The 57,671-nt window shown below is 43.0% G+C and carries 49 protein-coding genes and 1 tRNA gene (2 of these 50 cut by a window edge); 25 read left to right on the top strand and 25 right to left on the bottom strand.

Features of this window, described 5'->3' with window-relative positions:
- The 3 genes from AC59GT_RS07615 to AC59GT_RS07625 all read right to left on the bottom strand — a co-directional run.
- Nucleotides 1–1,275 carry the 5' portion of an MBL fold metallo-hydrolase gene (locus AC59GT_RS07615; protein WP_497237072.1) on the bottom strand. 126 nt of this gene lie to the left of the window's left edge, so only the first 1,275 of its 1,401 coding nucleotides appear in the window; it begins with the start codon at nucleotides 1,273–1,275; its stop codon lies beyond the left edge, outside the window.
- Nucleotides 1,276–1,573: 298 nt separating this feature from the next.
- Entirely contained in the window at nucleotides 1,574–3,442 is a 1,869-nt protein-coding gene (gene hscA, locus AC59GT_RS07620; RefSeq protein WP_497237073.1) for a Fe-S protein assembly chaperone HscA, read from the bottom strand.
- Nucleotides 3,443–3,563: 121 nt separating this feature from the next.
- Entirely contained in the window at nucleotides 3,564–4,262 is a 699-nt protein-coding gene (locus AC59GT_RS07625; RefSeq protein ID WP_497237074.1) for a hypothetical protein, read from the bottom strand.
- A gap of 159 nt (nucleotides 4,263–4,421) precedes the next feature.
- On the opposite strand from AC59GT_RS07625, the gene AC59GT_RS07630 reads away from it, so the two are divergent.
- The 6 genes from AC59GT_RS07630 (at nucleotide 4,422) to AC59GT_RS07655 (ending at nucleotide 11,176) form a co-directional block, all read left to right on the top strand.
- Entirely contained in the window at nucleotides 4,422–7,217 is a 2,796-nt protein-coding gene (locus AC59GT_RS07630; RefSeq protein ID WP_497237075.1) for a TolB family protein, read from the top strand.
- A gap of 87 nt (nucleotides 7,218–7,304) precedes the next feature.
- Nucleotides 7,305–8,276, top strand: a complete 972-nt coding sequence (locus AC59GT_RS07635) for an ABC transporter substrate-binding protein (RefSeq protein ID WP_497237076.1) — start codon at nucleotides 7,305–7,307, stop codon at nucleotides 8,274–8,276.
- Complete coding sequence (locus tag AC59GT_RS07640; RefSeq protein ID WP_497237077.1) at nucleotides 8,277–9,143, top strand: ABC transporter permease; 867 nt, start codon at nucleotides 8,277–8,279, stop codon at nucleotides 9,141–9,143.
- Nucleotides 9,140–9,889 (top strand): ABC transporter ATP-binding protein, encoded by a 750-nt coding sequence (locus tag AC59GT_RS07645; RefSeq protein WP_497237078.1) that lies wholly within the window; start codon nucleotides 9,140–9,142, stop codon nucleotides 9,887–9,889. The genes AC59GT_RS07640 and AC59GT_RS07645 overlap by 4 nt, the downstream gene beginning before the upstream one ends.
- A gap of 33 nt (nucleotides 9,890–9,922) precedes the next feature.
- On the top strand, nucleotides 9,923–10,162 hold the full coding sequence (locus tag AC59GT_RS07650) for a hypothetical protein (protein WP_117381755.1): 240 nt from the start codon (nucleotides 9,923–9,925) through the stop codon (nucleotides 10,160–10,162).
- A 504-nt stretch (nucleotides 10,163–10,666) separates the two neighbouring features.
- The gene (locus AC59GT_RS07655; RefSeq protein WP_497237079.1) at nucleotides 10,667–11,176 is read left to right on the top strand and encodes a hypothetical protein; all 510 of its coding nucleotides are present in this window, start codon (nucleotides 10,667–10,669) and stop codon (nucleotides 11,174–11,176) included.
- 66 nt (nucleotides 11,177–11,242) lie between these two features.
- Here AC59GT_RS07655 and AC59GT_RS07660 read toward each other — a convergent pair whose 3' ends face one another.
- Complete coding sequence (locus tag AC59GT_RS07660) at nucleotides 11,243–12,553, bottom strand: PQQ-dependent sugar dehydrogenase (RefSeq protein WP_497237080.1); 1,311 nt, start codon at nucleotides 12,551–12,553, stop codon at nucleotides 11,243–11,245.
- A 270-nt stretch (nucleotides 12,554–12,823) separates the two neighbouring features.
- Here AC59GT_RS07660 and AC59GT_RS07665 point away from each other — a divergent pair, with 270 nt between their 5' ends.
- Nucleotides 12,824–13,726: a hypothetical protein gene (locus tag AC59GT_RS07665; RefSeq protein WP_497237081.1), complete on the top strand. Its 903-nt coding sequence runs from the start codon at nucleotides 12,824–12,826 to the stop codon at nucleotides 13,724–13,726.
- 63 nt (nucleotides 13,727–13,789) lie between these two features.
- On the opposite strand, the gene AC59GT_RS07670 is transcribed toward AC59GT_RS07665, so the two are convergent.
- The 6 genes from AC59GT_RS07670 to AC59GT_RS07695 all read right to left on the bottom strand — a co-directional run bounded on the left by AC59GT_RS07670 (nucleotide 13,790) and on the right by AC59GT_RS07695 (nucleotide 16,994).
- Nucleotides 13,790–14,740: an aldo/keto reductase gene (locus AC59GT_RS07670; protein ID WP_497237082.1), complete on the bottom strand. Its 951-nt coding sequence runs from the start codon at nucleotides 14,738–14,740 to the stop codon at nucleotides 13,790–13,792.
- Nucleotides 14,741–14,743: 3 nt separating this feature from the next.
- Nucleotides 14,744–14,974 carry a hypothetical protein gene (locus tag AC59GT_RS07675; protein WP_497237083.1) on the bottom strand — a complete coding sequence of 77 codons (231 nt, stop codon included), beginning with the start codon at nucleotides 14,972–14,974 and terminating at the stop codon, nucleotides 14,744–14,746.
- Between the two features lie 76 nt (nucleotides 14,975–15,050).
- Complete coding sequence (locus tag AC59GT_RS07680) at nucleotides 15,051–15,476, bottom strand: c-type cytochrome (protein WP_497237084.1); 426 nt, start codon at nucleotides 15,474–15,476, stop codon at nucleotides 15,051–15,053.
- Nucleotides 15,473–16,123 (bottom strand): SCO family protein, encoded by a 651-nt coding sequence (locus AC59GT_RS07685; RefSeq protein WP_497237085.1) that lies wholly within the window; start codon nucleotides 16,121–16,123, stop codon nucleotides 15,473–15,475. The genes AC59GT_RS07680 and AC59GT_RS07685 overlap by 4 nt, the downstream gene beginning before the upstream one ends.
- Nucleotides 16,120–16,518, bottom strand: coding sequence for a hypothetical protein (locus AC59GT_RS07690; RefSeq protein WP_497237086.1), 399 nt, complete (start codon nucleotides 16,516–16,518; stop codon nucleotides 16,120–16,122). Before AC59GT_RS07690 ends, AC59GT_RS07685 begins: the two co-directional genes overlap by 4 nt.
- An 8-nt stretch (nucleotides 16,519–16,526) precedes the next feature.
- Nucleotides 16,527–16,994, bottom strand: coding sequence for a DinB family protein (locus AC59GT_RS07695; RefSeq protein WP_497237087.1), 468 nt, complete (start codon nucleotides 16,992–16,994; stop codon nucleotides 16,527–16,529).
- A 287-nt stretch (nucleotides 16,995–17,281) separates the two neighbouring features.
- Here AC59GT_RS07695 and AC59GT_RS07700 point away from each other — a divergent pair, with 287 nt between their 5' ends.
- Nucleotides 17,282–18,637: a GH1 family beta-glucosidase gene (locus tag AC59GT_RS07700; protein ID WP_497237088.1), complete on the top strand. Its 1,356-nt coding sequence runs from the start codon at nucleotides 17,282–17,284 to the stop codon at nucleotides 18,635–18,637.
- Between the two features lies 1 nt (nucleotide 18,638).
- On the opposite strand, the gene AC59GT_RS07705 is transcribed toward AC59GT_RS07700, so the two are convergent.
- Together AC59GT_RS07705 and AC59GT_RS07710 are read right to left on the bottom strand one after the other, a co-directional pair.
- Nucleotides 18,639–20,741, bottom strand: coding sequence for an ATP-binding protein (locus AC59GT_RS07705; RefSeq protein WP_497237089.1), 2,103 nt, complete (start codon nucleotides 20,739–20,741; stop codon nucleotides 18,639–18,641).
- A 74-nt stretch (nucleotides 20,742–20,815) separates the two neighbouring features.
- Nucleotides 20,816–21,997, bottom strand: coding sequence for an acyl-CoA dehydrogenase family protein (locus AC59GT_RS07710; RefSeq protein WP_497237090.1), 1,182 nt, complete (start codon nucleotides 21,995–21,997; stop codon nucleotides 20,816–20,818).
- A 225-nt stretch (nucleotides 21,998–22,222) separates the two neighbouring features.
- Between AC59GT_RS07710 and argS the strand changes: the two genes are divergently transcribed.
- The gene (argS, locus tag AC59GT_RS07715; protein WP_497237091.1) at nucleotides 22,223–23,992 is read left to right on the top strand and encodes an arginine--tRNA ligase; all 1,770 of its coding nucleotides are present in this window, start codon (nucleotides 22,223–22,225) and stop codon (nucleotides 23,990–23,992) included.
- A gap of 78 nt (nucleotides 23,993–24,070) precedes the next feature.
- Here the strand turns inward: argS and AC59GT_RS07720 are convergent, their stop codons facing one another.
- From AC59GT_RS07720 to AC59GT_RS07730, 3 genes are all read right to left on the bottom strand, one after another.
- Nucleotides 24,071–24,364, bottom strand: coding sequence for a hypothetical protein (locus AC59GT_RS07720; protein WP_497237092.1), 294 nt, complete (start codon nucleotides 24,362–24,364; stop codon nucleotides 24,071–24,073).
- A 67-nt stretch (nucleotides 24,365–24,431) separates the two neighbouring features.
- Nucleotides 24,432–25,064 (bottom strand): 2'-5' RNA ligase family protein, encoded by a 633-nt coding sequence (locus AC59GT_RS07725; RefSeq protein ID WP_497237093.1) that lies wholly within the window; start codon nucleotides 25,062–25,064, stop codon nucleotides 24,432–24,434.
- A 5-nt stretch (nucleotides 25,065–25,069) separates the two neighbouring features.
- Complete coding sequence (locus AC59GT_RS07730) at nucleotides 25,070–25,642, bottom strand: 2'-5' RNA ligase family protein (protein ID WP_497237094.1); 573 nt, start codon at nucleotides 25,640–25,642, stop codon at nucleotides 25,070–25,072.
- Between the two features lie 71 nt (nucleotides 25,643–25,713).
- Between AC59GT_RS07730 and dinB the strand changes: the two genes are divergently transcribed.
- A complete protein-coding gene (gene dinB, locus AC59GT_RS07735) occupies nucleotides 25,714–26,898 on the top strand; it encodes a DNA polymerase IV (RefSeq protein WP_497237095.1) in 1,185 nt (394 codons plus the stop codon).
- 6 nt (nucleotides 26,899–26,904) lie between these two features.
- On the opposite strand, the gene AC59GT_RS07740 is transcribed toward dinB, so the two are convergent.
- Nucleotides 26,905–28,107 carry an MFS transporter gene (locus AC59GT_RS07740; protein WP_497237096.1) on the bottom strand — a complete coding sequence of 401 codons (1,203 nt, stop codon included), beginning with the start codon at nucleotides 28,105–28,107 and terminating at the stop codon, nucleotides 26,905–26,907.
- A 127-nt stretch (nucleotides 28,108–28,234) separates the two neighbouring features.
- A complete protein-coding gene (locus AC59GT_RS07745; protein WP_497237097.1) occupies nucleotides 28,235–28,606 on the bottom strand; it encodes a hypothetical protein in 372 nt (123 codons plus the stop codon).
- A gap of 348 nt (nucleotides 28,607–28,954) precedes the next feature.
- On the opposite strand from AC59GT_RS07745, the gene AC59GT_RS07750 reads away from it, so the two are divergent.
- From AC59GT_RS07750 to AC59GT_RS07760, 3 genes are all read left to right on the top strand, one after another.
- Nucleotides 28,955–30,415, top strand: coding sequence for an MBOAT family O-acyltransferase (locus AC59GT_RS07750; protein ID WP_497237098.1), 1,461 nt, complete (start codon nucleotides 28,955–28,957; stop codon nucleotides 30,413–30,415).
- Nucleotides 30,416–30,418: 3 nt separating this feature from the next.
- Nucleotides 30,419–31,366: a hypothetical protein gene (locus AC59GT_RS07755; RefSeq protein ID WP_497237099.1), complete on the top strand. Its 948-nt coding sequence runs from the start codon at nucleotides 30,419–30,421 to the stop codon at nucleotides 31,364–31,366.
- Between the two features lie 104 nt (nucleotides 31,367–31,470).
- A complete protein-coding gene (locus AC59GT_RS07760; RefSeq protein ID WP_497237100.1) occupies nucleotides 31,471–32,037 on the top strand; it encodes a Crp/Fnr family transcriptional regulator in 567 nt (188 codons plus the stop codon).
- A 4-nt stretch (nucleotides 32,038–32,041) separates the two neighbouring features.
- On the opposite strand, the gene AC59GT_RS07765 is transcribed toward AC59GT_RS07760, so the two are convergent.
- From AC59GT_RS07765 to AC59GT_RS07775, 3 genes are all read right to left on the bottom strand, one after another.
- Nucleotides 32,042–33,334 (bottom strand): MFS transporter, encoded by a 1,293-nt coding sequence (locus AC59GT_RS07765; RefSeq protein ID WP_497237101.1) that lies wholly within the window; start codon nucleotides 33,332–33,334, stop codon nucleotides 32,042–32,044.
- A 66-nt stretch (nucleotides 33,335–33,400) separates the two neighbouring features.
- Nucleotides 33,401–34,438 carry a PfkB family carbohydrate kinase gene (locus tag AC59GT_RS07770; protein WP_497237102.1) on the bottom strand — a complete coding sequence of 346 codons (1,038 nt, stop codon included), beginning with the start codon at nucleotides 34,436–34,438 and terminating at the stop codon, nucleotides 33,401–33,403.
- A gap of 1 nt (nucleotide 34,439) precedes the next feature.
- Entirely contained in the window at nucleotides 34,440–35,255 is an 816-nt protein-coding gene (locus tag AC59GT_RS07775; RefSeq protein WP_497237103.1) for an SDR family oxidoreductase, read from the bottom strand.
- 194 nt (nucleotides 35,256–35,449) lie between these two features.
- On the opposite strand from AC59GT_RS07775, the gene AC59GT_RS07780 reads away from it, so the two are divergent.
- Nucleotides 35,450–36,403: a 3-keto-disaccharide hydrolase gene (locus AC59GT_RS07780; protein WP_497237104.1), complete on the top strand. Its 954-nt coding sequence runs from the start codon at nucleotides 35,450–35,452 to the stop codon at nucleotides 36,401–36,403.
- A 49-nt stretch (nucleotides 36,404–36,452) separates the two neighbouring features.
- Here the strand turns inward: AC59GT_RS07780 and AC59GT_RS07785 are convergent, their stop codons facing one another.
- Both AC59GT_RS07785 and AC59GT_RS07790 read right to left on the bottom strand, forming a co-directional pair.
- Complete coding sequence (locus tag AC59GT_RS07785) at nucleotides 36,453–37,226, bottom strand: response regulator transcription factor (RefSeq protein WP_497237105.1); 774 nt, start codon at nucleotides 37,224–37,226, stop codon at nucleotides 36,453–36,455.
- A 5-nt stretch (nucleotides 37,227–37,231) separates the two neighbouring features.
- On the bottom strand, nucleotides 37,232–40,396 hold the full coding sequence (locus AC59GT_RS07790) for a ligand-binding sensor domain-containing protein (RefSeq protein WP_497237106.1): 3,165 nt from the start codon (nucleotides 40,394–40,396) through the stop codon (nucleotides 37,232–37,234).
- A 220-nt stretch (nucleotides 40,397–40,616) separates the two neighbouring features.
- Between AC59GT_RS07790 and AC59GT_RS07795 the strand changes: the two genes are divergently transcribed.
- The 6 genes from AC59GT_RS07795 (at nucleotide 40,617) to AC59GT_RS07820 (ending at nucleotide 50,609) form a co-directional block, all read left to right on the top strand.
- Nucleotides 40,617–43,760: a SusC/RagA family TonB-linked outer membrane protein gene (locus AC59GT_RS07795; RefSeq protein ID WP_497237107.1), complete on the top strand. Its 3,144-nt coding sequence runs from the start codon at nucleotides 40,617–40,619 to the stop codon at nucleotides 43,758–43,760.
- A gap of 17 nt (nucleotides 43,761–43,777) precedes the next feature.
- Nucleotides 43,778–45,310 (top strand): RagB/SusD family nutrient uptake outer membrane protein, encoded by a 1,533-nt coding sequence (locus AC59GT_RS07800; protein WP_497237108.1) that lies wholly within the window; start codon nucleotides 43,778–43,780, stop codon nucleotides 45,308–45,310.
- A 69-nt stretch (nucleotides 45,311–45,379) separates the two neighbouring features.
- On the top strand, nucleotides 45,380–46,603 hold the full coding sequence (locus AC59GT_RS07805) for a sialidase family protein (protein WP_497237109.1): 1,224 nt from the start codon (nucleotides 45,380–45,382) through the stop codon (nucleotides 46,601–46,603).
- A 51-nt stretch (nucleotides 46,604–46,654) separates the two neighbouring features.
- Nucleotides 46,655–47,821: a glycoside hydrolase family 43 protein gene (locus tag AC59GT_RS07810; RefSeq protein ID WP_497237110.1), complete on the top strand. Its 1,167-nt coding sequence runs from the start codon at nucleotides 46,655–46,657 to the stop codon at nucleotides 47,819–47,821.
- Between the two features lie 9 nt (nucleotides 47,822–47,830).
- The gene (locus AC59GT_RS07815) at nucleotides 47,831–48,946 is read left to right on the top strand and encodes a glycoside hydrolase family 2 TIM barrel-domain containing protein (RefSeq protein ID WP_497237111.1); all 1,116 of its coding nucleotides are present in this window, start codon (nucleotides 47,831–47,833) and stop codon (nucleotides 48,944–48,946) included.
- Nucleotides 48,947–49,181: 235 nt separating this feature from the next.
- Nucleotides 49,182–50,609 carry a redoxin domain-containing protein gene (locus tag AC59GT_RS07820; RefSeq protein ID WP_497237112.1) on the top strand — a complete coding sequence of 476 codons (1,428 nt, stop codon included), beginning with the start codon at nucleotides 49,182–49,184 and terminating at the stop codon, nucleotides 50,607–50,609.
- 38 nt (nucleotides 50,610–50,647) lie between these two features.
- On the opposite strand, the gene AC59GT_RS07825 is transcribed toward AC59GT_RS07820, so the two are convergent.
- The 3 genes from AC59GT_RS07825 to AC59GT_RS07835 all read right to left on the bottom strand — a co-directional run bounded on the left by AC59GT_RS07825 (nucleotide 50,648) and on the right by AC59GT_RS07835 (nucleotide 51,947).
- Nucleotides 50,648–51,199, bottom strand: a complete 552-nt coding sequence (locus AC59GT_RS07825) for a dihydrofolate reductase family protein (protein ID WP_497237113.1) — start codon at nucleotides 51,197–51,199, stop codon at nucleotides 50,648–50,650.
- A gap of 125 nt (nucleotides 51,200–51,324) precedes the next feature.
- Nucleotides 51,325–51,404: transfer RNA gene (locus AC59GT_RS07830), tRNA-Leu, on the bottom strand.
- Nucleotides 51,405–51,416: 12 nt separating this feature from the next.
- Nucleotides 51,417–51,947, bottom strand: coding sequence for an iron-sulfur cluster co-chaperone HscB C-terminal domain-containing protein (locus tag AC59GT_RS07835; protein WP_497237114.1), 531 nt, complete (start codon nucleotides 51,945–51,947; stop codon nucleotides 51,417–51,419).
- 238 nt (nucleotides 51,948–52,185) lie between these two features.
- On the opposite strand from AC59GT_RS07835, the gene AC59GT_RS07840 reads away from it, so the two are divergent.
- The 5 genes in view from AC59GT_RS07840 to rfbG are tightly spaced (at most 9 nt apart) and all read left to right on the top strand, a layout consistent with a single transcriptional unit that may run on beyond the window.
- On the top strand, nucleotides 52,186–54,678 hold the full coding sequence (locus tag AC59GT_RS07840) for an SLBB domain-containing protein (protein WP_497237115.1): 2,493 nt from the start codon (nucleotides 52,186–52,188) through the stop codon (nucleotides 54,676–54,678).
- Entirely contained in the window at nucleotides 54,678–55,757 is a 1,080-nt protein-coding gene (locus AC59GT_RS07845; RefSeq protein WP_497237116.1) for a lipopolysaccharide biosynthesis protein, read from the top strand. Before AC59GT_RS07840 ends, AC59GT_RS07845 begins: the two co-directional genes overlap by 1 nt.
- 8 nt (nucleotides 55,758–55,765) lie before the next feature.
- Nucleotides 55,766–56,809 carry an FAD-binding oxidoreductase gene (locus AC59GT_RS07850; RefSeq protein WP_497237117.1) on the top strand — a complete coding sequence of 348 codons (1,044 nt, stop codon included), beginning with the start codon at nucleotides 55,766–55,768 and terminating at the stop codon, nucleotides 56,807–56,809.
- A 9-nt stretch (nucleotides 56,810–56,818) separates the two neighbouring features.
- The gene (gene rfbF, locus AC59GT_RS07855) at nucleotides 56,819–57,592 is read left to right on the top strand and encodes a glucose-1-phosphate cytidylyltransferase (protein ID WP_497237118.1); all 774 of its coding nucleotides are present in this window, start codon (nucleotides 56,819–56,821) and stop codon (nucleotides 57,590–57,592) included.
- Nucleotides 57,586–57,671: the 5' end (the start) of a CDP-glucose 4,6-dehydratase gene (rfbG, locus tag AC59GT_RS07860; RefSeq protein WP_497237602.1), read on the top strand. 1,000 nt of this gene lie beyond the right edge of the window; only the first 86 of its 1,086 coding nucleotides appear in the window; the start codon lies at nucleotides 57,586–57,588; its stop codon lies off the right edge, out of view. Before rfbF ends, rfbG begins: the two co-directional genes overlap by 7 nt.

A 57,671-nucleotide genomic window follows, 5' to 3' on the forward strand; every position in this document is an offset into this window, starting at 1 on the left:
TTCTGAGTTCTGAGATTTTATGTTGTTCAGCAGGTCTTCGTGATCACCGTGTGCGCTTAGTACATCGGTTTGCTTTATGGTGGCGTACACGGAAAGATCACGATCTTTTATGTGAACGATAGAATCACCCCTTAGTAAGCGATATCCCAAGGTGCCTTTTGCACAATAGCCAATGAACAGAATAGTGCAGTAGTAGTTCTGGATATTATAGAACAAGTGATCCTGTATACGGCCGCCCTCCAGCATCCCTGCTGAAGATATGATAATGCAAGGTTCGTAATAATTAGATACTTGCCTGCTGTCTTTTAACGTCTCCACGTAAGTCAGGTTGTCAAATTCAAACTCGTCACCCTGGTTTTTGTAGAACTCCTGCGCTTCAGGATTAACATAGTTGTGGTGCTTACGGTACAGCTGCGTGGCCATGCCTGCCATTGGGCTATCTACAAACACCTTCACCGGCGGTAGTTTGCCACTGCTGAAGATCTTATTCAAAGCAAATACCAGCGACTGTGTACGCCCAATGCTGAACGCCGGTATGATCAGCCTGCCTTGCTCTTTTACGCATACTTTGTCGATAGTTTCCACAAGCGTCTCTTCAACTGACTTGCCTTTGGTATGCATGCGCCCGCCGTAGGTAGATTCACTCACCAGGTAGTCAACAGGAGGGAGCGGTTCCGGGTCGTTCAGTACCGGATAGTTCTTGCGGCCAATGTCCCCTGTGAAAGCTATTGAGCGTTCTTCTCCATTCTCTGTCACTTTAAATACTGCTGCTGCAGCACCAAGTAAATGGCCCGCCGGAATGAAGGTTAACTCGATATCGCCGTTAATGCGAAACGGTTTATTATAACCAATAGTAACAAACCGTTCTACGGTATCCATCACGTGCTTTTGCAGGTATAACGGTTGCGCGCCGCCGCTGTGGTGTTTGTGTTTGCGGCGGTGATGCTTGCCTTTATTTGCCTTCTCCATAAAGATACTTACCGAGTCCATCAGCAATAATTCGGTAAGATCTGCAGTGGGAGGCGTGCACAGTATTTGACCGTTAAAGCCCATGCGTACCAGCGTAGGCAAGTTGCCAGAGTGATCAATATGGGCGTGTGTAAGCACCACAACATCTATCTCTTCCGGGCGAAAGTCAAAGTTCTCGTTCAGCTGAATGTTATGATCGCGCTCGTAATCAAGTCCGCAATCTACCAGCATTTTATATTGGCCAACCTGCAGCAAATGCATGCTCCCGGTTACCTGACGGGCAGCCCCGTGGATAGTTAATTTCATGTCTTCTCTTTAAAAATCTGCTGTTGTAAGTGTCCCGCTTTGAGAGCGGGACACCCGGGACACCCTAAATAGTTAACAACTTGTTTATCAAAGTGATGTAAGTTAATAGCGGGACACCCCGGGACAGTACAAAAACTTTAAGTATATGCTGTTATATTGTTAAATACAAGAAAGTTATACAATAAAATGTACTTTCTTTTAATTGGTTAAAAAACACCTTGGGACACCACAGGTTGGGACACTTTTTTTGACATCAGGAGCAGCCCGTGGCAACCGAGGTGTATTTCATTCTGCTCTTTTACTCGCCGCCGTTCTCTATGCTCTTACCCTTCATTGCTACAGAGATGGCCTCGTCCATTAACCGCTCGGCAAAAGGACGGGTGTATTCGTTCACCTCGTCAATTTTGCTGTGTATCAGGTCCTTTTCGCCTGCAGCAAGTGCAGCTTTCAAAGCAGTAAGGTGTTCGTGGGTGTGACTTATCTCCTCAGCGGACAGGTGCGTACCATGTTTTTCAATAAACCGCTCAACAGTATATATCATTTGTTCGCCCTCTGTACGCGCCTCTATCAGCATACGTTGCGCAACATCATCCTGGGCGTTGGTAATGCTGTCCATCAGCATTTTTTCCACCATATCATCGCTAATCCCATAAGCCGGGCGTACTTCTACTTCCTGCTTAACGCCGGAGCGTAGTTCTATAGCCTGCACTTTTAATATCCCATCAGCATTCAAAATAAAGTTGATGTCTACTTTAGGAAAACCTGCAGGCATCGCCGGAATTCCTTTTAATTCAAACTCTGCCAGTTTACGGTTCTCTTTAATCAGGTCGCGCTCGCCCTGGTAAACGGCAATCTTCATGTTCACCTGGCCGTCTTTACTGGTGGTGTACTGCCTGCCGGCTTTGGTCGGTATCTTAGAGTTGCGGGGTATAATAGTGTCCATTAATCCACCCATGGTCTCGATACCCAGCGAAAGCGGTGTTACATCCAGTAATAATATATCACTACGGTTACCTGCAAGTACATCGGCTTGTATGGCGGCACCCAATGCAACCACTTCGTCCGGGTTTACATCATCATGTACCGGCCTTCCGAAGAACTCGGCAACCATTTTCTTAACCAGCGCAGTGCGGGTACTGCCGCCCACCATAATAACCTCGTCAATGTCGCTCACTGTAAGCTTAGCATCTTTCAGCGCATTTTGGCAACTGGTAATAGTTTGCTGCACTTTAGGCAATATCAACTGCTCAAAAGTATTACGGTCTATAGTAAGCCAGATGTCGCCTAGTTGCTCATTAAAAATACTTTGGTGCGTAAACGCTTTTTTGGCTTCTTCTGCTTTTAACCGCAATTGCTGAGTAAGTTCCCGGTTGTTGGCCAGCTCGTTGGTGTCAATGTTATTTTGAACGATCCAATAATCGGCAATAACGCGGTCGAAATCATCACCGCCCAGAAAGGTATCCCCATTGGTAGACAGTACTTCAAAGATGCCGTTTTGTATCTGTAAAATAGAAACATCAAACGTACCGCCACCAAGATCGTAAACGGCTACGGTTCGGGTCTCTTCAGGATCTAAACCAATGCCATAGGCCAGGCTTGCTGCTGTAGGTTCGTTCACAATGCGCAAAACATCCAGCCCTGCCAGTTTACCCGCATCGCGCGTAGCCTGGCGTTGAGAGTCGTTAAAGTAAGCCGGAACGGTGATCACCGCCCGGTTAACAGGCGTTTTCAGTGCATGCTCCGCACGCTCTTTAAGTTCTTTCAATATAAGTCCCGACAGTTCAATAGGGGTGTAGAACTTGTCACCAACTTTTATCTTAACAAGGCTTTCGCTGTCATCATCAATAACTTTGTAAGAAAAAAAGCTTTGATAGTCTTTAACATCGGCGTACGAGCGGCCCAATAATCGTTTTACCGAAAAAATGGTATTCTGCGGGTCGGTTACCAAAAACTCTTTGGCTTCGTTGCCAACAGTTATGTCGCCTGAGCTACCGAAGTGAACTACAGAAGGTACTAAAACACCTTTGCCGGTGTCGTTGATAACCTTCGCCTGTTTATCCGGATCAATAAACGCCACCAGCGAATTGGTGGTGCCTAAATCAATGCCCACAATTATATCTTCTTTCTGCAGCGAACCTGTTGCCAGGTTTATCGAGATCTTAGCCATAGTACTATATTACAACCGGCAAATGTAGTTAGTTTTATGGGTGCTAAAGTGGTATTACCCAGAAATTACAGAATTATGGAATTTAGGGGTTATCAATCGCGGGGCAGTTTCATGCAGTGTCTTACTTTTTTGCAAAGCCGTTTGTTGTAAGCTTTAAATGAGTTAAGTCGAGATGATATTGATTCTGGAACATTGACGCGATACTTTGCCGGTAAGCTGCCTGGGTGTTTGCTTTTAAAGTTTCCTGCCATCCTAGCGCAAGCAGCACTGTTTGCAGTTTCAATTCCTCGCTCAGCCTTGCCCGTTGGGCGGCGTTGCTCATCTTGGGGTTGCTTGCTATTAATGTAGTCACCTGCGCGCGTGCGCCCCGTTCCATTGCTGGGGTTATTTTATCGTCCTGCACCTGGTTTACTATTTCGTATCCGGTGAGCAGGAGTCCTGCTAGGGCATCAGCGGCGTTGTTGTCATGCAAAGCAGATGTCTTAAGCATTTGTTGGTAAACCTGCCCGTAGTCGGCCTTGCCGGGGCCAAAAGCTGTGTTTAAGGCTTTGGCACCCTGCGGACTGCTGGCTTGTAAACGCTTGCTGAAACTGGCCACAACCTGCTGCCGTAAAGCAGAGCTGGAGGTATATGCAAAATTGGTTTTACTTGCTGTAGCGGAGCGATGAGCAGCACTGTTGCTATAAGCAAGATTGCCCGACCATCCTGCCATTAGGGTTGGATCGAGCGCCATGATGGGGTCTTGTGCGCTAACCTTTGATGCCGTAACCAGCAAAGTACTCGTGCATATTGCAATTATTGATTTTGTGAGCTGTTTCATAAACAAGAGATATTAATATCAGTAGGTCAACATATTAAGTTTATCAACAGCCAAAATGTTTGCTAACGTTGCTAAGTCTGTTCACGTGAAGCGTAATGGTTAAAAATTCCGTTTATCTGTTAACCCGCCTTCACAACAAATTTGCTACTTTCATGGCCAATGAAGCGCCTTCTATTTGTTTTGTTGCTTTTATTAACAACACTGTGCTACGGGCAGCAGTTTGGTGGTAACCCGCCATCACTAAAGTGGAAGCAGGTTAACACGCCCCAGGCAAGGGTGATCTTTCCCAAGGGCCTGAACTCTACAGCCACGCTGGTGGCTAGTATTATAAGCAGTTTTGCGCCGGTTGTGCAACCAACATTAGGCAACAAGCAAAAGCAGGTAAGCATAGTTTTACAAAACCAAACCACAACATCTAACGCGTATGTAGGCCTTGCACCATTCCGCAGTGAGTTTTACTTAATGCCTTCACAAAATAGTTTTGAGTTGGGCAGCCTTAACTGGCCTGCTCAGTTGGCTATACATGAATACCGGCACGTACAGCAGTACAACAACTTTAATGTGGGACTTTCTCATTTGTTAAGAGTAATCTTTGGTGAAGGCGGCCAGGCATTGGGCAACGAACTTTCCATACCAAATTGGTTTTTTGAGGGCGATGCTGTTTACAACGAAACCCTGGTGAGCCAGCAGGGCAGGGGCAGGTTGCCCTACTTTTTTAGCGGGTATAGGGCTATTTGGGCAGCAGGTCGCAACTACAGCTGGATGAAACTGCGTAATGGCTCATATCGCGACTTTATACCCGATCATTACCCATTAGGCTACATGATGGTAGCTTATGGAAGGGAAAAGTATGGATCAGATTTTTGGGGGAAAGTGACTCATGATGCTGCTGCCTTTAATACCGGTTTGTATCCGCTGCAGCATGCTGTAAAAAAATACACTGGGCTAAAATATAATCAGTTCAGGATAGCTGCCTTTGATCATTTTAAAAAGCAATTTGCTGCTGACCCGCTTTTGCCAACTCCTAAAAACAAGCACTTTACAGGTAACGAGGAGTATCCGGCGTTTGTTGATGACAGTACACTTATTTTCGTGAGGAGCACCTATGATGATATACCAAAGTTCATCATGCGTACAGGTGCAAAAGAGCGTGCCTTAGCTGTGCAGGACATCAACAACGATAATTATTTCAACTACAATAACGGTCAAATTATTTACGCCGGTTACCGACCAGACCCGAGGTGGGGATACCGCACCTACAGCGAATTAGTGGTGCTCGATGTCAGCACGGGCAAAGAGCATCGTATTACCCGTAAAACGAGGTACTATTCGGCAGCTTTTAGTGCAGATAATAAAAAGATTATAGCGGTAGACGTAAGCACACTTGGTAAAAGTACCCTGCACGTGCTCAACGCCAATGGTAACCTGCAACAAGCCATACCTAATCCTGGTAGGGTATTTTATACTTACCCAAAGTTTTATGATGATAACCAGGTTGTAACTGCGGTACGCAATCAAAAAGGACAAATGTCGCTTGCCCTTATCAACGTTAATTCCGGTTCGGCTAAATACCTGTTGCCGTTTAGTTATGAACCTATTGGCTTTCCAACAGTCTTCAAGGACGCGGTTTATTATACCAAAACATCAGGCAAAGAAGATAATTTATTTGTAACCTCCCTAACCGACGGCCGGACAGCTATGCTTAAGCCCGGTAAAAACAAGTTTATAGGCGCGTACCAGCCAGCAGTTACCAGCGGTAAATTAGCATGGGTAGGCATGACTGCGATAGGTTTTAAAATACAGGAAGAGCAGCGGGGCGAACTGCTTACCGGCACTATAGAGAAACAACAGTTAAATAATATTGGTATAGACGCGCTGAATACTGATACCGCAGCAAACCGGATAGCTGCTGTTGCTACGTCGCCACTACCGGTTACCCGGTACAGCAAAGCCCACAACCTGTTCAATTTTCATAGCCTTTTCCCAACTATAAACGATCCTAACTATTCAATAGCACTGGTGGGCGACAACGTTATTAACACCTTTACATCAGAGCTGTCGCTGGCTTACAACCGCGATGAAGGCTACAAGCGGGTGGGTTACACGGCTACTTACGGTGGTTTATACCCTTTTATTTCTGCCGGCGCAAATTATACCCTGGACAGAAAGGGCTTTTATAAAGGGGGAAACATTTTTTATGATGAAACAGACCTCCATGCAGGATTACAGGTGCCGCTGGATTTTATCGCTGGTAAAACATCCACGTTCCTGAACTTCGGCAGCAGTGTTTACTACACGCAAAGCCGTTTTCAGGAAGCTTACAGAACGCTGTTTGCCGATAGACATTATACGTATTTGAGCAATTTTATCAGCTTTAGCAACCAAATACAAAAGGGACGTAAGAACATTAATCCAAGGTTTGCCCAAAGTGTTACTATCACTTACAAGAATGCAATAGCCGGGTTAAATGCTAACCAATTTTTAGCCTCGGGTTCACTCTATTTGCCAGGGTTAAGCATCAATCACAGCCTCGTGCTTAGCGGGGCGCACCAGCAAAGCGGCAAAAACAATGGTATCGGTTTTTCTAACAACTTTCCGTTTTCCAAAGGTTATACTGCCGAAAACCTGGACAATATGAATAGGTTCAGCGCGAGTTATCACTTCCCAATTGCCTATCCTGATGCAGGTTTCGGTAACTTGTACTACCTGCTGCGGCTGCGCGGATATTTATTTTACGACCATACGCACGCTACTGATGGCAGCTTTCTGCTCAACGGCAAGCCATTTAATACAAACTTTAGGTCGGCAGGTGCAGCATTGTTTTTTGATGGTAAGCTCTTTAACCAGGGAGCGGTATCGTTTGGTATACGCTATAGCTATCTGCTGGATCCTGACCTGTTCGGTGGCAATGGCCGGAACAGGATAGAACTGGTACTGCCGGTAAGCATATTTTAATTGCCGCATCAAATGCTATTGCATTAACTGAATGCAATATTATTGAGTCGGTTTTATTGTTTGGCGCTGATAAACTACTTTAGTAACATGAAATTTCAGAAGCTTTTTGCCGTAGCTGCATCGTTGATTATTCTGGCGGGGTGTTCGTCAGGGAAAAAGGGGAACGTGCCCGTTGTAGGGTTTGTTGAGGCTTTTCAGGACGAAACCATATCGCAGGCGAAGGACGGGTTTATTGACGCGCTTAAGGCCAACGGTTTTAGCGAAGACAAGAAGAACATTGAAATAAAATACAACAATGCGCAGGGCTCGGCTATTACGCTCACCACAATAGTTAACCAGTTCGTATCTGAGAAGGTTGACCTCTTAGCCACCTCTACTACCGTATCAACCATTGCCGCCATCCAGAAAACTAAAGCAATACCTATTTTCCAGATGGTATCGCCTACGCCCGAGCGAATGAAAGTTGCCGACGCGCAGGGCAAAGGTCCGGCAAACCTGTTTGGTACGATGGAAGAGCTTAATTACATTGATACTTCGTTCTCACTCATACCTAAGCTGCTGAAGCCTAAGGGCGCGCAGCTTACCGTTGGTATGATATACAACCAGAGCGAGCCGCAATCTGCTGACGCGCTGCAGCGCATACAAGGCCTTGCTGCAAAGTTGAACGTAAAAATTGTGGCTTTGCCGCTTAACTCCTCTGCCGATGCACAACTGGTTACGCAGGCGCTGTTGAACAAGAACATCGACGCGTTTTTTGCTAATCCGGATAATACCGTGTTCTCTGCTTTTGCAACTATAGTAAAAAGCTGTAACGATAAGAATGTACCAATTTTCACCAGCGAAGCAGGCTTGGTTAAGCTTGGAGCGGTAGCTGCATTTGGCGCTGACATTTACCAATGGGGTTACCAAAGCGGTTTACAAGCCGCTCAGTACCTGAAAACACATAAAACTGATGGTTTGAAACTGGAGATGGTAAAAGTGCGCAAGCGGGTTTATAATCCTGCTGTGGCTAAAAGATATAACATTACCATTCCGCCAGAATTTACTGCTGTAAAATAGATGGATTTTTATCTAACCGCTTTATTGCAGGGTTTGTGCTTCGCAGGGATAGCCTTCGGGATCTATCTATCTATGAAGATATTTAACATTCCCGATATAACAACCGACGGCAGCTACACACTTGGCGGTGTAGTATCAGCGGTGATGATTACACATCATCAGCCAGGATATATCATCTTGCCTGCAGTGGTGGCGGCAGGTGCCATTGCAGGCGCTTGTACCGGCATCATTCACACCAAATTAAAGATAAATGCACTATTAGCTGGTATACTGGTGATGTACGCGCTATATTCGGTAAACAACAGCATAATGGGCAGGAGCAACCTGCCTGTGCTCAACCTGCCCACTATCTTTTCGGTACTTCACGTTGTTACCGATGAGAATCTGAACTCGTTGCTCATACTCATAACTTTTGTAACAGTACTTACCTTGGTGATCGGCTACTTACTTAAAACAGATTTCGGTATAGCCATGCGCGCCACCGGCAACAGCGAGCCCATGATCCGCGCCTTGGGTGTAAATACCGACCGGATGAAGATAATTGGCCTGGCGTTAGCTAACGCGTTAACAGCACTTAGCGGTTACCTCATTACTCAATTGCAGGGCTTTGCTGATATTAGTATGGGTATCGGTATTGTCATAATCGGTCTCGGTTCCGTTATTATAGGGGAGACCATCATCAACTGGCTTCAGATCACCTCTGTTTGGTTGAGTCTTTTGTTGGTGCTTACAGGAGCCATTGTTTTCCAGTTTGTGCTGGCGTTTACCTTAAGCATTGGCGTAGATGCAAACCTGCTTAAACTGGTGACTGCAGCGTTTGTGCTCGTTATTGTAGGCCTGCCACGTTTAATTGCTAAAAGATCATGATCGGCTTTAAAGACATTAGCAAAACTTTTAATACAGGTAAGGCCAACCAGGTAAATGCCCTTGCGGATATCGATTTGACCATTGATAAAGGAGAATTTGTGATAGTGGTAGGTGCAAATGGTTCCGGTAAAACCACGCTGCTTAACCTGGTAGCCGGTACAATTTTCGCAGATAAAGGCACTATAAACATTGACGGAACTGACGTTACCACACTACCTGACTACAAACGCAGCCGCTGGATAGCCCGTATATTTCAAAATCCGTTACTTGGTACCGCAGCCGACCTCAGCATCATGGATAATTTTAGACTTGCAGCCTTGCGGACGCAAGCTAAAGGCCTCACAATTGGTAAAACCGGTGCCTTTAAAAAACAGGTTCAGGAAAGAGTAGCCGCTTTGGGTATGGGATTGGAGAACAAACTGGAGCAGCCAATTGGTACACTCTCCGGAGGCCAACGGCAGGCGCTTACCCTGCTCATGAGCGTAATGGACGAATGTAAGATATTGCTGCTGGATGAACCCACCGCCGCGCTGGACCCACGTTCTGCCAAAACAGTGATGAGCATGGCCGATGACCTTATTAAGCAATATGGACTTACAGCTATACTCGTCACGCACAATTTAAAGGACGCCGGACAATACGGTTCACGTATCATCCATATGGAAGAGGGGCATATAATAAGGGACGTTAGTGCCGGAGAAAAGCTGAAACTAAAGCAAACCGAGCTGTTTGAGTGGTTTGGGTAATATTGGCAAAGAAATTGTAATACCGGCTGTACTATGAAAAACACAGCTTTTGAAAATATATACGATGCCTACCAACTTGTAAGTGGTGCTAAAATAAAGGGCAGGAACCAGGAAGAAGTTTTTGAATTGGGCGAATACGACGGCAACAAACGTGGATATACACTGTACGCTTTTGAAGATGGAATTAAGTTTACCGACTTCAGCGTGATCATCTCAGAACGTGAGCTGATGAACAATTACTTGATAGAAAAAGTAGCGAGGATTGCTGCTTAACTGAAAAGTGTTTCGCGTTTAAAATGTGAAACACTTTTCAGTGTTCTGAAACAGTCTGATATTGATACTCAATTAGTTATTGTTAGGAAGGTTTAAGAGCGAAACACAAGTAAGGCTTTATATTGTGCGGCTTAACATTGTGTTATTTAGCTTGTTATAGATAATTCTTATTTTTTAGCCGTGTTTCGCCCTGAAACACGTTTATTCTGTTGGAGCAAGTTTCCTATCTGGAAGTTAGTATACCATTTTCTCCTCTAAGATGTGTAAGCATCGTTGTTTTCATTTTTTGTATTTAAAACGTCTTTGCGTATCTTTGTAGTCTTAATACTACTACAATGCTAACTTCAAACTCTACCTGTAACAAACTGATGTTGCCTATTGTGGCACAAGGGAAGGGTTTTGCATTCAATTGCCATCCATTCTCTTAGCACGCCGTAATTATAGCAGCTAATAATCAATTAATTCTAATAACATCTGCGGTATAACCGCAGCACTAATATTTTTATGGGCACTTATTACACCATTGAAGAGAAATATCTCCAAGCGGTTGACGAACTGGCTTATGGTGAAACGCCAAAAGCTTTACACTTGCTTAACCGTATAGTTGGCGATGAACCAATGTACGCCCGGGCGCACCATCTGCTTGGGAAAATATATTACTACGATCTGAAAGATTATCAAACCGCTGGTTATCATTTTAAGACCTGCATGGAGCTTGAACCATCTTTCCCGGACAACTACATTCATTACTTAAGCCTGGTAGTTTTCCTGCAGATGGACAAGCAGGTGGATGCAGTATCTGCCAGGGCTCTCACTACGCCTGGTGTTGATACCGCCACGGTTTACGAACAGCTTGGCTTATATGCAGAAAAGAAGAAGCTATGGTCAAAAGCAAAGAAAGCGTATCGTAACGGCCACATGGAAGCGTTAACTAAAGCACAGCGCGATGAGTTTGAAGAAGCTTTAGATCGCGTAAAGCAGAAGAAAAAAGCCAGCAAAGCACTTGCTGAATAATGTAAGAAGGCGACCTAAAACGGGTCGCCTTCTTGTTTTACCATAGGTTTAGCTGTGATGCAAGCACTATTTCTTGTAGCTGATTTTGTAAATATTCCCCTTAACATCATCTGTCACGTATATTGATCCGTCCGAGCCTTGTGCCAATCCGCAGGGACGATGGGTTGCACTACCTTTAGCGGTATTTTCAGCCGAACCGGAGAACCCGTTAGCAAACACTTCGTAGTTCCCGTCGGCCTTTCCATTTTTCATTGGTTGAAAAACTACAAAGTAGCCCGCCTGAGGTTCGGGTGCGCGGTTCCATGAACCGTGGAAAGCGATAAAGGCACCATTCTTATACTTCTCCGGAAATTGGCTGCCGGTGTAAAACAATAACCCGTTAGGGGCGAGGTGGCCTGGGAAAGCTGCTGCCGGATCTTTGTACTTACCATCGCCTTCTTTCTTGCCGTCGCCGCCATATTCTGGCATTTGCATTTTCTTGTTGGTTTGCCAATCGTAATAGATGTAAGGCCAACCTGCGTTGTCCCCCTTGTTTAATGCATACAAGCACTCGGCCGGAAGCTCTGCGGATTGCTTTTCGGTAAACATGGTTGGGAACAACTCGTGTAGCTGGTCGCGCCCGTGCTGCATTACAAACAGCTGGTTTGCTGATTTATTCCAGTCCATACCCACAACGTTGCGAAGGCCGGTTGCATACCGAACACCGTCTTTGTAAGTTTGGTTGAGTTTGCCGGCTTTAAATTGCCATATACCGCCTGCAGAGTCAAGTATAGGGCAGCCAGGCTGTCCCGGGGAGCCTTTCTCCCGGTCTTTTACCTGGCAGGCATTTGAGTAAGCGCCAATGTTTACGTAAAGGTTGCCGCTATTGTCAAGCAATATAGCTTTGGCCTCATGTTCGTTACGGCTGATTAAGCCTGTTACAATTTTTTCGGGAGCGTCCGGACTAATTACCTGATTGTTTGCATCTAATTTGTATCTAAATACTTCTTCATTAGAAGATGCGTACAGATAGCCATCCTTAATATACATACCGGTACCTATGTAGTTCCCGAATGCGTTTTTTACAGTCGCTTTACCGTTGCTCTCGGTAAGGTATAAAATACCCTTGCCGTCTTTTAATCCGCTAAGCTTAACGTAAATACCGCCTTGTGGCGTAACTGCAATGTGGCGGGTGCTGCCTAAGTTCTCAGCTACAACAGCTGCGGTAAAGCCGCTTGGTAGCACTAAACCAGCGCCGGAAGCACTGGTATCTGCAGCAATTTCGGTTGTTGTAGTTTGATCTGTTTTTTTGTCGTTGTTAGAACAGGAGCTTATGCATAAGCTAAGCCCGGTTATAGCCAGCACCGGCAAAAGCAGCCGTAAAGATGTATTTTTCATGATGTTAAGTTTTGTGTATAAAACTAACAGATATACAATTAATACCGAAACCTGTTTACAATGTTATAGCATAGTTACCTTGAGCAGTTTGCTGTTGGATAATAATGATTGTTGCAGCATCACATTTCTTTATAGTTTAAGAATAACATTTTGTCAAATGATATGTTATTAAAATTAAATTCTATAACATTTATTGATACTAATATTATCCATAAATAGCTTTAAACCTTTGCTTTTCCGCGCCGTCATAGATGCATAAAAATTAACACCATGAAAAAGATATATTTAGTTTCGGCAATGCTTTTAGGCGGGCTCATTTCAGAAAACGCCAAAGCGCAAGTTTCTATTCATATAGGTTTAAATATACCAGCAAGGCGTGTTTATGTGCCTGCTCCTCCGCCACCGGTGGTAGACGTACCAGTGTATGATGATGATTTTGACAACAGTGACGACTACTATTACCTGCCGGAAGTTGAAGCCTATTACAGCGTCCCTATGGGCTGCTACTTTTATAACGATGGCAGCCGTTGGGTGAGGGCACAATACCTGCCCGGTGCATACCGTAACTACAATTGGCGTAATGCTACCCGCTATGAGATACGCGGCCGCAGGCCATATATGAACCATAATGTATATCGCAACAAATGGGGCGGTAATAACAACAGAGGAGACTGGAACCGCCGTAGCGACAATTATGCACGTGGAGGCAACAGCCGTTATGATCAGGGTGGATACGGCAGAGATAATCGTTGGGGTGATGGACAGCCACAACGCAGGAACGATGACCGCGGCAATCGGGGCAGACAGGACGACAGGAACAACAACGGACGTGGCAATTGGGGTAACCAACCATCACGCGGACAAAATGGTGGTTGGGGACAACAAACACCGCGTGATCAGAACGGAAGCTACGGTCAGCAACAACCGTCGCGTGGACAAAATGGTGGCTGGGGACAACAACAGCCATCCCGCGGACAAAACGGAGGTGGACAGCAACAGCAACCATCTCGTGGTGGACAGGATGGCGGTAGCTATGATCAAAATAGTGGCAGCGGACACAGTGGCTGGGGTGGCAATCAGGCAGGCGGAGGCCGCGGACAAAATGGTGGAGGCCGTGGCCAGGTAGCTAATAACGGCAGCCGTGCAAGCAGCTTTTTATTACCAAGAAACTAAAGCAATTTCCTCAATATATATAACTATAAAGCCCTTCCGATATCCGGAAGGGCTTTTAACTTTTTAGTAACTGCTGGCGGTGGTCAGCAGTTCTATTTCATGAGGTTTTAAATTAAGCTCGGCGGCTTTTCCAAGTTCCTTTAGCTGATGCACGCTGGTTGCGCTGGCTATAGGCCCTGTAATACCAGGCCTGGCCATTACCCAGGCTAAAGCTACGGCTGCTGGCGTACTATTGTGTTCGCCGGCCACCTTATCTAAAGTTGATAAAATTTTATATCCTTTTCCGTTAAGATACTTTTTTACACCGCCACCACGCGGGCTTTTGTTAAGGTCAGCTTCTGACCGGTATTTACCCGTCAGGAAGCCGCTTGCAAGCGAGTAGTAGGAGATAACGCCCAAGTTGTTTTCCCTGCATAACGACTCAAACTTTTTTTCGTAATCTTCGCGGTCGTATAAATTATACTCGGGCTGCAGGCTTTCGTAGCGTGCAAACCCATTGTTTTTACTTACCTGCAAAGCTTCACGCAAGCGGGCGGCACCATAGTTTGACGCGCCTATTGCCCTAACTTTTCCTTGTCTTATAAGATCTGTAAAGGCAGAAAGTGTTTCTTCTAAAGGGGTATTAGCATCATCATCGTGCGATTGATAAAGGTCGATGTAATCTGTTTTCAGACGCTTTAATGAGGCTTCTACGGCGCTGATAATGTAAGCGCGCGAAAGGCCATTCTTGTCTTCGCTCATGGGCTTGCCTACCTTAGTAGCAAGCACGATCTTGTCGCGTTTACCACTTTGTTTAAACCAATTGCCGATGATGGTTTCAGACTCGCCGCCGGTATTTCCGGGAACCCATCGCGAGTATACATCTGCAGTGTCTACAAAGTCAAATCCGTGGTCAACAAACGAATCCAGTAATCCAAAGGATGTTTTCTCGTCTGCTGTCCACCCGAAAACATTGCCGCCAAACACAAGGGGATGCACTACCAGCCCCGATCTTCCCAACTCACTTTTTTCCATTGCTTATATATTAACAGATGCTTTTATTTGTTCTGCCAGTTCATCAACCCAGCCGCTAAAATATGGCTCGGTACCGCTCATGCGTTCCCATTTGCCGTCCTCATTACGGGCTATTACCAGTTGCAAGCTGCCATCTATCGAATTAAACTCGTAAGCGCCGCTGCTTAATGCAGTAACTACGCCGTTAACCTCGCTGTCTGAGCCGGTAAGTACCGCTTCAAATTCTTTTTCCATAATATTCAGGTTTTATAAGGCTAACAACATGCGGCTGCTTTGTGTTTGCCATTATAGCTGTTTGATTTGCCGAAAGCTATTTGCAGGCCTTTAGTTGCGCCGTCACCTGTTCAGCTGTTACTACGCCCATTTTGTTGCCGAATGAATTGGTAACGTAGGTTAATACCTCCGCAATATCCACAGGTGCAATATCGTTAGCAGGCATATTATTACTGAAAGTTTTACCGTTTACCACCAGCAATTTACCCTTAAGCCCTATGTTTACAAAGCAGGGGAGCTGCTGCTTGTTTTTCTTGAGGAATGCAACATCGGTAAGGGGTGGCATCAAGTTAGAAAGGCCTTCACCGTTAGCGCCGTGACAATTTTGACAGCGCTGCTGATAAATCAATTTCCCATTTACATAGTACCGCTTAAACTCCAACGAGTCCTGGCTCTCACAAGCAAACAGGACGATGAGTAAACCTGCGAAAAACGCAATAGAGGCTGCCGTTTTCGCCTTCATTGCGCTATTTCGGTGTTTGTTTCTGCACGCAATTTCTTTATGTCGGCAATCAATCGGTCAGTTTCTTTCTCGTCTGTACCATCATAGCTTCCGCGGATGCGTTTCTGCTTATCTATCAGTAAGAACAATCCGTCATGGATAAACAGGTCTTTAGCACTTTCTTCCGGGCGGCGGGTTAGATAGCTTTGCGCCAGATTGTAAGTTTCTTCTTTTTTGCCCTGCAGCAGCCACCAGGTGTTGCCGCTGATGCCAAGCTTATCTGCATAAGCTTTAAGCACTTTCACACTGTCGTGTTTTGGATCAATGCTGTGTGAAAGAATTTTCACATCAGGTACGTTCTTGAAATCTGCATACACCTTTAGCATATTGCGATGCATGATAGGACATATGGACGGGCAGGTAGTAAAAAAGAAATCTGCAACGTATATATCACCTTTCAAGCTGTTTTCAGTGATGCTGTCGCCGTATTGGTTTACAAATCTAAATGCCGGTATGGTTTGATAGATAGTATCAACAACCGTTTTTCCTTTTACAACAATATTCTTTGTGTCGCGGTTGCCGTAAATAGGTAATTTGGCGCTGGTACCGCCGTTTTTACAAGCGCTGTATGCCAGTACTATAAACAGGAGGGCTGCTAACTTTTTCATTTCTTTTTAGCCGTTTTAAGGAAGTTGGTTGAAGCATTTATAACGGAATCAAATTGCTGCTCTATGCCGGCTATCTGTTTTTTCTGACCTTCCAGGTAGGTCATTATCTCCTCGTGCGACTTGCCTTTGTTTTCCGCATCAAACTTATGCATCCAATCTTCCATTTTAGCATCAGCGCTGTCCAGGGATACTGAAAGGTTTTTGGCCGCGCTATCAGCATGTGCCTTTAACAAGGTGTCCAACTGCATTTTATTCTTCATTAGCTGTCCGTCTTTTGCCATTACCTGGTCGTGCAGGTTTATCACTTCATCTAAAAGCTTTTTCTCCTGTTCCTTGGGGTCAGCGCAGCTGTTAAACAGCAGGGCTGCAAATGCAATAATATATAGTTTCTTCATGGTAGTGTTTATTGTTGTTGAGATTTCTCCAGGTCGCGCACATATAAAATGTAGTCGGTAAGAGTGAGTTCCACACCAGCCTGTTTTAGGTAAACGCCAATTTGTGCCCTATGATGTGTGCCGTGATTGATTACATGCGCCAGTATATCACTTAGGGTATTTGTAAAAGCGCCCTGAGAGTTCTGGTAAGATATAGGAGTAAGGAAATCTTCAGGTTGTAAAGTGTTCAGGTAAGCTACCCATTCCGCATGGTTTGCTGTAATCACATCTCCAAGGGCCTCGGCTGGCCAGTCCGGCCAAAGTGGTACCATAGGTGCTTTAAGTCCTTTGCATCGTTGCAGCCAGGTTTGCTGGGCTGTCATCATATGTGCCATAATTTGAACAGCTTTAGGCACAGGCGTTGTTACAATCAAGCCATTTATGACGCCGCTGGCGTACAGGTCATAATTAAACAGACGGATAAAATAATCTTTCATCGACAGCAAAAGTAAGCAACCATCATTTAAAAATGTGGAGCGTATTGTAATTTATCAGTTAACTTAAACATAACCTAAGAGATATATGCAGCTTACACCGGCCACTTATCTTAGCTATATAAAAATTCAAGTGCTATGAAATTCATCGCAAGGTTATCAGCATTGTTTAATGATATCCGCAGCTACCTTTTTTTAAGGAGCATGCGCTCGTCGTTTAAACACTAATTTTTAAAATAGCTTCGTTTATACAATTATAATGCACATTTTGAGCCCTCAGCTCAAACTGAATGATATCCAACACTCCAAACACGCAGCTTAACAAACAACTTTTTGGCGATGACTTTGCCTGGGGGGTATCTACAGCTGCCCTGCAAATAGAAGGTTCCTTCGATGCCGATGGTAAAGGCCCTTCCATATGGGATACCTTTTCCGCAAGAAAGGGCAAAATAATGAATGGCGATTCGCCGTCGGTAGCCTGCGATTACTACCAAAATTACAAGCGTGATATCAATTTAGTTAAGGAGCTTAATATCCCCAACTATCGCTTTTCTATTGCGTGGTCACGCATTTTACCTAAAGGAGAGGGAGAAGTAAACCAGGCGGGAGTTGATCATTACCATAACGTTATCGATTATTGCCTTAAACTGGGTATCGAGCCATGGGTAACCATATACCACTGGGACCTGCCCCAGGCTTTGGAAGATAAAGGCGGCTGGACAAATCGGGACATTGTGGGATGGTTCACCCGCTATACAGAAATTTGCGCCGAAGCGTTCGGAACTAAAGTGAAGCAATGGATGATAATGAACGAGCCGGCTGTATTCACCGGCGCCGGCTATTTTTTGGGTATTCATGCCCCGGGCAGGATGGGCTTGCGGAATTTTCTTCCTGCTGTGCACCATGTGGTTTTAAGCATTGTGGCTGGTGCTAAAGCCCTACGCAGAATAGTGCCCGATGCGCATATTGGCAATACGTTCTCCTGCTCGCATATTGAACCGTATAAGCAAACGCCAAGGCATATAGCGGCGGCAGCCCGTGCCGATGCACTTATTAACCGCCTGTTTATAGAGCCGATACTCGGTTTGGGTTACCCCACTGAAGTAGCGGCGATTGGCAAGATTAAAAAGTATTACAAGCCTGGTGACGAGGATAATATGTCATTTGATTTCGACTTTATTGGTCTGCAAAATTACACCAGAGAGATAGTGAAGTACTCGTTCTTTACACCGTACATCGGTGCGACTTTGGTTAAAGCAGAAAACAGAAACGTAGAGCTTACCGACATGAAGTGGGAGGTCTATCCGCGTGCCATTTATGAGATCATTAAAAAGTATAACGCATACAGCGGCATTAAAAAGATCATAATCACTGAAAATGGTGCCGCTTTCCCTGACGTTGTAACAAACGGCGACACTGTTGATGACCCTAAAAGGATTAAGTACTTGCAAACCCACTTGCAGCAAGTGTTAACGGCTAAGCAGGAAGGGTACAAAGTAAGCGGCTACTTTGTATGGACGCTAACAGATAACTTCGAATGGGCGGAAGGTTATCACCCACGATTTGGTTTAGTTCATGTAAACTTTAAAACACAGCAAAGGATTATAAAGAAATCTGGTCGTTGGTACGCAAACCTTATCAAATAACTTATTTAAAATCGCGGCTTTTAAAATAGGGAAGGCTGATGAAGAAGGTTGTGCCTTGCTGTTCGTTGCTTTGAAACCAGATTTTCCCTTTATGCTTTTCTATAATCTGGCGGCAAATGGATAATCCCAATCCAAAGGATTTTTCACCTTCTGTTCCGGTGCGTTGCGCAGCGGTAAACATGTTGAATACCTGATCTTTTAGCTTGTCTGGTATACCAATGCCGTTGTCTCTTACTGCTACAATCACTTGCTGGCCATCCTCGGTCACTTTAACTGATATAGTTTCCCCAGTCGGACTAAACTTAATTGCGTTACTAATTAGATTGCTTATAACTCGCCATATCTTTTCCCGGCTAATTAATAGGTCCATTGGTTTCTCCAGCGGCTCTAATAGTATTTGCTGGTTCTTCTCTGCAGCTTTAAAACGCAGCAATTCTACACTATTATTGACCAGCGAATTAATGTCAACCCGCTCCAGGTTAAGGGGTACCGAAGACAGGTTGGTTGCTTCCAGTATCTCGTTTATAAGTTCAAGGGAGTTTACAGATGTTTCTTTTACCAGGTTGATCAGTTCTTTTTGATCGTCGGTGTATTCATCCTCAGCCATCATGGCGGTAAGGGAAGCAATGCCGCCGATGGGGTTTCTCAAATCATGAGCTACTGTCCGCAAGATCCGGTCTTTTTCTTTACTGCTGTTGTTTAACTCGTTCAGCGCATTCTCTAAAACGTGGTTTTGCTCGTTAATTTGCTGGTTTAATATGTTAACTGTAAGCACATCCTTCTTAGAGCGTTTCCAATTGCGATAAACCAAAAACATAATAATGGCCGTTAAAACCGCAAAAAGAGTAACAGCATAAATGTAAATTACCTGTAGTTTGTTATGAGTACTTAAGGTATCTATTTCATGTTGCTTTTCGTAGTTAGATAGCTGCTGACCCACATCGGTCTCAAGAATAAGATTATTTACTTTGGTTATCGAATCTTTTTGAAGGTTGTATAATTGCAAATGGGATAATGCCAGCCTAAGATTACTTTTATTAGCGTAATACCCGCTCATTAAACGGTTATAGTCCGCCTCGGCATCCGGGTTCTTAATGGTATCAAGCTGTGCTTTGAGGTCAGCCAGCAACTTTACCAATTCATCATTTTTCTGCTGTTTAAGATACAACTGGCCAAGTTTTACCTCGGTAAGTTGGGCATCGCGGTTGTCATAATCACCCTTCAGGTTAATGGCTATGCTTTTTTTAAGTAATTCTTCTGCTTTAGCGTTTTCACCATTTTGTATGTAAACTTCCGCCATGTTGCCATAAACCACACCACGAGCCATGTCCATGTGCTGCCTGCGTTCCGGATAAAGGGAGGTATTGGTAGTAATTTCTACTAATGCTTTGTTAAAGTAAACCAAGGCACTATCATCCTGATTGTTATGGCGAAAGCTTAAACCAATATTGTCAAGCAGTTCTTGCCGACGGTAAAAGCCGACAAACCCACGGTTTACCTCCTGTTTATCGCGAACGTTCTGTATGTAGCTATCTTTAAAATATTTTACTGCCAGATTATAGTGCCGCTGTTTATACATAATCATCCCCATGCGGTAGGTGTAATCTGACAGGGCAGCCATATTCACGTAGTTTTTCCCCATTAAATAACCTTGGTAGTATGACTGATAAGCATCTGAAAATTGCTGAAGTTCAAACAATGCATCTCCTCTTGAGAAACTTGCCTCCGCCACATTCATAGAATATTGCCTGGAGTTTGGCATTTTCGCGGCTTCGGCAACTAAACTGTCAGAGTAGATAAGTGCAGAGTCTTGTTTGTGTATGGTTTTGGCATAGTACACATAATGAAAAGCGTACCGTCGGAAGCGATCATTGCTCGTTGGTGAAGGAATTTTAAAAAATGCAGAGTCGAGGTAAACCAACCCACCTTTTATATCGCCGGTTTTCCAAATATTTTCTACCTTGTTCTTAATTTTTAAAAATTCCGGAGAGTAGTTACCGTTGTCGGCAACATTTTTTTCTTTACAAGCGTAAACCAGGAGTATTATAAAGAGGCAACTAAGCCTGATAAGATTTCTCCAGGCCAAAAAGTCAATTTTGTACATTAATGTCGGGGTCAGTTACACTTGTCACAACAAATATAATACTTAGCCGACATTGTGGTAATATTTACTTTAAATTACTTAAAGGCATCTTCTCCGGTGATATCCATGCCTGTTATAAGCAAATGAATGTCGTGGGTACCTTCATAAGTAACTACCGATTCAAGGTTCATCATGTGTCTCATAATAGGGTATTCGCCGGTTATACCCATTCCACCAAGCATCTGCCTGGCTTCGCGTGAGATGTTCAAGGCAGTTTCTACACTGTTGCGCTTCGCCATAGATATCTGCGCCGGTGTAGCGCGGTTCTCGTTCTTAAGGGTACCTAAGCGCCACACCAATAGTTGCCCCTTAGTTATTTCGGTTATCATTTCTGCAAGCTTCTTTTGCTGCAATTGAAACCCTGCTATTGGCCGTCCAAATTGTACACGCTCTTTTGAATACCTTAATGCGGTGTCGTAGCAGTCCATAGCTGCGCCTAAAGCTCCCCAGGCTATACCATAGCGCGCCTGATTAAGACATCCAAGCGGACCTTTGATACCGCTTATATTCGGGAGTACATTTTCCTTGGGAATTTTTACATTATCAAATACAAGCTCGCCTGTTGAAGATGCACGTAACGACCACTTGTTGTGCGTTTCCGGTGTGCTAAAACCTTCCATACCGCGCTCGACTATAAGGCCCCGTATTTTGCCGCTCTCATCTTTGGCCCATACAACTGCTATATCTGCAAATGGTGCATTGGAAATCCACATTTTAGCGCCGTTCAGCACATAATGATCTCCCTCGTTTTTAATGCTGGTTACCATTCCGCCCGGGTTACTTCCATGGTCAGGTTCGGTTAGCCCAAAGCAACCTATCAGTTCGCCTGTTGCAAGTTTGGGTAAGTATTTGTGCTTTTGTTCTTCACTGCCGTAAGCATATATGGGATACATCACCAGTGAGCCCTGTACTGAAGCTGTAGACCGAATGCCTGAGTCGCCTCTTTCCAGTTCCTGCATAATTATGCCGTATGCCATATAATCTAGTCCAAGTCCGCCATATTCAACAGGTACAGTCGGCCCGAAAGCACCAATCTCGGCCAGACCTTTTAAAAGGTGTCGAGGAAACTCCGCCTTTTGAGCGTAATCTTCTATAACCGGGCTTAATTCTTTTTTAACCCATTCGCGAACAGTTGCCCGTATTAACTTATGTTCTTCGGATAATAGTTCATCTAAAAGGTAATAATCAGGAGCGTCATAAAGGTCTTTTTTGGCCATGGTTGTACGGATTGGTTAGTCAAATATATATAAATGCCATACACAAAAACCCTGTTTTTAGAGCAAAGGGAATGGTTTTTACTAAAATGTAGGTTTAAACCGTTTAAAGCTATTTTTTGTAAAAAATTTATTTCAGCTCAATCTTTAAAGAATGTTTTTGCAGGCTGAGCATAAAAAGTGACAGCACATTGCCACCAACCATGAACAATTGCTAATTTTGCGGCAATGGAGCTAATTACAAATGCGGTAGCTAAAGCAATAAAGGAGCTTTACAATGCCGACATCGCCGCTAAGGACATCAATTTACAGGAAACACGGAAAGAATTCGAAGGACAAGTAACAGTGGTTACATTTCCGTACACTAAAATGTCTCGAAAATCGCCTGAGCAAACCGGTGGGGAAATTGGCGAATACCTGCAGCGAAATGTTGAAGAAATAGCTTCTTTTAATATTATCAAAGGCTTCCTTAACCTGTCTTTTACAGATAGTTTTTGGCTGAGCAAACTCGACAAAGAGGTGCTCGCGGAAGACTTTGCGATGTTTGTACCCAACGAAAAAAAGGTGATGGTGGAGTACTCTTCTCCAAACACCAACAAACCACTGCACCTTGGCCATATACGCAACAATCTTTTAGGCTATTCGGTTGCAAAAATATTGGGGGCTGCAGGTTACAATGTGATAAAAGCCAACCTGGTGAACGACCGAGGTATACACATCTGTAAAAGTATGCTGGCTTGGCAAAAGTTTGGCAATGGCGAAACCCCAGAGACATCAGGCTTAAAGGGCGACCATCTTGCAGGTAAGTATTATGTGCTGTTCGATAAAGCTTACAAGCAAGAGATAGATCAACTTAAAGCGGCCGGACAAACTGAGGATGACGCTAAAAAGAACGCGCCGCTAATTAAAGAAGCACAACAAATGCTTCAGAAGTGGGAAGCGGGCGACGCGGACGTCATCAATTTATGGAACACCATGAATGGCTGGGTATATGGAGGTTTTGCCGAAACCTATAAAACGCTGGGTGTTGATTTTGATAAGTACTATTATGAGAGCAATACCTATTTACTGGGTAAAGACATCATAGAGGAAGGCCTCGCTAAAGGCGTATTCTTTAAAAAGGAAGATGGCTCTGTTTGGATTGACCTTACAGCTGATGGTTTAGATCAGAAGCTGGTATTGCGTGCGGATGGCACATCGGTATATATTACGCAGGATATAGGCACAGCACAGCTGAAGTATGATGACTTTGGGGTGGATGAGTCGATATACGTCGTAGGTAACGAACAGGACTACCACTTTAAAGTGCTTTTTTTGATCTTACAGAAGCTGGACAAAACCTGGGCTAATGGATTGTACCACCTTTCTTACGGCATGGTTGACCTTCCATCAGGAAAAATGAAATCGCGCGAGGGAACGGTAGTTGATGCGGACGACCTGATGCAGGATATGTTTAACACCGCGGCTGAGCAAACGGAAGCAATGGGTAAGGTGGTAGATTTCAGTGAAGAAGACAAGACAAAGCTCTACCGCACTATTGGCCTCGGTGCTTTGAAGTATTTTCTACTGAAAGTTGATCCCAAGAAGCGTTTATTGTTTGACCCCGCTGAGTCGGTAGATTTTCAGGGTCATACCGGACCTTTCATCCAGTATACTCACGCTAGAATCCGTTCAGTACTAAATAAAGCTGGCTATAATGAAGCAGCAGGTAGCGCATCAGTAACTACATTAGAAGGGGTAGAGCGCGACCTGATAGTAACGCTCACTAAATTTCCTGAAACAATACTTGCTGCTGCGGCAGACCATAGCCCGGCACTTATCGCGAACTATGTTTACGATGTTGCAAAAACATATAACAAATTTTATCATGAGGTATCAATAATGCAGGCCGATACTGAAAACCTTAAGCAATTTAGATTAAGCTTATCTGCAGGTACAGCTAAGGTGATTAACAAAGCAATGGCTTTGTTAGGGATTGAAGTACCCGAAAGAATGTAGAATACCTTCAACGAATTAACAAGAAAGCCGCTTCTTAGAAAAGCGGCTTTCTTGTTTTCTAAAGTTTTTGGTGCCAGATTACCTCCAATGCCCACGTCTCCAAACGTATCCACGATTGCTGTGCACCCAAGCGCCTTGTACATACACGCGATTAGCACGGGGACGGGCGTAATATCCATTGCGGTAAACATATCTGTTTCCTCGCCATACCCACTCGCCGGGTACCCAATAAGCATTAGCATATGGTGCAACTGGCCTGACATATACCGGTTCAACTGGCCGGTCTGCCACATAGTAATCGCTTGCGCAGGATGAAAGAAATAGTGACCCCATCATTGCAAGCATAATTCCGATTTTATTTATTGTCTTCATCGGTAAATTGATTTGATGTTACTATCTGACAAATCACAGCTGCGATGGTTTAGCGCTGCTGCCAATTTTAAAAAGCTGAAAGTTGTAGGCCAGGCTGTGCCTTTTTTATTGGTACATATACATTCCTGAAGTTGTCTGCAGTAAGCACCCGTTTACTAAACTTAAACTCCGCTACCGTTTTATATCGCGCATCTTCATTGAAGGCCTCCTTACGTAACACAGTAAGGTTATCGATTTTAAAGGTATGCTGAAATAAAGCGTTTTGAAATTTAGGCCATAACAAATCAAAGTTCTTTTTAGATAAGTTCTTTAAAATGGTAATGTGGGGAGTTTTGTGTTTAGGTTTTCCAGGAGCTATGGTTTGCATTTGATCAAACCAAGCAGTGGTCATCTCATCCATCTCTATAGAAGCGTATATGGTGTTATTTTCCTTAAAACAATCAAATCCATTTATTTTAAGGTTAATTGAAGGTAACTTTCTTAACCTATACTCCAGGTTCAGAAATGATGGCTCAACAAAGCTTAACATCTTTCTGTCAAGATAATTTACAGTTATATGCGCAATACTGTGCCGGCTTTCAAAACTGCCTATCACATCTGCAGACCAGCTTTTGTACTTCTTAATGAAATCTTTTACCTGTTCGTCCGGAGAAAGGACGTATAGGTAATTATATAATTGTGTTATATGTTCGTTTAACATAAGCCTTATTTAAAATTGTTAACTACTGTCATTATTTTTCCGCCGAACCTGAATGTTTTGTAAGCCTCCCATTTTGGCTGGTTTGCAAATGTTTCGCGCTTAACTACTTTAATCTCGCTTACCAAAAATGGCATGACCAGTTGCTTGTGCCTGAAATGCGGCCACAAGGTGTTAAAGTTTTCTACACTAATGTTTCTCACAACAGTAATGTGCGGAATGATGGCCTTTTTGATACCCAGGACCTTCCTGATTGAAATTAACCATTCATCAACAGCGGGCGTTATGCGGATAGCGGCGTATATGGTATGTTTATCATGCAGGTGCGTGAAATACTTAAACTCATCTATGTACAGTTGTACTGGCGAAATTGTATTAAAACCCAATTCCATACGCTGGATCGTGCTATCTGCAAAAAACGGCTTTTGCCTTTCTACTTGTGCAAGGCTGATGTGTGCCGGCGAGTTCATGCTGGCGTATTGGCCAATTAACCTTGCCGAAGCACGCTTATAGCGGTCAATCTCTAGTTTTACTTCCTGTGGTGGGGAAAGCAGGAAAAGATAATCGGCATACCCTGTCATGTACTATGTGTTTGTTGAATACAAAAATGCTAATAATTTTAGCATTTGCAAATTATTTTACATATTTGTGCATGGATGTTAAACGCCATATAGTACACATAGACCTCGACTCGTTCTTCGTGTCGGTTGAGCGTAAGTTTGACCCGTCGCTCATCGGAAAGCCCGTTATTATAGGAGGATCAAGCGACAGAGGAGTGGTGGCATCTGCGAGTTACGAGGCGCGAGCTTTTGGTGTACACTCGGCAATGCCCACGCGGCAGGCACTAAAGCTATGTCCGCAGGCAATAGTTGTACATGGCACTTATGGACGGTACAGCGAGGCATCAAGGGAGGTAACAGAGATCATTCACCGGTCAGTACCTTTATATCAGAAGACGTCTGTAGATGAGTTTTACATAGATCTTACCGGGATGGACCGCTTTTACGATCCTTATGATATTGCGACTAACTTGCGGCAAACGGTCATACGTGAGACCGGCCTGCCTATATCGTTCGGCATGGCATCCGGTAAAACACTCGCAAAAATGGCTACTAATCAGGCTAAGCCAAACGGGCAACTGCGAATACCGCATGGCGGCGAGCGGGAGTTTTTAGCGCCGCTGAACATTCGTAAGATTCCCGGGTTGGGCGAGAGTACCTGCCAAAAGCTGTATCAGTATGGTTTGGAAAAAATAGGCGACTTGCAGCGCGTCAATTTAAAGTTCCTGGAAACGGTATTTGGCAAAATGGGGACGTATATCTATAATAAAGCGAACGGCATTGACGATAGTGACATTATACCTCACAGTGGTCGCAAGTCTATTAGTACTGAAAATACCTTTGAAAGCGATGTGAAGGACAGGCGCACGCTAGAGAACATCCTTGTCAGCATGACGGAAGAGCTGGCAGGCAAGCTGAGGCGGGAGAACAAGGTTGCGGGCTGCCTTGCTATAAAGCTGCGCTATTCAAATTTTGAAACGCATACCGTTCAACAAAAAATTGCACTTACCGCAGCAGAACACATTTTAATACCTGGGATTAAAAACCTTTTAGATAAAGCCTGGAACCAGCATCGGCCAATAAGGCTGATAGGTGTGAAATTGAGTAACCTTAGCACCGGCAGTTATCAAATAAATTTGTTTGAAGACAACGAAGAGCGCATCCGCCTTTATCAGGCGTTGGATACCATCAACTTTCGTTTTGGAGATAAGACTATTTGCCGGGCCGCCGGAATGGAGGTAGGCGCGCGTAGTTTTAACCCGTTCTTAAAAGATTAAAACCAGTTATATTACCGCTTCTGTTTCGCCTGAATTCAATATCTTTTTCTGCGGTTCTTTCCTTAAATACATATAAATAAGCGCCACTGCAGTAGCAACAGCTGATGCGTAGATGATGTACGGCACACGTACTATTACATCATGGTAGTACCACCCGGCAAACAGCGCACCCAAGCCAATGCCAGCTTCCAGGGATATATACATCGTGGCAACTGCTTTCCCGCGAAAGTCAGGCTTGCTCATATCTATTGTCCACGCGTTGAGAGCAGGGGACAGGATTCCGTTAGAAATGCCATAGAGCACTGCGCCAACCATCAGCCCGAAAGAGCTATGTTGATAGCCGATCACAACCAACGCGATAACCAATAATGCCAACCCAGCTTTAATAACATAAATGCGGCCATGCTTATCGGATACCTTGCCAGCAATAAAACGGATCAATAACGAGGCGACCGTAAATACCATAAAGAACAAACCTTTGTTTGCTATGCCGAGATGTTGACTCCAGTCGGGAATAAGGGTAAGTATTGCACCATAAGAAACATAGCTAAGCAGGGTAACAATAGCCGCGGGTAATACTTCAACGGCAATTATGTCTCCGCGGGATATCTTAAGTGTTGACAGCTTCAACTTTTGTTTGTTCTTTAAGGTCTCTTTCATATTCATCACCAGCACAATAGACATTAGTGCAAAGAATGATGATGTATAAAATAATGTGTTAAGCGAGTGCGACATTCGGATGGCGCTGCCTATAGCGGGCCCAACAGCCATACCTGTACTAAAGAACAAGCCATGCATACCCAATGCTTCGCCCCAGCGTTCGCGCGGTACCATGTCTGCCACGTATGCCGCGGTTGCTGTCGGCTTAAAACCGGTTGAAAAGCCATGTATCAGCCTGATAAACAATAAGCCCGAAACACTTGCAAGTACCGGGTATAAAAAACCGCAAACAAAGCACACTATCGACCCCACCGCCATTACCGGCACACGTCCAAGTGTATCTGTAAGTCGCCCGCTAAACGGACGGGAAATGCCCGCCGTAAGCGTAAACAACGCAATAATTAATCCTTTATACTGTGCCCCACCTAAGCTGCTTAAGTATGCCGGCAGTTCTGGTATCAGCATGTTATAACTGGCAGAAAAAAGCAAAGAGCTTAAACAAACTAAACCGAAATGTAAGTTATAGATAGGGTGCTGAGGTTTAGTCATCAACTATAATTAAGGCCGCAAGTTAAAGTTTCCTGCTGATAGCAACGGTGCTAAAATGTAATTGGCTGCTTAACAAGCAACAAGCCCTTACCTAAGGTAAAGGCTGCCTTATGTGCCGTTTTATAGCTTATTGCAAAAATACATATGTCTTTTTGCCAAACTCCATAAACACGTTTAGCTGCTTTTTTACCACCTGATTGTTAGAAGTTACAGCCATTGTATAATTGCCTGGTTCCAGGTCAGAAAGATTGTACGCTTTAGCAACTGAATGCTTTGCAGAAAGGTAGTCCCTCATAAGCTCTGAGTTTTTATCATCGTAAAAGGTTACGTAAGCTTTGCCGGTTGTTTCTTTAGCAATCTTGAGGTCCACTACAAGATTTCTTGCAGATGCTGCTACGGTTATCTCATCTTGTATAGGGTCTGCTTTAACGGTTGTAGTTGCGAACAAACCAGTGCTGGCCAATAATAAAAGAGCAGTTAATTTGATTGAATTTTTCATGTTATTCTTTATTTGTTATGTTATTTAATCGTTTCAATAATCAAATGAACAACATAATAGCAGTTGCGTAAAATGAAATAGACCAACAGCGGTAAGTTATAGACATAGCGTTCATTTAAACAGATATAGCTGATAAAGAGCCTTTTTACCAGTATTTTGTGGTTTGTCGGTAAAAACAGCTGTTTGGCAGATTGTATATGGAGACTGTTAGATAAAAGCTAATTGGTGATATCGCAATTGCCAATTACATAGCTAATTTATACTTACCACATAATTATCATATTAAAAGTATTATTTTGCATGAGCAAATAGTAATGCAGCCCCTTACAACCTTGCACAACTGTTGATATGCTTTTTAACTCCTTATCTTTTGCAATCTTTCTGCCGATTGTTTTTATACTTTACTGGTTTGTAACCAACAAAAGTTTAAAGCTGCAAAACCTGCTGTTACTGGCATCCAGCTACTTCTTTTACGCTTGCTGGGATTATCGTTTCCTGTTCCTGCTAGCTTTCTCCACCTTTCTTGATTTTTATACTGGCCAACGCATTTACGCAGCTGAGAATAAAGCAAGCAAAAAGTTTTGGTTGTGGCTTAGCGTAGGTGTAAACGTAGGTTTACTTGGTGTATTTAAGTATTATAATTTTTTTGCCGGCTCTTTTATCGATCTGCTTTCAGAGTTCGGCGTAAAAACCACCTTTAGTGCGCTTAACATATTGTTACCGGTCGGCATATCATTTTATACGTTTCACGGCTTATCGTATGTATTTGACATCAGCAACGGAAAAACAAAACCGTGTTACCAATTTGTGGATTACGCCGTTTTTGTGAGCTTTTTCCCTTTGTTGGTTGCAGGCCCAATTGAACGTGCTACACATTTACTTCCTCAAATTCAAAAAGAACGCAGCTTCAGTTACCCACAGGCAGTAAATGGTATGCGGCAAATACTTTGGGGATATTTCAAGAAAGTAGCTATAGCTGATAATTGTGCCGAATACGTGACCATGATATTTAACAACTATCAGCACTACCCTGGAAGCGTAGTGCTTATGGGTGCGGTATTGTTTACCATAGAGGTTTACTGCGATTTCTCCGGATATTCTGATATAGCGCTAGGGGTCGCACGGTTATTTGGTATAGAACTACTTCGCAACTTTGCCTTTCCGTTCTTTTCCCGCAGTATTGCCGAGTTCTGGCGCAGGTGGCACATCTCGTTATCATCATGGTTTAAAGATTACGTGTACATACCGCTGGGCGGGAGCAAAGTGAGTCCGTGGAAAAGGGTACGTAACACATTTGTTATATTCCTGTTAAGCGGTATTTGGCATGGTGCGTCATGGACTTATGTTATTTGGGGAGCACTTAGTGCTTTATTCATCATGCCATCAATACTAATGAAGAGCAACCGTACCTACACGGATATTGTAGCAAAGGGTAAGCTGTTCCCAACTTTTGATGAACTTTGGCGCATGGCGCTCACCTTTGCACTCACCGTGCTATCTTTAGCTATCTTTAGGTCGAGCGATATTGTTAACGCTTTTTACTTTATCGGAAGGATATTTTCTTCGTCCATCCTGGTTAAACCAACAGGGGAGATGTTTATGGGTGGTTCTGTAAATATTCTGTTCCTCCTGGTGGTAGTTACATTATTTATGATGATGGAATGGCTGGGCCGGGAAAATAAGTTTGCTATTGAAACGACCGGAGACCGGAAGCCAAGACCAGTAAGGTGGGCATTTTACTTGGTAATAGTTATGCTTACCTTTTACATGACCGGCGTGCCACAACAGTTTGTTTATTTTCAGTTTTAACACATGAAAAGATACCTTTTATATTGTGCTGCTTTTTCGCTGTTGGTGCTGATGACTGCATTTGCCATGAACCGGAATTATTTTCCCGGTAAGGCAATTGGTAACGACGGATATATAGGTGCAATAATTGATAAACATGCCTGGGCTGATAAAACAAAATCGCCCCGTATTATTTTTACCGGCGGCTCGAGTGTTTGCTTCGGGATAGATAGTAAGATGGTAGAGCAGCATACCGGTATGCCTGTAGTTAATATGGGCCTTAACGGTAGCCTTGGGCTTGAATTTATACTCAATCAGGCCAAATACATCGCTAGGCCGTCTGACGTTGTTATTCTATCGGTAGAGTACTACCTCTCCAAAGAAGGTAGTTATAAATTTAAAAAGGAAGCAGAACGATTATATCCGCCAGCGGGTACTTTCTTTGAGCATAGCATCAAAAACCGGCTTAACGACTTTTTTATAGAAGATCTTCAGCATAACTTTTACATTACCTTTATGCACCTTATGGGGCGCAAAACAAGGGAGTTTCCCAAGAATGTAGTCTATTCCCGTTCGTCGTTCAATGAAAATGGAGATGTGGTTAGAAACTTTGATCCGCATCCCTCTCACGAATTCGTTAACAAGTTTGTTTTAGATTATCAGGTGAACCCGGATATACCGTTGCTAAACGATTTTAAAGAATTTGCAGATAAGAAGGGCATTAAGGTTTATTTTGTTTATCCGCCGTTAGACGCTGCCGTTTACAAACCAAAGGAAAAGGTTATCAGCAAAATAGCACAGGAATATGCTGAGGAAATGAAAATAAAAACACTGAATACCCCCCAAGATGCGCTGCTGCCTGATAGTTTATTCTACGATAACGAATATCATTTAATACCTGCCGGAAGAAAAGCACGTACCGAGCATGTCTTGGAACTAATGAAAGCGCACAACATAGTTCCTATAAAATAAGCTTTCCTTTATTGACCCAGATGTGATATGCTTAGGGGTTATATAGGTGCAAAATCGGTATTTTAGCGGCCATTAATATTTAGTACTAGCAAACTCATTGCAAAATGTCAGCCGAACTTAAGCAATTTATAAGCAGCTATGCCACGTTTGCGGCAGATGAACTGAATGATATTACCAGCCGTTTTACCGAGCGAAGCGTATCCAAAAATGGATTCCTGCTCCAGGAAGGTGAAGTGTGCACTGACCTGGTATTTGTTCAAAATGGTTGCTTAAGGCTATATTACGTTGATAATGATGTTGAAATATCCGTTTGGTTTGCTTTTCCACATTCTTCAGCAATTGATATCTATAGCTTTATAAGTGATAAGCCATCTGTGTATTACCTGCAGGCGATTGAGGACAGCACAGTGTGGTACCTGCCAAAGGTCGAGCTTACCGCATTATACGAACAATATCCAAGGATGCAGGAGATGATGCGTAAGTTTTGGGAAGACGCTGTTCTTAATTTAATCGATCGGTTCACCGCGCTGCAACGTGATTCGGCCGAAAAGCGCTACCTCGATCTAATGGCTAAACCACCATATCTCCAAAAGATCCCTCAAAAGTACCTCGCGTCGTTTATAGGTGTAACACCTACATCATTAAGTCGCATACGTAAAGGAATAAGGTAGCCTGTTACAGTTTTACCTCTCTTACCTTTGGCGTTAAAAAATGCATAAGAAGCCATGCTAACAGATATGCACAAGCGCAGATGGTGAATATTATATTATATCCCGCTGTGATGTTGCCCGCTGCCTTATAGTGGTCGAGTATTATACCTACGAGGAACGGGAACAAAATGCCACCAACAGAACCTGCCATTCCGCCAATGCCCACCACAGAACTTAATGCCTTCTTAGGAAAGATATCCGACGCTGTGGTAAATATATTGGCGCTCCATGCCTGATGTGCAGCGCCTGCAAGGCTGATCAAAGCAACGGCTTGCCAAATATTAGTAGCATAACGCGCTGCAAATATCGGGATGACACAAAAAGCAAATAGTAGCATCGCGGTTTTGCGTGCCCTGAAAATTGGCATTCCACGTTTAATTAACCAGGATGATAGGTAACCGCCGCCGATACTCCCTATTGATGCCGCTGTGTAAACAATAACTAAATGAATGTTAGGCTTTTTAAGATCCAGATTGAACGTGCTTGAAAAGTAGGATGGAAGCCAAAACAGGAAAAACCACCAGATGGGATCGGTAAGAAATTTTCCTATGAAAAATACCCATGTCTGACGGATTACCAATAATCTAAGCCAGCTAGTTTTTTCGGTAGAAGTATTGTCGTTTGTCTCATCGGCGGCATCACTATGGATGTATTCATATTCCGCCGGATTAATCTTCTTATGTCGTGATGGTATTTCGTAAAAAATAATCCAGAATACCAGCCACACAAAGCCAATAGCACCTGTTATAATAAAAGCCATTTGCCAGTTATACACCCCCAGGATCCAGGGAACCATCACGGGTGCTACAACTGCGCCAATGTTGGCGCCGGAGTTGAAAATCCCTGTGGCCAAAGCACGTTCACGTTTAGGAAACCACTCTGCAACAACCTTAATTGCAGCCGGAAAGTTTCCCGATTCACCAGCACCCAACGCTGCTCTCACCGCGCCAAACCCGAAGGTTGATTTCACAAGTGCATGTGCCATGGCCGCTACACTCCACACTATCAATGAGACGGTGTAACCAAGTTTAGTCCCCAATTTATCTATAACGCCCCCGAAGGCCAATAACCCCATAGCATAAAAAGCCTGAAAAGCCATTACAATGCGGCTATAATCCTCTTCAGTCCAATCAAACTGTTTCTCAAGAGTTGGCTTTAACAACCCTATAACCTGTCTGTCGAGATAGTTAATGGTTGTAGCAAAAAATAGCAGGACTACTACTATCCAGCGGTAGTTGGTTTTTTGATTATTGCTCATATCGGTTGGTTTGCCATTTTTTACAAAGCGGCGTTTTTATCATTGGTGTTAGCGGGACGCGAGGCGTTAAATATTTGGCTTTATTAAACTTTTTATCTTTTCTACAGTACTGGTAGTTGCGTCACCTTCAATAAATAGCTTGTCGAAAGCCGCTGCTGTAGCAAAATCCACGATTTCAGATGGAGAGAACCTGTTGTAAAAGCCATAAACGAGGCCGGCCATATAGCAATCACCACTACCAACTTTATCTACTACGTGGTTGGCATTATAAACGGCCGATGTATGTAACTGCCCATCAGTATACAAAGCCGTATAATACTTTATGCCTTTACCATAATCAAATCTAAACGTATTGGCTACAGCTTTACATTTCGGATAGCGGCTCATGATTTCCTGCGAACTTGAAAGGGCCTCTTTAAGATAGATGCTGCGCTGTCCTGATTTATGTATATCAGGCATTACAGGTATGCCTAATAACTTTTCAGCAGACCATACATTACCCATTATTAGGTCGCAATATTTAGCAAGTGCTGGCATAACCTCATGCGGTTGCTTGCTGTATTGCCACAATTTTGCACGATAGTTCAGGTCTACCGATATGGTTACTCCTTTTGCTGATGCTGCTTGCAAGGCTTCTTCACACAGGTCTGCCGTGATTTGCGACAATGCGGGACAAATAGCACTAAAGTGAAACCAGCTTACACCATCTAAAACATTGTCCCAATCAACTACGCCGGTTTTCAGCTCAGCAAACGAAGAGCCCGCGCGATCATATATCACGGCATTGTGCTTCATGTCCTTTCCCTGGGTCAGATAGAACAAACCAAGCCGTGAACCGCCTTTGTGGACGGCTGATACATCAATGCCTCGGTTAGCTACGTACGATAACAGCTGATCGGAAACTCCATTATCCGGCAACGCAGTAAAGTATTTAGAGGGGACCTCCCACAAAGCCAACGCGGTTGCAACATTAAGTTCTGCTCCGCCAACATGAAAAGAGAGCTTGTTAGTACCAAGCCAATTGCCGTCAGCATCAGGGCAAAGCCTGAGCAGTAATTCCCCAAACGTTAATACTGATCCTGTTTTATGTGCTTGGTTGAACATATTACACGCCGCTGAATACCGAAAATCCACCATCAACACATATCATAGAACCTGTCACAAATTTGGATGCATCACTTAGCAGCCAAACTAATGCGCCTATAAGTTCATCAGGATGGCCAAAGCGTTTAAAAGGTGTTTGGCGGATTACAGATTGGCCACGGGGAGTGTAGCCTCCGTCGGGTGTGGTCAGCAGATTACGATTTTGCTCTGTAAGGAAAAATCCGGGAGCTATAGCATTCATTCGTATGGCATCGCCATATCGGTTAGCAAGTTCTACCGCAAACCATTGGTTATAGCAATCCACAGCGGCCTTGCCCATATTGTAGCCTAGTACCTTGGTTACTGCCCGTTTGGAATTCATGGATGAAATGTTAACAATACTACCCGCTCCGGTTTTAGCGATAGCTTCACCAAATATCTGCGTAGGCAGGAGGGTGCCCCAAAGGTTTAGATCAAGAACCTTTTTTATCCCTTCCATATTCATCGAGAAAAGGTCTTCCTCCGGCTGTAGCACACCGCCGGGCATGTTACCACCCGCGGCATTTACAAGCCCGTCTATTTTACCAAAACGCTCGAGAACTGTATTCTTCGCAGTATTTAAGGCAACTTCGTCCAAAACATCCGCCACCAGTGCCAATGCCCGGCCGCCGTTTTTGTTTATAGCATTTGCGCGCTCTTCGGCAATTTGCCGGTTGCGTCCAAGTATAGCAACAGCACCGCCGGCTTCAACAATACCGTTTACAAATGCATTTCCTAAAATACCGGTAGCGCCGGTAACCACAATTACTTTATTTTTTAACGAAAACGAATTGTCCATAGATGATGTAAGGCAGAGTGCCAAAGGTTTATTATACTCGCAATTGTACAATTATAGCTTTTTATATAGAAACAAAATTGAGCTTATTTTAACGCAAACGTTTTCGGGAGCAACCCTTAATTGGGGTTGATGATTTAAATACAATATTTATAACTTTACCTCATCACCATTATAAACTATCTAAATACAAACTTATGCGCCGACTCTTTAAGGCTTCTGTTGCAGCATTGCTGCTTTCCTGTTCAGCTATAAATTTATCAGCCCAGCAAGCTGAATTAAATAAGGACCCCGATGTAATTGGTCGCTGGGATTTAACTATACAAAAGGACTGTAAGGAATTGCCATCGTGGCTGGAAGTTCAAAAATCCGGTACACACACCTTAATAGGCAGGTATACTTATGCATTTGGCAGTGCCCGACCTATATCTGAAGTAAAACCTGCTGACGGGAAGTTTAGCTTTTCTATTCCACCACAGTGGGAGGAGGGAAACCGTAATATGGATTTCCAATTTGAAGTAAGCGGCAATGCTATTAAAGGAACAATGGTTTATACGGATGGTAAAACTTATGAGTTCAAAGGTGAACGTGCGCCTTTGCTCGCAAGAACTAAGGTGCCGGTTTGGGCAGCACCTGTACGTTTATTTAACGGCAAAGACACCAAGGGTTGGCACACTGAGGGCAAAAATCAATGGGTAGTGGAGAAAGGTGTATTAAGAAGCCCAAAATCGGGATCTAACTTAATTACCGACAGGAAGTTCACCGATTTTAAATTACATATCGAGTTCAGGTACCCACAAGGTAGCAACAGTGGTGTTTACCTGAGGGGGCGTTACGAATTGCAAGTAATTGATACGAAAAGCGGAGAGCCAGAACCGATAAATAATCAGTTTAGTTCAATCTATGGATTTTTGCCGCCTAATAAGATGATGGCCAAAAACCCAGGGGAGTGGCAGTCGTATGACGTTACCTTGGTTGGCCGCAAAGTAACTGTAGTTGCAAATGGTACTACTGTTATTTGTGATCAGATTATTCCAGGCATCACCGGTGGTGCAATAGACAGCAAAGAAGGTGAACCAGGACCGATCCTTATACAGGGAGATCATGGACCTATAGACTACCGCAATATTGTTATTACACCCGTGAAGTAACGCTAATAAATAATCTAGAGAATATAAAAGCCTGAATACACTTCTGTATTCAGGCTTTTTCCGTCTTTAGCTTATTCTGATAATCAGACGGGGGCATCCCAAATTGCTTAATGAAGTTTCGTCCAAAATGGGTTTGAGAGGTGTAGCCTACAATTTCGGCAATCTCAAAGATTTTGTGGCTTCCTGCTGAAAGTAGCTCAGCGGCTTTTTTTAACCGTGCAACGTTTATAAGCTCGTTAGGAGTGAGGTCGGATATCGCTTTTATCTTTCGGTATAATGTAGGCCTGCTCATATTCATTAATTCCGCTAGCTGTTCTACATCAAGGTTTAGGTTGGTGAGATTTTTGTTAATCTCATCATTCAACTTGTCCAGGAACAACTCGTCAGCTTTAGAGTATGCTATGGTATTTACATGTACCAGGGGCGAGCTGGCAAAATAAGCTTTTATCTTGCTGCGATTTTTTAGCAGGTTAGCAATTTGGACTTGCAGATGCTTCGGTGAAAACGGCTTTTCTATATAGGCATCCGCGCCTATCTCAAGTCCTTCAATCTTTGATTGCAGCGTATGTTTTGCAGTGAGCATTATCACTGGTATGTGGCTACTGTGAATATCAGACTTTATTTCTTTGCACAGTTCAAAACCGTCCATCACTGGCATCATCACATCAGTAATTACAAGGTGTACAACTTCAGTTCTTACTTTATCTAAAGCCTCCACTCCGTTGCTAGCTGTTAGCACTATGTATTCGGCAGATAAATCCTCACTTATGAAGTCTAAAATTTCTTCATTGTCATCCACCAATAATACTATCGGTTTGTCCATAAACGCTAAATATTAAATTCAATATCCTGATGTATTGGAAGAATCAGCGCAAAAATATTCATGTTATTGTCAGGCGAATTCCAGTCGAGTGATCCCTTATGCAATTCTGCTAAATAACGTGATAATGGTAAACCAATACCGGTGCCGGATTGTTTCTCTGCCTCTTTCATCCGGTAAAATGTTTCAAATATTTTGTCCTTCATCTCAAAAGGAACAAGCGGGCCATCATTTTTTATTAGTATGGTAAATGTGTTGTCATCTTCATTTGGTGTTAAAGAGATTGACACCTTGCTTACGGCATACTTAAGGCTATTATCAACTAAGTTTGATAATATCTTATTTAGCGCTTCGGTGTCAACATAGGCATAAAAACTATGATGCGGCAATGTGTTTTTAACCTGCAGTTTTTTGTGCTCTATAGTAGGACGGAAGCGTAGAAGGACATCTTTGATAAATTCGTTTATATCCGTTTTTACAAAGTTTAGCGAAAATCCATGTGTTTCGGTTTTCCTGAAATCTAACAGCTGATTAGTAAGGGTAAGAAGCCTGTCTATGTTACGCTCCATGATGGTGAGGTTCTTTTTGACGTCGGGGAAAAGCGCAACTTTATGCATAACTTTCTCCATAGGGCCTTTTATGAGCGTCAATGGGGTGCGTATCTCGTGAGCTATATGAGTAAAAAAAGTAATTTTCGCATGATAAAGTTCCTTCTCCTTTTCATTTTCCAGCAGATCTATTTTGCGTCGGTTTTTTTCATTGACCGCCCGGTGATAATTTCGCACAAAAATGTAAATTCCAGAAGCAAGAAGCACCCCATAAATTAACCAAGCGTAAATACTTGCCCAGTACGGTGGATCAATTATAATGGTAAGCGATGCGTTGTACTGGCTCCACAAGCCGCTGCTGTTAGTAGCCTTAACTTTGAAATGGTAAGTGCCGGTTGATAGGCGGGTAAAATATACCTTTCTGTTAGTGCTCAAGTATACCCAGTCTTTATCCAACCCGGCCATTTTATAAGCATAACCTGCGGTTTGGGGTGAGGTATAGCTTAAAGCAGCAAAATCTATACTGAAAGAGGATTGATTGTACTGGAGCTTCACAGTATCTGTAAAGCTCACAGAACGCGACAATGGTGAATCCTTTTTAATTTCGATCTCCTGGTTATTTACCTGAAAGCCGGTTATGTACACCGGTGGTTTATAGGTATTGATGACGAAATTGGCAGGATTGAATTTGATCATGCCTTTCACACAACCAAAATACAAATTGCCTATGCTATCTTTATAGCCCGAGTTATAGTTGAACTGGTCACTTAACAATCCATCCGCTTTGGTGTATGTTTTTAAATTACCTGTATGGCTGTCGCGCTTAACCAGGCCTTTTGACGTACTTATCCAAAGATTTCTTTCGTTGTCTTCAAGCATCGTATATATAACATTACTTGGTAGCCCGTTTTGGATAGTAATCCTTACAAAATTTTCCTCCGTTTTGTTGAATCTACAAAGTCCGTTTTCAGTTGCAACCCATATCTCACCACTGCTATCTTCAAATATCCTGTTTACTTTATTGCTGCTGATGCTATGGCTATCATTTACATTGTAGATATAACGTTGCGATTTTCCTATCTTGCAATTATAGTAAAACAGTCCTTCCCGGTAGGAGCCAACCCAGACGTCTCCTGCTGAGTCCTCCATAATGCTGGTATAAAAAGCGGTAGTTGGTACGTTGGTGATTAACCTAAACTTATGTGTTGAGGGATAGTATTGGTACAACCCCCGCGTTGTACCGGCAAGTATTGCTCCTGACCGGGTTTGGTACAACGTATAGAAGAAGTTGCTTTTTAGTGTTGTATCCGAAAAAACAGTATAATGCCCTGTTACTTTCCCACTTCCTTTGTTCAATATATCAAGGCCATGCTCGAAGGTGCCTATCAGCAACTCTTTGTCCGTATTTAGCAAACCATGAATGTTTGAAGTGGATATGTCTGTAGCTTTACCCAAAGGTTTGAAATTTTTAAAAAACCCTTTGCTTATATCATACTGGCTTAGGCCGCCATCTTCTGTGCCAATCCATAAGCTTTTTTTATCAGAAGCTATTTCTCTGACCGCGTTGCCCGCCAGCGAATTTTCTCCAACCTTTGGAAAGTACTTTTCAAAATAACTGTATTGTTTAGCATAATAATTTAGCCCGCCAAAATAAGTACCCGCCCAAATGCCGCCTTCACGATCTTTACAAAAGGTGTATACCGCGTTATCGGTTAACGAATATGGGTCATTGTATTGTTTATGCAAAAGGGCTGCTTTACCTGTATTTAAGTTAAAGTTATATATGCCCGACTCTGTGGCTGCCCAGTATTCATTGCCACTTTTCTTTATAAAGTCACGAACAAACACTTCGGTTTTATCCTCATTATTGGTTATAACGTCACGGTATGTTCCGGCAGTAGTATTAAGCAACTTAATACCCTGGTTAGATGTTCCAACCAGCAAATTGCCATTACCTGCATCAGCTAGTTTTTGAATCCAATAAGCCGTACATGGTTTGGAGTGGCTAAAAACGTCAACCGATGTAAAATGGTCGGTATTGGCATCGTACTTTGTAACCAACCGCGCTGTTGTGGATACCCACAGGTCACCATTAACAAAAGCCATTGATACCGCGTTAATACCTTGCTTATTGTAAACGGTTAGTTTACGTTTTGCAAGGTTGTATTTGTGCAAAGTTATGCCAGCTATAAACCATATGTTACCGCTACGGTCAGCCTTAATGTCCCGTATTTCGTCGTCTGTTCCTAAGTTAAAAAGTGTAAACCCTTCTGTGAGCTCGTTATACAGGTAAATGCCCCTGTCCGTGCCTACCCAAAGTCTTCCGTCTTTATCTTGATATAAGCAGTAGATGATATTATTGCCCAGGCTTCCTTTTTTATTAGCGTCGTTTCTAAATACCTTAAAAGTATACCCATCAAAACGGTTCAGTCCGTCCTTTGTGCCAAACCACATAAAGCCTTTGTTGTCCTGCAAACTGCTTAACACGGCATTATTTGAAAGTCCGTTTTCTACCTGGTAATGCACAAAAGAGTATGACTGGGCTAATAGCGTTGTAGTTGATGCGCAAATTATCAATAAACAATTTGTAAGCTTTTTAAGGCTCCGGCGGGAGTACAGATGCATTAAATTTAATTATCGGTAAAAAAGCTGGTGAAAGAATGTGTTTGATTATTGGTATTTAAAAATAACAACAATTGTTTACTAAAATGAAAATTGAGACAAAATGATGAAAGATTGATACGCACGTGAAGCGGCACTCTGTTTTATTCATTCATCTTTGACCTAAGAATCATTAACCTATTGTCCTCCCATAGGACTTTTACTACTAACCAATTAATAATATATGAAAAAACTCTTACCTCAAAATTTGGGTTTGATGCGCAATCATCCACCTTATGGAGACGAAGCCCGGCCTTCAAGCTCCAAATTATTTCACTTTATTTACTTGCTATTAATAATTTTTGCTGTTACGCCTGCAATGGCGCAAACATCAGGACAGATTACCGGCCGAGTTACTGATGCAACAGGACAAGGGCTTCCGGGAGTTACTGTCAGAATTAAGGAAAGTACCGGCACTACTGGTGCGGTTACCGATGTTAATGGCCGCTACAGGATTGCAGCAGCAAGCGGAAATACGCTTGTGTTTTCATTTATCGGTTTTACGCCTCAGGAGATTAGAGTTGCCGATCAGCAGGTGATTGATGTACAGATGCGGGATGACGCCCGCTCACTTAACGAAGTGGTTGTTATTGGATATCAATCTGTCCGGAAGCGCGATCTCACAGGAGCAATTTCTTCTATAAGCCCGACCGAGGCCAACCGCGTGTCTGCAAACAACGTTGCCGAATCATTGCAAGGTCTAAGCCCCGGCGTAACAGTACGCAGCAGCGGGGCGCCTGGCCAAAACTCCCAGATTGAGATCCGTGGTGTTGCGAGCTTTATTAATGCATCTCCGTTATATGTGATAGACGGGATGATAGCAGATGCAAACAGTACCGTAAACAATGACGATGTAGAATCCATCCAGATATTAAAAGATGCATCAGCTGCGGCGATTTACGGTTCGCGTGCGGCAAATGGGGTTGTAATTATCACCACCAAAAAAGGTAAAAAGGGCGCTACTAAAATAAACTTTACTGCTAAATATGGTCAGCAGCGTATACCTAAGCAGTGGGATGTGATGAACAGCACACAATATGCAGCTACCAAAAGCCAGGCTTATACCAATTCCGGCCTGTCTGTTCCTGCAAGCATTGGGTCTGCATTTAACCCTGCTGTAAATACTGACTGGCAGGACCTTAACCAACGTACCGGTAATAACCAGGATTACAATCTTTCTGTGTCAGGCGGATCAGACAACTCAACTTACCTGATATCCGGAAGTTATTTCCGCAACCAGGGCGTGCTAAAAGCATACTCATTCGATCGTGCCAGCCTTCGCATTAACACTGAAACAAAAAAAGGGAGGCTCACTTTTGGCGAAAACGCCATGTTAAGCAATAGCAATAACTATCACCCTAACAGGGGTAACCCGTTCTATGATCTTCCGCAGCTTTTACCAACAGTGCCGGTACAAAGTAATGGCTTTAAAACAAACAACAATGTTAACCCAATGGGTTATAGCACCGGCACAGCTGATAATGGCGGCGATGTTACCTATGCCTACAATTCACTGGCTGTAAATGATCTAAGCCAGGGGTACAACAACTATGCTAAAATATTGGGCAACGCTTTTGCGCAATTCCGCGTATTTGACTGGCTGGACTATAAGTTTAACGTAGGTTTGGAAGCCAGCTTCGACTATAATCGCGACTTTCGTAAAAACGGCATATTCTCTTATGCGCAACAGCCCGAACTGAGCTATATTGATCAGGATAGGGAACGTTTTAGAAACATATTACTGGAGCATACGCTCAACTTTAACAAAACCATTGGCGTACACAATATTAACGGTGTAGTTGGTTTTAGCGAACAAAGCTCCTACCGTGACCTTACATCGGCTCGGAAAACGAATTTAACCGTATTGTCTACCGGCGAATATCTTACAGAAATTAACTCAGCAGGTGGCGCTCCTTCCGTGTCCGGTCGTGTGGCGCAGGATGACAGGATACGTTCTTACCTGGGTCGTGTAAACTATACCTATAATGACAAGTACCTGTTAACGGCTTCAGGGCGTATTGACCAGGACTCAAGGTTCGGGCCTAATTACCGCAGCGGCTTCTTTCCTTCAGTTGCAGTTGCATGGAGGCTTAGTAAAGAAGATTTCTTTAAAGCAGATTGGGTTGACAATCTAAAAATAAATGCTTCTTATGGTGTGCTGGGTATCAACACTATTAATTCCTATCAAAACATTGGTTTAATTAATAATTCTCCTCGTGCGATATTTGCGGGAGATGCAATATTCGGTGGAGCTTACCAGTCTACTTTATATAACGCTGACCTGCGTTGGGAAAAGAGGAAAGAAACAAACATAGGTTTTGATGCAAGTTTATTTCACGACAGGCTGTCTGTTTCAGCTTCCGTTTACAATAACAAATCGGAAGACGTACTGGTTAACCAGGTGTTAGGGCAATTTCTCGGCAACGCAGGCGGCAACCCGCCTGTTAATGCGGCGTCCATAAGCAATAAAGGTATAGAGGTAGAGGCAACCTACCGCAACAACAATAATGCTTTTAAATGGAGTATATCCGGCAATGTTACCACCATTAAAAATAAAGTATTGGCTCTGGGTAACCAGGGGGTTGGCGTTAATTATATACAACAGGGTAGTACCCGTTCGCAAATAGGTTATGCGCTTGGCCAATGGTATGTTTTGAAAGAGCTTGGTATATTCCAAACTCAAGACGAGATAAACAACTACAAACGTGCTGATGGTAGCCTGATAGAACCATTTGCAAAACCAGGTGACGTGAAGTTTTATGCCGATCCTAACGGAAAAGGTACAATAAATAATAACGACCGTGTGTTTAACGGATCGCCTTGGCCAACGCTTCAAACAGGTTTGCAATTCAATGCTTCCTACAAGCAATTCAATGTTAATCTGCAGTTGGTGGGCATATTCGGGCTTACTATTTATAACGATATAAGGAGAATACTCGACGGCTATCAGAACTCTAACTTCCGCGCAGACATAAACCCGTGGACACCAACTAACACCAGCACTACCGATCCACGGTTAGGTATTGCTAACGGCGATCCCGGTATAGCCAATAACAACACGCCTGAAAGTTCGCGTTGGTTAGAGAATGGCTCTTACGGACGCATACGTAACCTCGAGATTGGTTACACTTTTGGTAAAGCTGCATTAAAACCTCTGCATGTAGAAAATGCAAGAATATTTATCAGCGGCCAAAACCTGCTTACAGTCACTAAATACAAAGGTTTAGACCCTGACTTGGTTGGTAACGGTTTATTACAGCGTGGTGTGGATGCTGGTAACTGGCCGGCAAATCGTATATACTCGGTTGGTGTCAGCTTTGGGTTTTAATTTTAATTGTTAAAGAAATGAAAAAAACGATCATACTAACTATAGCAGCATTGGTTATTGGTGTAACCAGCTGTAAAAAATTGGATGTTGTTAATCCAAATCAGCCTACTACAGCTGTGTTTTGGAAAACGGCTGACGATGCACAAAAAGGCGTTAACTCGATATACAGTACTTTTCACCGTGCCGGATTGTGCCGCTGGTTCTTTTTTGCAACCATCGTCCGTTCAGATGAGGGCTGGAGTACCAGTCCTGATGCTAACCTTCAAAACAACTTCGACTTGTTTATCAACAATGATTATAACTACGGTAATTATACAGGTATCTGGGCCGACCTTTACATCGGTATAGCAAGAACCAACCAGGTTATTGATAATGTGCCTAATATAAGCATGGATGCTGGCTTAAAAGCGCGCTACATAGCAGAGGCAAAGTTTTTACGTGGGTTGTTCTATTTTCATCTGGCATCGCTGTGGGGCAATGTTCCCCTGCAACTGCAAAGTTCAACACCGGTAGATTTACCGGCTACTGCAAGCCGTGACCAGGTGTGGGCACAAGTACAAAAAGACCTGACTGAGGCTGCCGCGAATCTTCCCGCTAATTATTCAGGTGCCGACGTAGGCCGGGCAACAAAGGGCGCTGCAAACGCTTTACTGGCAAAGGCCTTTATGCAACAGCGTAAGTTCCAGGAAGCCTTGGCTCCACTGCAGGCTGTAATACAAAGCGGGGTGTATACTTTAACAAGTAATTACCAGGATAACTTTTTATCGACAACAGAAAATAATTCTGAGTCGGTTTTCGAGTACAACAACGCGCTTAATCCTAATGACAACCACGATGACGATACTGATCCTAACAACCAGGATAACCTGAACTATGGTTCATCGCTACCGCCATTTTTTGCACCTAGGCCAATTGGTTTTACTGACGGGCAGGCCAGGAGGTGGCCACTTGCCGAGTTTGAGGGAGAAAGAACTACCGGTAACCAGCGCGATCCAAGGCTTGCAGCTACTTATTTATACGCTTTCACTGATGAACGCGGTCCCAATTTCTCTCTTATCTACGGGCAAACATTTACGCAACGTTATGGTAACGCCGTTAACAACGATGTTTGGTTCAGGAAAATGCTAAATGACCAAAACGGGACCGCAACAGGTGATAGTTTTCACTCGCCAAACAACTACCGCTTTATCCGTTACGCAGATGTATTGCTGATGTATGCAGAATGCCTTAATGAAACCAATGCAACAGCGCAGGCTTACCAGTATGTAGATAAGGTAAGGCAACGCGCGGGATTAGCCACATTAACATCTGTTAAACCAGGGATGAACCATGACCAGTTCCTGGCGCAAATTAAGCACGAACGCGTTACCGAACTTACAGGCGAGGGCCACCGCTGGAATGACCTAGCGCGTTGGGGCGACCTTGACAAACCACTTTCAACACGTGATGCTGGCTTCCAAAACTTTGTTAAAGGTAAACACGAGTTGTTGCCTATACCGCAGCAAGATCTTGACATCAATCCCAACTTAAAACAAAACCCTGGCTATTAAATAGGTTCTTACGGGATGAGTAGCGATGCTCATCCCTCTATAATTTGTTAAGCAGTTAATCTACCTTAAATGAAGCTACAAAAAAAAGTACTTATATTTACCCTTAGCGTGGTAATTGGGCTGTCAGCCTGTAAAAAGAATGGCCCTTCACCAATACTAGAACCACCGGTAACACCGCCTGTAACAGTACCCACTACTCATGCCGACGATCTGCCGCAGGTGGATAATGCCACCCCCGCAATCAACATAACCTGGGAGGCTTCAGCAAGGAAAATTTCACATGATGTTTACTATGCGGAATATGGCAGAATCCACAGGGTAGGACCCAATACACTTGTGCTTACCTATCATTGTGGCGGCACAGCCGATTACTGGAATAACATCGCCATCAGGCGCAGCGAAGATAACGGTACCACATGGGGTGCCGCTCAGATTATCATGAACAGCAGCACGCCGGGTTACTACGGATTTTCTAATCCCGAGATACTGGTGATGAGCAATGGCTGGCTGATGCTGGCCTATGTTGGCCGCGGTAATCCAGATGACAACGCACACGACAACGTTCAGATACGTATCAGCAAAGACAATGGGTTGAACTGGGGCGATCCGAAGATAATTGCTACAGGCCGTTCATGGGAGCCAGGGATGGTACAACTGGCAGATGGTGATATAGAAATGTTTTACTCTAGTGAAGCTGCCTGGTGGCCCAGCGGAAATCCGGAACAGGACATTTTAATGATACATTCTACAGATAACGGCAGCACCTGGTCTTCACCAAAGCGCGTGGCCTATTCGCCTGGCGACCGCGACGGTATGGCAACACCATTGGTGTTAAACAACAATAAAGGTATAGTCTTCCCTATTGAATCGGTTAATAACACCAACTCGCCATGGGTGCTTTGGTCATCGACGGATGCAAAATGGAACTATAACACAACTGGTACTACCCAAAACGGCAGACGGTGGCTTGCCACAAGCGATGCGATATTTGGTGGTGCGCCGTTTATGGTGCAGCTAAGCACTGGTGAAACCTTGTTATCTACACAGGATGCAGGTGGAAGAAACATTGGCAGCGATTGGAAGAAAAGCACAATGATGGTGTACAAAGGCAACAGCACAGCAAAAAACTTTAGCCGTGTAAATGATCCGTGGCCTAACTTGCCTACAGGTGAGGGCGCCTACTACAGTTCAATGTTCCTGAAAGACCAAAATACGGTTGTTTTGGTAACTACCAGGAATTTTAGCGATGGACATAGTGAAGTATACTGGAAAGAGGGCCACATAACCCACTAGTGATTGCTGCTAAAAATATTTGCTACTACAATACGAAGGATAACGACGGAGATGAAATTGAACTTTGTTAAACTATTTTTTATTGGTCTGATCTGTAATGTGCTATGCACCTCAAGCGCTCTGGCACAAACAAAAAAACTAAAAACATTCACAAACCCAATATTGCCTTCGGGCGCTGATCCATGGATTACGTATAAAGACGGCTATTACTACTATACGAATACGTTAGGCGACAGTCTTATTATCTGGAAAACAAAGGATATTGCCGACCTGAGGAATTCACCCAAAAAAACTATTTGGGTGCCACCTACAGGTAAGAGTTTTTCCCGGGAACTATGGGCGCCGGAGATTCATTTTATAGATAACAAATGGTACATGTATTTTGCTGCAGATGATGGTAAAAATCGTAATCACCGCTTGTACGTTCTAGAGAATACATCGGCTGACCCATTGTTAGGCACATGGATTTTTAAAGGGCCTTTGGAAGAAGCATCAAACAAATGGGCTATTGATGGTTCGGTGTTTGGGTACAAAGGGCAGCTATATTTAATATGGTCTGGCTGGGAAGGAGATGAAAATGGCGAGCAGGATATTTATATTGCGAAACTAAAAAACCCGTGGACAGTTGATGGAAAGCGTGTACGCATTTCAAAGCCGGAGTATGATTGGGAGATGGTAGGAGACCTGTACGATGCGAACAACCCTCCGCATGTAAACGTAAACGAAGGACCAGAGGTATTGGTACATGGCAACCAAATACACTTGATTTATTCTGCAAGTGGATGCTGGACAGATAACTATGCTTTGGGTATGTTAAGTGCGCCGGCTTCTGCTGATCTTTTAGATCCGAAATCATGGAAAAAGAATGCTAAACCGGTATTTCAGCAAAGTAAAGAAAACAGTGTTTACGCCCCGGGACACAACTCGTTCTTTAAATCACCCGATGGTAAAGAGGATTGGATACTTTACCATGCCAATTCAAAGCCAGGTTGTGGTTGTGGCGGCCAGCGCTCACCGCGCATGCAAATGTTTACCTGGAATAAGGATGGTACGCCTAATTTTGGCTTGCCTGTAAAAACAGGAGTTGCTATAAAAGCACCGTCGGACATGGTGTATGTAAAAGCTAAACCGCCCAAGGGAAGCGGCTTAAAAAAAAGTAACGTTAAACCTGCAGTTCGAAATCAAACTATTATCTTAAAAAACAAAAAGGACAACTAACATATGATCATGAGAAAACTAAGCAACCTTGTTGTATTACCGTTACTGGTTTTTTTTGCAACGGCTACGGCATCAGCACAGGCACCTAAGGCTAAAGTAAAGCCGATTGATAAGGGTAAAATATGGACCGTAGATAAAGCTAACAAATGGTACGCCGAACATAAATGGATGATTGGTGCTAATTTTATTCCCAGTACTGCTATAAACCAGTTAGAAATGTGGCAGGCTGATACGTTTGATCCGGCGACGATTGATAAAGAGCTTGGATATGCCGAAGGGATTGGTTTTAATACCATGAGGGTGTTTTTACATAGCCTTGCTTACGGTGTAGATCCCAAAGGTTTTAAGTCCCGGGTGAACAAATACCTGGAGATTGCTAATAAGCATCATATACAAACCATATTGGTGTTTTTTGACGATTGCTGGAACCCAAACCCTAAACCTGGCAAGCAGCCTGCACCAAAAGCTGGTATCCATAACTCCGGATGGGCGCAAGACCCTGGCGTAAGGGAGGTAAAAGACCCTAAACAATTTAACCAGTTAGAAGGGTACTTTAAAGATGTTATGGGCGAGTTCAAGCACGATAAACGGGTAATTTTATGGGATCTATATAACGAGCCGGGAAACAGTACTAAGCGTGATACCTCGTTAGCCTTATTAACAAAAGTATTTACCTGGGCCAGAGATGTAAATCCTGACCAGCCGGTTTCTGTAGGTTTATGGGCCTGGGATTTCGAAAAATTAAACGCATTTCAGGCGCTTAATTCAGATATTATCACCTATCATGAATACGAAGATGAAAAGTCACATGAGCGTGTTTTGCAGTTGCTAAAAACTCATGGCCGACCATTAATATGTACTGAATACATGGCTCGTTCAAGAAATAGTACGTTCCAAACCATATTACCTTTACTTAAAAAAGAAAATATCGGAGCGATAAACTGGGGTTTAGTTGCCGGTAAAACCAATACTATTTACGCTTGGGATACGCCAATGCCACAGGGAGGTGAGCCAAAGTTGTGGTTTCACGACATTTTCCATAAGGATGGCACACCTTATAAGCCCGAAGAAACATCTTTCATCAAGCAAATCACCACTCAGCCTAAAACAGAGACTCTAAAATAGCAGTAATGAGTTCGTAATAAGAATATAGGAACCCTGTGAGAATTTCTCACAGGGTTTTATTTTGAGAACCTTATTATGCAATCATTCTTGTTAATCTTCCATCATGTAATTTAATTATTGTAAGTATATTGGGTTCTTGTCTCCCTGATACAACCACTACACCATGAAAGGCTTACTTAAAAATATTTCAAACACCGCATTAATTATAATGTGCAGTATGCAGGTTTTAGCTCAGATGCCAGTCAGAAAAGGACCCGCACCTGCGGCTGAAATTAAAGCTGCAAAGGCAGTAGCAGAAGCTTACCCTGACAGCATCAAAGCACAGAAAAAATTTATATATGCAATGGGCTTGGAAAATCCAGAGCTTATTCCGCAATATAAGATCTGGATGATGAACCACCCCGATAATGTAAATATCCCTTTGGCGATTGGTACAGTGTTTAATAACGCTGAAATGGCGCAGGCAAGGGAGTTTCTGCTGAAAGCCGCAGAACTTGATCCCAAAAATGCAAACGTGTGGTACATGCTCTCTGCAGATGCGGAAAGGTGGGGGCAAAGTGCGCTCGCGAAAAACTATATAGAAAAAGCCGCCATTGCAGATCCGGCAGATGTTACTTATGCTTACGTGAACCTAATGTACCTTAAAGATAGCAACCCCGATGTTTACAAACAGAAGGTAAATGATTTTACAAAACAATTTCCTGAGAATGAACGTGGTGCACAAGCGCTGTACTGGTTGGCAGTAGATGCCACAAACATGGATATAAAGAGAAAATACTTTGAAGATCTTCGCACACTTTATCCGCCGCAAAAATTTAACTGGTCGTATGAGGGTATGACCAGTTTGGCTGATATATACCTTCAAACGGATCCTGAAAAGGCCCTCTCGCTAGCCTCCGAAATGCGTGAAGAAGAAGATTGGAAGATTAGGAAACAAGTTGCCCTTTCGTTAATACAAATCAACAAATTAGAGCAAGAGAAAAATTACAAAGAAGCTTTAAATCAGCTTAAGCTGATAACCCTGCCAAGATGGAATTACATCAGGAATTTTATTGAGTTGAAAAAGTCTTCTTTGCTGGCAAGGTCAGGCGATGTAAAGGATGCTTACGACAACCTGGTGTTAAGATTTGCCAAATTACCCAACGATGAATTGTACAGTGCGATAAGGATTTACGCTCATCAAATGGGTAAAGAGGAACCGCAAATAAATAACGACATAAAAGTAATAAGAGAAGCTTCAGCGGTACAGGCTTTTCCATTTGAATTGGGCTTATACACCGGAAAAAATAAGTTGAAGCTGAATGACTTGAAAGGTAAAGTTGTGCTGCTTACCTTTTGGTTTCCGGGCTGTGGCCCGTGCAGGGCAGAGTTTCCGTACTTCCAGGCAGTTGTAAACAAATTTAAGAATAAGAATCTGGTTTACCTCGGCATTAACGTTACGCCAGAACAATATTCTTATGTACTGCCTTTTATGAGAAACAGCGGCTTCTCGTTTATACCACTGCGTGGCAACCCGGAATTTGCAGCTAAGAGTTATGGAGTTCGTGGAGAACCCGAAAACTTCCTGATTGATAAAGAAGGAAAAATAATTTTTAAGAACTTTAGTATAGATGGCAATAACCAAAGAACACTTGAGCTGATGATATCATCGTTATTACAATAACTCACGTTTGCAAGGGGTGAGCCTTATGATTACATTGTTCATTTTTTATAATAATGAAGAGCCACACACCCGGACTTGAAAGTTATAGTTTCGATCAGCTTAAGGTCAAGCTTTTCCTGCAGATCGCCGGTATCTAATAATTTTCGTCCACTACCCAATATAACCGGGTGGACCATCAGCTTAAATTTATCTATAAGTCCCGCTGCTATCAATTCAGGAAGCATGCTTATGCTATCTACAAAAATTGTTTTGCCGGGAAGTTGTTTCAGTTGCAAAAGTTCTTCTACAGGATTTGCACGAATTATCCTTGTGTTTTCATCTGATGTAGTTAATGATCTGGAAACAACGACCCTTGAAATGGAAGTAATTTTTTCAGCAAATTTGTTTTCACCATATGTGCCGGATTTATCCCTCGCCACATTGGCCCAATAAGGAAACATAAGCTGATACATAATCCGTCCGAAGAAGATAAGGTCCACGTCATTCATCACTTCAGTGAAGTACTCATGAATTTCCGGGTCTTGGTTAAAAAGCGTATGGTCGCAAACGCCGTCAAGGCTTATATTTATGGCAAAGGATACTGTTCTCATCAACCTGGTGATAAATTGTTTTCTAATCAAAAATAGGCGATAACTTACAGTAATGTAGGTCTGTTTGCGACAAAAAGGGGGTGTTTTAAAACAAAAAACCCTCTTTACTGATGTAAAGAGGGTCGTACCCAGAGCCGGAGTCGAACCGGCACGGTTTCCCACAGGTGTTTGAGACCAGCGCGTCTACCAATTCCGCCATCTGGGCATTTGCAGGTAACTAATTACCTAAGCGGGCTGCAAATGTATCTAAACTCTCTTTAATACGCAACAGATATTTTTGCCTGTAGTAAATATTTGCAATTTCGTTAAGCCTGCTTTCCTTTGCAGTGTCATCCAACGTTTCGTAATCTGCCGTCAGCGTAGTTAGTGCTTCGTGAATATCGCTCTCTATAGCAAGCACTTCTGTTGTCACCTCAGCAAGTTGGGCAACATCATCAACCTCCATTAGCCGTTCGTTGATGTCCATCATTTCCATCAAAAAATCTGCAGGTAATTGTGGTTTTGCTCCCTCATTTACCAGGTTGTGCTCCTTTAATATGTATTCCAGGGTCTTATTTCGGTCGTTAAGTGTTTGGTAGGCCTTGTTGTTAAGAGTAGAGAGCTCCAGTATTTCTTGTTGTTTACTATCATCTTCATTTGCGTAGAAGTCCGGATGATATTGCTTACTCAAGGTGTAAAACTGTTTTTTCAGTGCTGCTGTATCCGGGTGAAAAGACTCGGCAATATTGTAAAAATCAAAATAATTCATCGTGTCGAAATTAGTGTTTGAGTTGTAACGAACGTTGATAATACACAAATCGTTTGCATTTTTTGGACAAATAATGCACGTAGCAAAGTAGCACTACAAGTTTACTATCATCGTTTAAAATAAATATATATTTGCAAGCTGTTTATGCTATTGATGATGATTGAAGTTTAAGCTTGAAGTTATTGTTAAAAATGGCGGACTTACCTGCAATTAACTACTCAGGTATCAATTTAAAGATATGAATTTATTTAGACCTATTCTTGTACTTGTTCTGGCGCTTTTTTGTTTTTGTGTATGCCCTATTGTTAAAGCACAAAATTTACCGCAAAATCTCTCAGGCGTAAACGTTAATGAAATTTCTGATACACAACTGAGACAAATACTACAGCAAGCGCAGTCTACCGGACTTTCAGATGCACAGTTGCTGCAAGTTTTACAATCACGGGGATTGTCAGCCGAACAGAGTAAAATTTTACAGGATCGTGTCACTGCAATAAGGAAAAGTGGTATAAAAACTGTCGACCAGACACAGCAGCAGCCACCATCTGATCAGTCTCCTACTCGCGTTCTTAATTATAAAGCAGATTCAACATCTAATCCAACTAAGAAACAATTGGAAATTGCGAACATGTTTATACCGAAAGTGTTCGGAGCCGACCTTTTTCGTAACAGCAACATTACTTTCGAGCCTAACCTTAAACTTGCAACTCCAGTAAATTACATAGTTGGACCTGAAGACCAATTGAATATTAACGTTTATGGTGCATCTCTGGTGAACTGGAAATTGGATGTGTCTCCTGAAGGTAACATTAATATACCCGGCGTAGGTATACTAAACGTTTCGGGGAAAACAATTGAGCAAGCAACATCCGCCATTAAGGCAAAACTTGCAGCTAATAACTATGCTGTAGGGCGTGGTACCAATGTGTCGGTTACACTGGGTAACATCCGTAGCATAAAGGTTGTGATGGTGGGCGAGGTGGTAAAGCCCGGTACTTATACATTGCCGTCGCTTGCTACAGCTTTTAATGCTTTGTCTTCAGCCGGTGGGCCCACCGATAATGGCTCTTTCAGGCAAATTGAAATATACCGTAATAATAAAATATTTCGTCGCTTAGATGTGTACGACTTTCTTGTAAAAGGAGATCAGAAAAGCAACATCAGTTTGCAGGATCAGGATATTATTCGCGTGCCCACTTATCGCACGCGAGTAGAATTAGTTGGTGAGGTGAAAACCCCTGCTTTGTTTGAAGTGCTTCCTGGCGAAACTTTACAAGATGTATTAACATTTGCAGGCGGCTTTACCGATCAGGCTTTTACCGGCAGGATAAAGGTATCTCAAATTGATGATCAGCAACGACGTATTACTGACGTTATTGAGGCAGATTATAAAAACTACATTCCTTTACGGGGAGATAAGTTTACTGTTGAGCGTATTCTGGAGCGTTACGAGAACAGGGTTATTGTTAAAGGTGCAGTATTCCGCCCCGGAGAATATGAACTTCAAAAGGGACTTACGGTATCTCAATTGATAAAGAATGCTGCCGGACTTAAAGAAGATGCTTTTACAGGGCGGGCAAGCATAACCCGATTAAAAACTGATAATACAACCGAGTTAATCTCATTTGATGTCAGTGCTATTATCAACAAAACTGTACCTGATATCCCATTGCAACGCGAGGACGTGATCAATATATCATCAATATTTGACTTGAGAGATGAATACATGGTGACCATCAAAGGTGAGGTACGTAACGAGGGTGAATATAATTACTCTGATGGCATGTCAGTTGAAGATCTTATTGTTAAAGCCGAGGGGTTAACAATTGGTGCCAGCCCTAAACGGATTGAGGTGTCGAGAAGGATTGATAATAGCGATCCTTCGTCGAGATCTAGCAACCTGGCTCAGGTATTCACCGTCGATGTTAATTCACAACTTAACCAGGGTGCTGCAAATTTTAAACTTCAGCCGTATGACATTGTTTCAGTTTACAGTTTGCCTGGATACGAAAAACAAAAAACCGTTAAGATAGAAGGCGAGGTGCTGTACCCTGGTTACTATACTATAAAAAGTAAAAACGAAAAAATATCTGACGTTATAGCCCGTGCGGGTGGTGTAACAGCGTCAGCTGACGCTGACGGAGGAACACTTAAACGCGACAATTTTGCAATATTGGGAATAAATAAGAGCAGGATAGATACCAGTGCGGTAGAAAAGGAACGTTTGGATAGATTGACCCGTTTGAAAAAAAACTACAAGGATTCAACCAATGTGGAAGCGCCGCAATTAAGAAATAACTTCGTTGGAATTGATCTTAAAAAGATCTTGCAGCAGCCTGGTTTCAGCGGTGATCTTATATTAGAGGATAATGACGTTATTAGGATACCGAAGCAGCAGCAGTTGGTACGTGTAAATGGTGAAGTACTTTACCCGAGCGCAGTTGTATATGAAAAAGGTAAATCTTTTCACGATTATGTACTCAACGCTGGGGGGTATTCTCCCAACGCCCTCAAAAAAGGGGCATATGTGGTGTATCCAAATGGTACAGTAAAAGGAACAAGTAAGTTCCTGTTCTTTAACTCACACCCAAAGGTTCGTCCTGGCAGCGAGATTTACGTGACGAAAAAGCCTGAAAAACGTGGTATATCGCCGACAGAAATAATAGGCATTACAGGGGGGTTAGCGTCGCTAGGTGCAATTATATTGGGCATAATCAATTTAAGTAAATAATGGTTAAGGAAACGGAATCTGTTATGCCTGAGAGTGAAAATGAACTGTCCATTAAAGATTTACTGGTTAGTTTAACAAGGGGAATTAAATATCTTAAAAGCAAATGGCTTACGTTACTGTTAGCAGCACTGATTGGTGCTGCTGGTGGTCTTGCATACGCACTAGTAAAAAAACCGGTTTATACTGCAACCAGTAGTTTTGTTCTTGAAGACGGTTCGAAAGGTGGTGGCTTAGGCCAATATGCGGGGCTTGCATCTTTAGCGGGCATTGATCTAGGCGGGACTGCCGGCGGGATTTTTCAAGGAGATAATATATTGCAGTTGTACAAGTCGAGGGTGATGATTGAAAAAACCCTTTTGAGTGAAGTAAGTTTAGATGGACGTAAACAGCTGCTTATAGAACGATATATAGACTTTAACAAACTTCGTGAAAGGTGGAAAGCAAATGATGGTAGTGCTACGGTAACCTTCACGGGTGATCCTGGCAAATTTACAAGGGTACAAGACAGTATCATAACAGACATTACTGATGAGTTTAACAAGAAGGTGCTATCTGTGACAAAGCCGGATAAGAAATTAAGTGTAATTAATGTGGATGTAAATTCTAAGGATGAGCTTTTCGCAAAAGCATTTAATAACAAGCTGGTAGAAACTGTAAATGACTTTTATACACAAACAAAAACTAAAAAAAGCTCTCAGAACATTGCTGTTCTGCAAAAACAAGCAGATAGCGTAAAACGGGTATTGGGTTATTCAATTAGTGGTGTAGCTTCTGCAATAGACGCTTCTCCTAATGCAAACCCGGCTTTCACCAGCTTAAGGGTTCCATCACAAAAACGGCAGGTGGATGTTCAGGCTAGTACAGCTATTTATGCAGAGATCGTGAAGAATCTGGAGATCTCTAAAATATCGCTAAGGCAGGAGACACCATTGATACAAATGATAGATCAACCCGTATTACCTTTACCGGTAAACAAAATCTCAAAAATAAAAGGTATTATAATAGGGTTAATACTTGGAACGGTATTAGCAACAATATTCTTAGTTGTTAAAAAAGTATTTAGTTCATTAATGTCATAAGTCTTACTTTGCAGTTTTTTACTTTAAAAATTATAGGTTTAAAGCAAGAAACAGGAGATACAACAACAATCCTGTTCAGGCAACCGGCATTAAAAAAAGTAAAGTACAAAGCGGGTCAATATCTTACCCTTGTCTTTCGGATCAATGGTAGGCGTTATATACGTCCATATTCATTTTCTTCGGCGCCAGGTGTTGATTCAGATCTTGCAGTGACCGTGAAGCGGGTACAAGGAGGAATAGTATCGAACCATATTGTAGATAAGTTAAACGTAGGTGACATTATTGAAGTAATGCCGCCAATGGGTGACTTCGTCTTGAACGAAGACCATTTAAGTACCGATACGCACCTGGTGTTATGGGGAGGCGGAAGTGGTATTACTCCACTCATATCGATTGCAAAATACGCCCTCTATAATAAACTTGCCGGGCATATAACACTTGTTTACGGTAACAGAAATGCCGAAAGCGCTATTTTTATTGACGATATAACACAATTAGAAGAAAGATTTTCTTCTTTTTCTACATGGCACTTCCATACACAATTAGTTGTTGATCCTGCTCGTCCAAGTTTGGTGCAGGGCAGGATAGATCCTCACATAGTGCTCAAGGTACTCCAGCAGGAAGGCAATCTGCAAAACACCGTTCATTACATTTGCGGACCTTCAGGATTGAAGGAGTCGATTAAAGAGGCGATATTCGCTTTGCAGATAAACGCAAACAATGTATATTCAGAAGATTTTGAAGTAGTGCGCAATCCTGCGGATTTTGAAGATGTTTTTACAAAAACGGTGCGGTTGATAAAGGAAGGGAGAGCCGTTGATGTTGAAGTAGTTAAGGGTAAAAGCATATTGGAAGCGGGGCTGGATGCAGGTATAGAAATGCCATACTCCTGCCAAACAGGTAATTGCTTGTTGTGTAAAGGCCGTCTTGTCAAAGGTGATGTTAAAATTATAGGTGTAGATACAACGCCGGCTGAATTGGAGTCCGACGAACGATTGCTGTGCTGCAGTTTTCCGCTTAGCGGCAATATCGAAATAGAGGTTAATCAATAAACGCGATATATGAAAGTTGTCTTGTTAGCCGGAGGATTGGGCACCCGTTTATCTGAAGAAACAGTATTTAAGCCTAAACCTATGGTAGAAATAGGTAGTATGCCTGTACTTTGGCATATCATGAAGATTTATTCTACACATGGTTTTAACGACTTTGTTGTTTGCCTGGGATACAAAGGCTACCTCATCAAAGAATATTTTGCTAATTACTTTCTTCATAAATCTGATGTTACCATTGACCTGAGCGACAATTCAATTAGAGTACATGATTCTCAAGCCGAACCATGGAAGATAACACTTGTAGATACCGGCAACGATTCTATGACCGGCGGACGGATAAAACGTATTCAGCGCTTTACCAATAACGAGCCATTCATGCTCACTTATGGTGATGGCGTAGGAGACGTTAATATTAAAGAACTGCTTGCCTTTCATAAAGCTGGTGGTAAATACTGTACGGTAACGTCGGTGCAGCCATCAGGAAGGTTCGGCGTGCTTGATATAAATGAAAAAAACGAAGTTTATTCGTTTTTTGAGAAGCCAAAAGGCAATGGCTCTTGGATTAATGGTGGTTACTTTGTTTGCGAACCTCAAATTTTCAATTACATAAATGATGGCGACAGTACTATTTGGGAGAAAGCGCCAATGGAAGGTATTGCAGCCGAGGGGCAAATGGATGCTTACCGTCACCATGGCTTTTGGCGACCTATGGATACCTTAAAAGATAAGCACGATCTTAACGAAATGTGGGACAGCGGCAATGCGCCTTGGAAAATATGGTAGCGACATTAGATTATTTAAAGACTTATTACCAAGGTAGAAAGGTTTTGTTAACCGGACATACCGGGTTTAAGGGTTCCTG

The sequence above is a fragment of the Mucilaginibacter sp. 320_HR genome (assembly GCF_059691875.1).

What these genes read in the sequence shown, in the direction of transcription:
- AC59GT_RS07680 (WP_497237084.1), bottom strand. Translation starts at nt 15,476, where the DNA reads ATGAAGGCGAAAACGGCAGCCTCTATTGCGTTTTTCGCAGGTTTACTC.
- rfbF (WP_497237118.1), top strand. Translation starts at nt 56,819, where the DNA reads ATGAAAGTTGTCTTGTTAGCCGGAGGATTGGGCACCCGTTTATCTGAA.
- AC59GT_RS07780 (WP_497237104.1), top strand. Translation starts at nt 35,450, where the DNA reads ATGCGCCGACTCTTTAAGGCTTCTGTTGCAGCATTGCTGCTTTCCTGT.
- AC59GT_RS07695 (WP_497237087.1), bottom strand. Translation starts at nt 16,994, where the DNA reads ATGAAAGATTATTTTATCCGTCTGTTTAATTATGACCTGTACGCCAGC.
- AC59GT_RS07820 (WP_497237112.1), top strand. Translation starts at nt 49,182, where the DNA reads ATGCCAGTCAGAAAAGGACCCGCACCTGCGGCTGAAATTAAAGCTGCA.
- AC59GT_RS07660 (WP_497237080.1), bottom strand. Translation starts at nt 12,553, where the DNA reads ATGAAAAATACATCTTTACGGCTGCTTTTGCCGGTGCTGGCTATAACC.
- argS (WP_497237091.1), top strand. Translation starts at nt 22,223, where the DNA reads ATGGAGCTAATTACAAATGCGGTAGCTAAAGCAATAAAGGAGCTTTAC.
- AC59GT_RS07650 (WP_117381755.1), top strand. Translation starts at nt 9,923, where the DNA reads ATGAAAAACACAGCTTTTGAAAATATATACGATGCCTACCAACTTGTA.
- AC59GT_RS07840 (WP_497237115.1), top strand. Translation starts at nt 52,186, where the DNA reads ATGAATTTATTTAGACCTATTCTTGTACTTGTTCTGGCGCTTTTTTGT.
- AC59GT_RS07640 (WP_497237077.1), top strand. Translation starts at nt 8,277, where the DNA reads ATGGATTTTTATCTAACCGCTTTATTGCAGGGTTTGTGCTTCGCAGGG.
- AC59GT_RS07670 (WP_497237082.1), bottom strand. Translation starts at nt 14,740, where the DNA reads ATGGAAAAAAGTGAGTTGGGAAGATCGGGGCTGGTAGTGCATCCCCTT.
- AC59GT_RS07745 (WP_497237097.1), bottom strand. Translation starts at nt 28,606, where the DNA reads ATGAAAAATTCAATCAAATTAACTGCTCTTTTATTATTGGCCAGCACT.
- AC59GT_RS07815 (WP_497237111.1), top strand. Translation starts at nt 47,831, where the DNA reads ATGAGAAAACTAAGCAACCTTGTTGTATTACCGTTACTGGTTTTTTTT.
- AC59GT_RS07755 (WP_497237099.1), top strand. Translation starts at nt 30,419, where the DNA reads ATGAAAAGATACCTTTTATATTGTGCTGCTTTTTCGCTGTTGGTGCTG.
- AC59GT_RS07835 (WP_497237114.1), bottom strand. Translation starts at nt 51,947, where the DNA reads ATGAATTATTTTGATTTTTACAATATTGCCGAGTCTTTTCACCCGGAT.
- AC59GT_RS07725 (WP_497237093.1), bottom strand. Translation starts at nt 25,064, where the DNA reads ATGTTAAACGAACATATAACACAATTATATAATTACCTATACGTCCTT.
- AC59GT_RS07645 (WP_497237078.1), top strand. Translation starts at nt 9,140, where the DNA reads ATGATCGGCTTTAAAGACATTAGCAAAACTTTTAATACAGGTAAGGCC.
- AC59GT_RS07785 (WP_497237105.1), bottom strand. Translation starts at nt 37,226, where the DNA reads ATGGACAAACCGATAGTATTATTGGTGGATGACAATGAAGAAATTTTA.
- AC59GT_RS07730 (WP_497237094.1), bottom strand. Translation starts at nt 25,642, where the DNA reads ATGACAGGGTATGCCGATTATCTTTTCCTGCTTTCCCCACCACAGGAA.
- AC59GT_RS07665 (WP_497237081.1), top strand. Translation starts at nt 12,824, where the DNA reads ATGAAAAAGATATATTTAGTTTCGGCAATGCTTTTAGGCGGGCTCATT.
- AC59GT_RS07685 (WP_497237085.1), bottom strand. Translation starts at nt 16,123, where the DNA reads ATGAAAAAGTTAGCAGCCCTCCTGTTTATAGTACTGGCATACAGCGCT.
- AC59GT_RS07705 (WP_497237089.1), bottom strand. Translation starts at nt 20,741, where the DNA reads ATGTACAAAATTGACTTTTTGGCCTGGAGAAATCTTATCAGGCTTAGT.
- AC59GT_RS07720 (WP_497237092.1), bottom strand. Translation starts at nt 24,364, where the DNA reads ATGAAGACAATAAATAAAATCGGAATTATGCTTGCAATGATGGGGTCA.
- AC59GT_RS07625 (WP_497237074.1), bottom strand. Translation starts at nt 4,262, where the DNA reads ATGAAACAGCTCACAAAATCAATAATTGCAATATGCACGAGTACTTTG.
- AC59GT_RS07630 (WP_497237075.1), top strand. Translation starts at nt 4,422, where the DNA reads ATGAAGCGCCTTCTATTTGTTTTGTTGCTTTTATTAACAACACTGTGC.
- AC59GT_RS07700 (WP_497237088.1), top strand. Translation starts at nt 17,282, where the DNA reads ATGATATCCAACACTCCAAACACGCAGCTTAACAAACAACTTTTTGGC.
- AC59GT_RS07750 (WP_497237098.1), top strand. Translation starts at nt 28,955, where the DNA reads ATGCTTTTTAACTCCTTATCTTTTGCAATCTTTCTGCCGATTGTTTTT.
- AC59GT_RS07740 (WP_497237096.1), bottom strand. Translation starts at nt 28,107, where the DNA reads ATGACTAAACCTCAGCACCCTATCTATAACTTACATTTCGGTTTAGTT.
- AC59GT_RS07810 (WP_497237110.1), top strand. Translation starts at nt 46,655, where the DNA reads ATGAAATTGAACTTTGTTAAACTATTTTTTATTGGTCTGATCTGTAAT.
- AC59GT_RS07845 (WP_497237116.1), top strand. Translation starts at nt 54,678, where the DNA reads ATGGTTAAGGAAACGGAATCTGTTATGCCTGAGAGTGAAAATGAACTG.
- AC59GT_RS07800 (WP_497237108.1), top strand. Translation starts at nt 43,778, where the DNA reads ATGAAAAAAACGATCATACTAACTATAGCAGCATTGGTTATTGGTGTA.
- AC59GT_RS07805 (WP_497237109.1), top strand. Translation starts at nt 45,380, where the DNA reads ATGAAGCTACAAAAAAAAGTACTTATATTTACCCTTAGCGTGGTAATT.
- AC59GT_RS07675 (WP_497237083.1), bottom strand. Translation starts at nt 14,974, where the DNA reads ATGGAAAAAGAATTTGAAGCGGTACTTACCGGCTCAGACAGCGAGGTT.
- AC59GT_RS07770 (WP_497237102.1), bottom strand. Translation starts at nt 34,438, where the DNA reads ATGTTCAACCAAGCACATAAAACAGGATCAGTATTAACGTTTGGGGAA.
- AC59GT_RS07655 (WP_497237079.1), top strand. Translation starts at nt 10,667, where the DNA reads ATGGGCACTTATTACACCATTGAAGAGAAATATCTCCAAGCGGTTGAC.
- AC59GT_RS07775 (WP_497237103.1), bottom strand. Translation starts at nt 35,255, where the DNA reads ATGGACAATTCGTTTTCGTTAAAAAATAAAGTAATTGTGGTTACCGGC.
- hscA (WP_497237073.1), bottom strand. Translation starts at nt 3,442, where the DNA reads ATGGCTAAGATCTCGATAAACCTGGCAACAGGTTCGCTGCAGAAAGAA.
- AC59GT_RS07690 (WP_497237086.1), bottom strand. Translation starts at nt 16,518, where the DNA reads ATGAAGAAACTATATATTATTGCATTTGCAGCCCTGCTGTTTAACAGC.
- AC59GT_RS07760 (WP_497237100.1), top strand. Translation starts at nt 31,471, where the DNA reads ATGTCAGCCGAACTTAAGCAATTTATAAGCAGCTATGCCACGTTTGCG.
- AC59GT_RS07790 (WP_497237106.1), bottom strand. Translation starts at nt 40,396, where the DNA reads ATGCATCTGTACTCCCGCCGGAGCCTTAAAAAGCTTACAAATTGTTTA.
- dinB (WP_497237095.1), top strand. Translation starts at nt 25,714, where the DNA reads ATGGATGTTAAACGCCATATAGTACACATAGACCTCGACTCGTTCTTC.
- AC59GT_RS07765 (WP_497237101.1), bottom strand. Translation starts at nt 33,334, where the DNA reads ATGAGCAATAATCAAAAAACCAACTACCGCTGGATAGTAGTAGTCCTG.
- AC59GT_RS07825 (WP_497237113.1), bottom strand. Translation starts at nt 51,199, where the DNA reads ATGAGAACAGTATCCTTTGCCATAAATATAAGCCTTGACGGCGTTTGC.
- AC59GT_RS07795 (WP_497237107.1), top strand. Translation starts at nt 40,617, where the DNA reads ATGAAAAAACTCTTACCTCAAAATTTGGGTTTGATGCGCAATCATCCA.
- AC59GT_RS07635 (WP_497237076.1), top strand. Translation starts at nt 7,305, where the DNA reads ATGAAATTTCAGAAGCTTTTTGCCGTAGCTGCATCGTTGATTATTCTG.
- AC59GT_RS07710 (WP_497237090.1), bottom strand. Translation starts at nt 21,997, where the DNA reads ATGGCCAAAAAAGACCTTTATGACGCTCCTGATTATTACCTTTTAGAT.